Raw genomic sequence first — 56,181 nt, 5'->3', positions numbered from 1 at the left:
TTCATGAGACGCGGACAATCCTGCGGCCGCGCGCAGAGGGCAAGTGGGTTGTGGATAGTTATGTTATACTATAACACATCTGCATGTCGAAGCCCATGATCGCGCTTGTCCGCACCCGATGCCGCCCAGCCGGGGCGGAACCGGATGCCCCCCGCGCTGGCGCTGCCCTGCCGAGGGCCCTCGCCGCAGACGAACTGCCAGACGCCGTCGCATGGGCACGAGTGGCCTGCATTTCGGCCTGCCAGCGGGCCCGCGCGGTTGCGGTCATGGGCAAAGGCAAGATCGGCGACGTGTTTGGCGACCTGGCTGCCGACGTGCCAAGCACGTCCGACCTGATCGCCGTCGCCACCGCTCACCATGCCTGCCCGCTCGGCCACCTGCCTCGCGCCAGGCGGCCCGAGCGCTTGCGGGCGGCTACCCTGACGCCCATCCGCCCCCCTGCTCCAGACTCCGGCAGGCCCGCCTCCCGTGATCACCTGGCCGGAATGACGAGGCGAGCATCGCCTTGCGCAGCCGATGGGACAGTAGCTGCTGTTCCCGTGCGTTGGTCCCGTGCGAACGGGCGAAAGAGGGAAGACCGTGCGCTGCCCCCGGCCTTTGCCCGGGATGGCAAGTCGGTCGCTGCCCCAGCAACTGTCGGCGGCGAGTTGCCGGTCCGCGCCAAGCCGCACCCGCGGCCTGGCACCACTGCGGGAGAAATCCTGTGGGAAGGGAGGGCCGGAGGCGTTGACCCGCAAGCCAGGAGACCTGCCCACGCCACGGACGGCCCCGGCCGCGGTGCAACCCTGCGATCCGGGCTGGGTGCCTCGGGGACGGAGAACGGCCATGGCGGTATTCCCGCGCCCATTCGCCACGCCTTGCCGCAGGCCACGCCAGCCGGGTTGAGCCCCCATGTCTGAGTTGCACGCGCTGCAACCCGCCGCTGCCGTCTGGCCTGACCGCGCGGCGCGCTTCTACGCCCAGGCGCTGGACCGGTCAGATTACGGGCAGGCCGTGGCCCAGGCGCTCGGCGATGCGCGCCCGGCCAGCCTGCTCGACATCGGCGCCGGCGCCGGCCACCCGGTGGCCCCCTGGCTGCACCATGATGCCCGCTGGACGGCGATCGAGCCCAGCCGCTACCTGCGCGCCCGCCTGGGCCGCCTGGCCCGACGCGAGCAGCGCGCCATGTCCGTGCATGATGCCACATGGGAGATGCTGCCCCAGCTTGGCCTCGCCCGGCATGATTGGGTCTGGGCCGCCAATATCGGCGCGACGCAGAGCCACCCCCATGCCCTGCTGCGCCACATGCGCGCGCTGGCGCGGCAGCGCGTCATCTGGCTGGTGCCGGCCCAGCCGGGGCCCCGCCGCTGGTGCCTGAGCGGCGCCCTGCCCGCGCATCTGCATGGCGAGAGTGAGCGCCCCGGCATGGAGTTTGTGCTGGACGCGCTGGGCCATGCGGCGGCGCCCACGCGCATTCTCACAGCGCCCTGGACCTTCCGCGCCCGCTTTGCCGACGTGGCCGCCGCGACCGAGCATTGCGCGATGCAACTGGCCTTGCCGCCCGGCGCCGCCTGCCGCGCCACCATTCATGATGTCCTGGCGAGCCATGCCAAGCCCCTGCCCGATGGCGGCATCGAAGTGGCCGCCCCGAAACTCTCCGCCCTCCTGATCTGGGATCTCGCCTGATGCGCCGCGCTCTGGCCACTCTGGCCGTAATCCTGCCCGTGACGGCGCCCCAGGCCCAAACCGCGGCCGAGCCGGTGGTGCGCTTCCCCAGCGCCGCCGCCCTGGATGATGTCGTCGTCACCGCGACGCGCCTGCCCACCCCGCGCTCGCAATTGGCCGGCACCGTGCAGGTGATTGACCAGGAGGTGATCCGCCGCAGCGTCGCGCAGAATGTGACCGACCTGCTGGCCGAGAACGCCGTCGGCTTCTTCAGCACCTGGACGCCAGGGCAGACCAGCCTGAACATCCGTGGCGGCGCCTCGGACGGCCAGGGGCGGGATTTCCGCAGCCAGGTGCTGGTGCTGATCAATGGCCGCCGCGCCGGCACGGCCAATCTCTCGAAGCTCAGCCCGGCCGAGATCGAGCGGATCGAGATCGTGCGCGGCCCGGCCAGCGTGGTCTATGGCAGCGGCGCGCTGGGCGGCGTGATCAACCTGATCATGCGCGATGGCCGCACCTCACCCGGCGGTTTCGCGGAACTGGGCCTGGGCTCCTGGGGCCTGGCCGAGGGCCGTGCGCGCTACGGCACGCGCTTCACCGGCGGCGATGTGCAGGGCGGCGATGTCTACGCCGGCTTCTATGGCGGGCGGCGGGACAGCTACCGCGCGGGCGATGACGGCGGCGTGCAGCAAGGCACGCAGTGGAACCGCCTGGGCGGCCTGGCCGCGCTCGGCATCGAGACGCCCATCGGCCGCATCGGTACCTCGCTGCGGACCGATGGCATTTATGACGCGGGCTTCCGTGGCTCGGGCTGGAACACCACCAATCGCGAGGATCGCAGCAACGCCTCCGCCGACATCTTCCTCAATGGCGCGACCGAGGATGGCCGCTTCCGCTGGGATGGCCAGGCCTATGCGGTGCGCGACGTGGACGCCTTCCGCTGGCGCTCGCCCGTGCAGCGCAGCGCGGCGGGCCTGCCCGTCCCTGGCACGGACCTCGACAACAACACCCGCACGCTCGACATCCTGGGGCTGCGGCTGCAACCCTCGATGCGGCTCTGGGAGGGGGCCGACCTGCTGGTGGGGCTGGATCTGGAGCGCTCGACCCTGCGCTCGACGCGCGAGCGGCGCGGCCTGCCCGGCAGTGGCATCACCACCCAGGTGGCGCCGATGGACAATGATCAGACCGACAGCAGTGCCGGACTCTATGCCGAGATCTCGCAGCGGCTTTTCGACAACCAGGTGACCCTGCGCGGCGGCGTGCGGCAGACATGGGGCAACACCGCCTTCGACCAGACGCCCAACCTGCCTTTGCAGCGCACCGGCAGCCAGGATTACGACGCCACCACCTGGTCCATCGGTGCGAGCTACCAGCCTGTCTCCTTCCTCGCGCTGCGCGCCAATGCGGCGACCGGCTTCCGCGCGCCCACCGCCACCGAGCTGGCGGCCGACTTCACCGCGCTGGGCGGCGGGCGCACCTTCGGCAATCCCAATCTGAACCCCGAGCAAAGCCTGCAATACGAGGTGGGGGCCGCCGTCTTCCTGCCCGGGCTGCGCCTGGATCTGGCGCTGTTCCAGAACACGATCAGCGACCGCATCATCACACGCCTGCGCCCGGGTGTCGCCAATACCAGCGACTGGGCCAATAATCCCGGCGATGTCGAAGTGCGCGGCCTGGAGTTCCAGCTGGATGGCGATGTGGCGCGCCTGTTCGGCATCACGCAGTTCAACTGGCGGGCCTATGCCAATGGCTCCTGGAACTTCGACATGCGCGACAACGGCGCATCGCCCACGGCGAATACCCGCAATGTGGAGCGCATGTACCGCTACCAGGCGACGATCGGCACGACGATCAGCCAGCCGCGCTGGGACCTCACGCTGCAAGGCGTGCTCCGCGGCCCGATGTACTACAACACGGAGGAAAACCTGCTCATCCCGCAGGCCGAGCCGAACCGCGAATTCATCCACCGCAAAGGCGCCTTCTGGGTCTGGAACCTGCGCGGCAGCTTCCAGCCGCTCCCTGAGCGCGCGCCCAATATCCGGATCTTCGGCGCGGTGACCAATCTGCTCGACAAGAACTACCACCCGATCTTCATCGCGACCGCTTCCGAGCCCTTCCTCGGCGATGCGCGCTTCGCCAATGGCGGGCGCGGCAATTCGGCGCCGGGGCGGGAATTCATCGGTGGCCTGAGGTTCACCTTCTGAATGGCATCGCGCCGGCTGTTGCTCGCGACCCCCGCGCTCTGGCTCAGCCGCGATGCCCGGGCGGCGCGCTGGCCGCGCATGGTGGTGGACGGGCTGGGGCGGGAGGTGACCCTGCCCGCGCCGCCGCGGCGGATCGTCGCCATCTTCTCCTCCAATGTGGAGCTGCTGGCCGCCATCGGCGCGCTCGATGCCATTGTCGGCGTCGAGGATTTCACGCGCTTCCCGCCGCAGGCGGCGGCGCTGCCCAAGGTGGGCGGGCGGCTCGGCTTCTCGGCCGAAGCCATCGCCCGGCTGCGCCCCGATCTCGTGGTGATGACGCCCGCGCGCAATGCCGCCCATGCGCTGAGCGAGCCGATGGCGCGCATTGGCGTGCCGGTGCTGGTCATCACCCATCGCGACCTCGCGCAGGTGCTGGGCAATCTGCGGCTGCTCGGACGCGCCACCGGCCAAGACGGCGCCGCTGAGGCGCTGGTGGGCCGGCTGGAGGCACGGCTTGCGGCCGTCGCCACGCGGCTGGCAGGGCGCGCGGCCGTGCCGGTCTTCCTGGAGACCTCCTCGACCGGGCGCGGTGTCTTCGGGACGGTGCGGCCTGGCACCTACACGGCCGATGCTCTGGCCCTGGCCGGCGGCGCCAGCGTGTTTCCGGATCTCTCGGCGGTGGGCCCGGCCCAGGTCTCTGGCGAGGCGATCCTGCGCGCCGACCCCGCCGCCTATCTCCTGGCCGGGCGGGCCGACCAGCTGGCCGAGGTGCCGCGCCGCACCGGCTTCCAAGGCCTGCGCGCGGTGCGCGAGGGGCGGCTGCATCTCGTCGCGCGGGCGCAATTCCTCATCCCCGGGCCGCGCGTGGTGGATGGGGTGGAGGCCCTCGCCCGCTGGCTGCACCCGGGGGCCTTCGCCACATGACTTGGCTGCTGCCGCCGCTCGGCCTGTTGGCCGGCCTGTTGCTGGGCGCCGAGACACTCTCTCCGGCCGAGGCTTGGTCCGTGCTGCGCGACCCAGGTCAGCCCCTGGCGCAACTGATTTGGCAATGGCGAATGCCGCGGGTGCTGGCGGCAGGCTGCGTGGGTGCGCTGCTGGCCCTGGGCGGCGTGGTCTTCCAGGGCGTGTTCCGCAACCCTCTGGCCGAGCCCTACCTGCTGGGCTCCGCGGGAGGGGCGGCGATGGGGGCGACGGTGGCCCTGCTGGTGGCGCTGCCCGTGCCGAGCAGCCTGGCCCTGCCAGCTTTGGCCTTTGCAGGCGCCTGGGGCGCGACGTGGCTGGTGCTGGCGCTGGCGCGGCTGGCGGGGCCCGCCTCGATCGCTGCCCTGCTGCTGGCGGGCGTCGCGGTGGCGGCCGTGCTGGGGGCGATGCGCTCCTTTCTGATGCTGGCACTCTCCGATGAGACGGTGAGCTTGCAAGCCGTCCTGTCCTGGGCGCTGGGCGGCGTGCAGACGCCAGCCTGGCCGCAACTGGCGCTGCTGGCAGGGCTGACCGGCGCCGCCTTGCTGCTCTGCCTGGCATTGGCGCGGGGGCTGGACCTGCTGGGGCTGGGCGAGGCGGTCGCGGAATCCTTTGGTCTCCAGGTGCGGCGCTTTGTTGCCCTAGCCGTGCTGGCCGGTGCCTTCGTTGTTGCCGTCAGTGTCGTCTGGGGCGGGCTGGTCGGGTTTGTGGGCCTGATGGCGCCACATCTCGCGCGCTGGCAGGTGGGCGCTCTGCACGCGCCGTTGATGCCGCGCGCCGCGGCCATCGGCGCAACGCTCGCGATGCTGTGCGACGGCGCGGCTCGGGCGGTGCTGCCACCCGCAGAAATCCCGCTGGGCTTGGTGACCGCCCTCATCGGCGCACCCTTCTTTCTGCTGATCCTGGCGCGCGAGGCGCGGCGGCGATGAGCGGCGTGGCCCTGCAGGCAAGGGATGTTAGCCGCTGGGCAGGCGGCAAGACATTGGTCGAGGCGGCCTCGCTGGCGCTCAGATCCGGCGAGGTGCTTGGCATCATTGGCCCGAATGGCGCCGGAAAATCCACGCTTGTACGGATGCTCGCGGGGCTGGACCGGCCTGACCGGGGCGAGATCACCTTGCTCGGCCGGCCGCTGATGCAATGGCCGGCCCACGAAAGGGCAAGGCGGCTGGGCTACCTTCCGCAGCATTTCACGCCGCACTGGGATTATCGCGTCACGGAATTGCTTCGCCTTGGCCTGGATCGAACGCCGCAGGGCATGGCGGGCCTTTCCGCCCTGGCAGCCCAGCACGGGCTCGAGCCGCTGCTGGAGCGCCGGTGGTCAAGCCTTTCTGGAGGCGAAAGGGGGCGCAGCCTCGCGGCCGCCGTGCTCGCCCCCTCGCCGGGCGTGATCCTGGCGGATGAGCCAGCTGCCGCACTGGACATCGGCCAAGCCGCCGCCCTGATGGCGCTGCTGAAAGGCCGCGCGGCAATGGGTGCGGCGGTGGCCGTCGTGGTCCACGACCTGAACCTGGCCTTCCGCTGGTGCGACCGCATCGCTGCGATGGGCGGCGGTCGCATCCGCGGCGAGGGCGTGCCATCCGCCATGTCCGCTCCGGGTGTGCTGGAGGACATCTTTGGGATCGAATTTGAGCGCCTTCACGCAGCGGACGGCTCCGCGGTGGTGTTGGCGGTGCGTAGGCCGCAGGGCTGACGTGGAAGCTCGGGTCGCTTCGCTATGGGCGGCGACGCAAGCTTTGTCGGCGGATGGGGCAACGGCTCAAGAGACTGTGCGTACCAAGTCGCACCTCATCCTTGGCATGAGAAACAAACGCCATCCGGGCTTGACCTGCCCCCGTAGAAGCGGTCCGCCGGTGATGTAATCCGGCAGCAGCGAAGGGGGGACTGGGATGGCGCGGAAGAACGCGCACACGCCGGAGGAGATCGTGGCGAAGCTCCGGCAGGCCGAGGTGCTGATCGGTCAGTGGAGGACGGTGGCGGAGGCGGTGCGCGCGATCGGGGTGACGGCGCCGACGCACTACCGGTGGCGCACCACGTCGCGGCGGAGGGCGGGCCTCACCATGTTTTTCGCAGGACATCCTGCGGCATGTTCTTGTCCAGGCTCAGGTCGGCCGCCAGCCGCTTGAGCTTGGCGTTCTCCTCCTCGAGCTGCTTCAGCCGGCGGATCTCCACGACGCTCATCCCGGCGAACTGCTTCTTCCACCGGCAGAAGGTCGGCTCCGAAATCCCGAGCTTCCGGCAGATCTTGGTCACCGCCGTGCCGCCCTCGGCCTGCCGCAGCGCAAAGGCGATCAGTTCGTCGGTATATCGTCCTTGCTTCATGGCACCGCCCCCCCCTGCTCGGAGGATCATCGTGTCCGAAAAGCTCCCGCTCCCGCCCGACCAGATTTCAGGGCAGGACCACGCTGATCTGAGACCCAACCGGCGATGCTCGACGAGCGGGGGCAGGCTGAAGAGCCCTCCGCCGCCTCCCTCGATGGACGGACGGTCAGGCGCTGGGTCGCGCAGCGGCAGCGACCAGGTTCTCGAGCCTCTCCTGACGGCCAGAGCGCGGCTGCGGCGCGATGTCGCGCGCCAGGGCCGCGTCGGCGATGTCCGCGAGCGTCCCCGTCCAGGGCTCGCCGGCGTAGCGCGCGCGCCGCGCGGTCTCGAGGCGGCCATCCTCGATCAGCCTTGCCGCCCAGCGCAGCGCCTCGGCGCAGCTGTCCATCCCGCCCACATGGGCGTGCAGCAGGTCATCCACCGCGACCGACTGGCGGCGCAGCTTGGCGTCGAAGTTGAACCCGCCGCTGCCGAGGCCGCCCGCGCGCAGGATTTCCAGCATGGCCGGCACCAGCTCCTGGGCGTTGGTCGGGAACTGGTCCGTGTCCCAGCCGTTCTGCGGATCCCCGCGGTTGATGTCCACGGAGCCGAGCAGCCCGAGCGACGCCGCCATGGCGATCTCATGCTCGAAGGAATGGCCGGCGAGCGTCGCGTGGTTCGCCTCGATGTTGACCTTCACCTCGCCCAGCAGGCGGTGCCGGGCGAGAAAGCCGTACACGGTGGCCACGTCGCGGTCGTACTGGTGCTTCGTCGGCTCATGCGGCTTGGGCTCGATCAGCAGCGTGCCCGTGAAGCCGATGCGGTGTTTGTGCTCGACGACGAGGTTGAGGAAGCGGCCGAGCTGCGCGTCCTCCCGCGCCAAGTCGGTGTTGAGCAGCGTGTCGTAGCCCTCGCGCCCGCCCCAGAGCACGTAGTTCTCGCCGCCGAGCCGCTGCGTCACCTCCATGGCGTGGCGCACCTGCACGCAGGCGCAGGCGAAGACCTCGGGGTCGGGGTTGGTGGCCGCCCCCGCCATGTAGCGCGGGTGAGAGAAGAGGTTGGCCGTGCCCCAGAGCAGCCGGATGCCGGTGCGCGCCATGTGGGCCTGCAGCACCTCGGCCATCGCGTCGAGGTGGCGCACACCTTCGCGCAGGCTCGCGCCCTCCGGCGCCACGTCGCGGTCGTGGAAGCAGAAGAAGGGCAGGCCCAGCCGCTCCATGAAGGCGAAGGCGGCCTCGGCCTTCGCGCGGGCGCCGTCCATGCTGTCGTCCCAGGGGCGCGGCAGGGTGGGCGCGCCGAAGGGATCGGCCCCGGTGCCCACGAAGCTGTGCCAGTAGGCGACGGCCGGACGCAGCCAGTCGCCCATCGGGCGGCCGAGCACCACCTCCTCCGGGCGCCAGTGGCGGAAGCACAGCTCCTCGCGGCTGTCGGGCGCGATGAAGGGCACGCGCGGCAGCGCGTCGAAGATCGTACTCATCGGGCGGTCTCCTGCATGAGCGGGCGGAGCAGCGGATAGAGGCGGCGCCAGGCGTCGCGTCCCTCCGCCAGTGCGGGTTCGGGGAGCACCTCGCCGGTGACGGGCGGCCGCGTGCAGACCGCGCGCACCTCGGCGCCGGCGGCGATCATGGCGAGCCGCGCCGCGCCCAGCGCCGGCCCCACGCCGGGGTCGGCCACAAGGTCGAGCGGACGGTCGAGGGCGGCCGCCAGCAGCCGCGCCCAGAGCGTCGAGCGCGCACCGCCGCCGATGAGGGAAAGGCGCGGGATGCGCCCGCCCTCCGCCTCCAGCGCCGCCAGCCCATCGGCCAGCGCGAAGGCCACGCCCTGCATCACGGCGCGTGCCATCTGGCCGCGCGTCGTGCCCGCCTCCAGCCCGAACCAGGTGCCGCAGGCGGCGGCATCGTCATGCGGTGTGCGCTCGCCCGCGAGGTAGGGAAGGAAGAGGACGCGGCTTGGTGCGGCCGCCTCGGCCTCCGCCGCCAGCACCGCCTCCTCCGCGCCCAGCACCGTTGCCGCCCAGGCCAGCGCGCCGCCGGCCGAGAGGATCACGGCCATCCGGTGCCAAAGGCCCGGCAGCGCGTGGCAGAAGGCGTGCACCGTCCGCGCGGGATCGGGGCGCGGCGTGGCATCGGCCACGAAGATCACGCCCGAGGTGCCGAGCGAGACGAAGGCCTCGCCGGGCGTGACGCAGCCAAGCCCGACGGCGCCGGCGGCGTTGTCGCCCGCCCCGCCCGCGACGGGCACGCCGCGCGGGATGCCCCAATCCTCCGCGGTGACGCGCGCCGAGACGGCGCTGCCCTCCACGAGGCGCGGCATCGCGGCGCGGGAGAGGCCGGTGAGCGCCAGCATCTCCTCCGACCAGTCGCGCGCCGCGACGTCGAGCCAGAGCGTGCCCGCCGCGTCCGACATCTCGGAGACCGCCTCGCCCGTCAGGCGCAGGCGCAGCCAGTCCTTCGGCAGCAGCACGCGGCGCGTGGCCGCGAAGACCCCTGGCTCCCGCGCCCGCGCCCAGAGCAGCTTGGGCGCGGTGAAGCCGGGCATCGCGCGGTTGCCCGCGATGCGCCGCGCCGCCGCGTTGAGTGCGGCGCATTCCGCCGCCGCGCGCCCGTCATTCCAGAGGATGGCGGGGCGCAGCACGCGATCCTGGCCGTCCAGCAGCACCGCGCCGTGCATCTGGCCGGAGAGTCCCACGGCCATGACGCGCGCGCGCAGCGCCTCGGGCAGGGCGAGGACGGCAAGGGTCGCCGCGCGCCACCAATCCTCGGGGTCCTGCTCGGACCATCGTGGCTGCGGCCGGCTGACGGCGAGCGGCGCGGAGGCCTGGGCGGCCAGCCCCCCCGCCGCGTCCAGCAGCACCGCCTTCACGGCCGAGGTACCGAGGTCCACGCCCAGGAACATCGCGCGGGTCAGACCGGCGTCCAGGCGCCGCCCGCCCGGGAGGAGGCGACGGCGGCGGCGACGAAGCGCATGCCGCGCAGCCCATCCTCCACCGTCGGCGTGGCGCAGCAGAGCGGGTCGGGCGCGCGGCCCTCACGCCGTGCGGCGATCTGCTCGGCCGCGTCGCGGTAGAGCTGGGCGAAGGCCTCCAGATAGCCTTCAGGATGGCCAGCCGGGATGCGCGTGGCATGGCCCGCGGCCGGGTGCAGCGCGCCCACGGCGCGCGCCAGTACGCGCGGCGCCTCGCCCAGCGGCGTGTGGAGCAGCTGGTTCGGGTGCTCCTGGCTCCAGGCGAGGCCGCCCTTCTCGGCATAGACGCGCAGGCGCAGCGCGTTCTCGTTGCCGGGCGCGACCTGGGAGGACCAGAGCATGCCGCGCGCGCCGCCGGCGAAGCGCAGCAGCAGCTGCGCATTGTCGTCCACCGGCCGGCCCTCCACGAAGCTCTGCAGGTCCGCCAGCACGCTTTCGACGCGCAGTCCGGTGACGAATTCCGCGAGGTGATGCGCGTGGGTGCCGAGGTCCCCGAGCGAGCCGCCGAGCCCCGCCCGCGCCGGGTCGGTGCGCCAGCCGGCCTGCTTCTGGCCCGTGTCCTCGAGCTTCGTGGAGAGCCAGTCCTGCGGATACTCCACCTGCACCACGCGGATGGCGCCCAGCTCGCCAGCCGCGACCATGGCGCGCGCCTGACGCACCATCGGATGGCCCGAGTAGTTGTGCGTGAGCACGAAGACCCGGCCCGTGCGGCGCACCGTCTCCACCAGGTCTTCGGCTTCCGCGACCGTAAGTGCCAGCGGCTTGTCGCAGATGACGTCGAAGCCGGCCTCCAGCGCCGCCTTCGCGGGCGCGTGGTGCATGTGGTTGGGCGTGACGATGGAGACGGCCTCCGCCCCGTCGGGCCGGGCGGCCTCGCCCGCGATCATCGCCGCGAAATCGGGGTAGCCGCGGATGCCGAGATCCGCGGCGCTCTCGATGGCCCGTGCGGGATCGGAGGCGAGGGCGCCGGCCACCAGCTCGAACCGGTCGTCGAGGCGTGCGGCCATGCGGTGCACGCCGCCGATGAAGGCGCCGCGCCCGCCGCCCACCATCGCGTAGCGGATGCGGCGCGCCATCAGCCGATCCCCAGCAGCTTGCGGTTCGCCGCCTCGTCGGTGCCGCCGGAGGCGAAGTCGTCGAAGGCCTTCTCGGTCACGCGGATGATGTGCTCGGCGATGAACTTCGCGCCCTCGCGCGCGCCGTCCTCGGGGTGCTTCAGGCAGCACTCCCACTCCAGCACCGCCCAGCCGTCGAAGCCGTATTGCGCGAGCTTGGAGAAGACGCCCTTGAAGTCCACCTGCCCATCGCCGAGCGAACGGAAGCGCCCCGCGCGATCCACCCAGGGCTGGTAGCCGCCATAGACGCCGACGCGCCCGGTGGGCCGGAACTCCGCGTCCTTGACGTGGAACATGCGGATGCGCTCGCGGTAGATGTCGAGGAAGGCCAGGTGATCGAGCGCCTGCAGCACGAAGTGGCTGGGGTCGTAGAGGATGTTCGCGCGCGGGTGGTTCCCCACCGCGTCTAGGAACATCTCGAAGGAGGCCCCATCATGCAGGTCCTCGCCCGGGTGGATCTCGTAGCAGACATCCACGCCCGCCTCGTCGAAGGCGTCCAGGATGGGCCGCCAGCGCCGCGCCAGCTCCGCGAAGGCCGTCTCGACGAGGCCCGCCGGCCGTTGCGGCCAGGGATAGACGAAGGGCCAGGCCAGCGCGCCCGAGAAGCTCGCATGCGCCGTCAGCCCCAGGTTGCGGGAGGCGCGGGCGGCGAGGCGCATCTGCTCCACCGCCCATTCCTGCCGCGCCGCGGGGTTGCCGCGCACGGCGGGTGCGGCGAAGCCATCGAAGGCCGCGTCATAGGCCGGATGCACGGCGACGAGCTGGCCCTGCAGATGCGTGGACAGCTCCGTCACCACCAGCCCGTGCTTCGCGAGCGTGCCCTGCACCTCCTCGCAATAGGCGCGGCTTTCGGCGGCCTTGGCGAGGTCGAAGAGCCGCGCGTCCCAGGAGGGGATCTGCACGCCCTTGAAGCCGAGCGAGGCCGCCCAGGCGGCGATCGCGTCGAGCGAGTTGAACGGCGCCTCATCCCCCGCGAACTGCGCGAGGAAAATGGCGGGGCCCTTGATGGTTCGCATCCTGCACGTCCTCCCGTTGCTGTCGGTCAGGGCACCAGCACCAGCGAGCCGGTGGTGCGCCGCCCCTCGAGATCGGCATGGGCCTGGGCGGCCTCCGCCAGCGCGTAGCGCCGCGGCGGCTCGACCTTCACGGCGCCCGAGGCGATCACCTCGAACAGCGCGCCCGCGATCCGCAGCAGCTCCGGCCGCTTCGCCGTGTAGTGGAACAGCACCGGGCGCGAGAGGCTGGCCGACTTGGCCGAGAGCAGCCCCGGCGCGATGGGCTCGATGGGGCCGCTCGCCTGGCCGAAGGAGACGAGGCGGCCGCACATGGCGAGGCTCTCCATCGAGCCCGCGAAGCTGTCGCGCCCGATGCCGTCGTAGATCACGCGGCAGCCCGCGCCGCCCGTGATCTCCTTCACCCGCGCCGCGAAATCCCCGCCGCGCGTGACGATCGGGTGGTCGCAGCCATGGGCGCGGGCGAGGGCCGCCTTCTCCTCGGTGCTGGCGGTGCCGATCACCGTGCAGCCGAGATGCTTCGCCCATTGGCAGAGCAGCAGCCCGACGCCGCCCGCCGCCGCGTGCACCAGCACGAAGTCACCGGCGCGCACCGGCGCCGTGTCGTGCAGCAGATACTGCGCTGTCATGCCCTTCAGCATGATGGAGGCCGCGACCTCGTCGTTGATCGCCTCCGGCAGCTTCACCATCTGCGCGGCGGGCGCGAGGCGCACCGACGCATAGGCCCCCGTGGGCGGGCAGGCATAGGCGACGCGGTCGCCGGGCGCGAGGTCGCTCACGCCGGGGCCCACCGCCTCGACGACGCCCGCGCCCTCCATGCCGATGATCGCGGGCAGGCCGGGCAGCGGGTAGAGGCCGGTGCGGTGATAGACGTCGATGTAGTTCACGCCGATCGCGGTCTGGCGCAGCCGCACCTGGCCTTCGCCCGGCGCGCCCGGCTCGTGCTCGGCGGGGCGTAGCACCTCGGGACCGCCGGTGGCTTCGATGATGACGGCCTGCGGCATGTCAGCGCCCTCCGGCCAGGCGCGCTGCAACCGTCTCATAGGCCTTGAGATACACGGCGTTCTCGGCGGTCGGGATGAGCGAGAGGTCATCCTGCGCGGCCGCCGCCCAGTCGCCCCACCAGGTGGCGAAGCACCGGTCGCCATCGGTCACGCGCCACAGCCGCGGGCCGCTGACGTAGCGCACCCAGGGCAGCTCACACTTCGTGATGTAGTAGGAGTAGCTCATCTCCTCGTCATCGAGGTGCAGGAGCACCTCGTTCAGGTGGCCCGGGCCGAACAGGAAGTCTCGCGTGCCGGAGACCTTGTCCGGCCGCGCGCCGCCCAGCATGTTCATCTTCGAGATGTCCGGGTGCCATTCGCCCATCGAGGCGAAGTCGCGGATGATGTTCCACACCGCGCTCGCGGGCGCGGGGATGACCGTGCTGCACCACACCTTGTTCGGCGGGAAGCCATGCCACAGCGGCGCGTCCACCTTCGGGCGCGTGGGCAGTGCCTTCTTCAGCGCGTCCCAGCCGCCCTGGAACACGCCGTTGGAGATGATGTCCACATACTTCCCGACATCCTCCGGCGCCTCGTCGAAGGTCGCCTCCCACTCCGCGAAGGTCTGGCCCGTAGCGGTGACGGGCATCAGCCGCACGCGCGCGCGATAGTTCGTCACCGGGAAGGCCGGCGTCTCGAAGTTGTAGGTGAAACTGGTGGTGCGGTCACAGAGCGAGAGCAGCCGCTCGCGCACCATCGTCCCGTCCTGGAGGAAGAAGCGGCGCACGCAGCCCACTACGTCGGAATCGAGCCCGTCCTCGATCTCCGAACGGGCGATGGCCGGGTGCCAGGAGGGCAAGCCGTTGAAGTCACGGATGGTCGCCCAGACGGTGGCGATGTTGGCGTCGAGGATGGTGGAGGCGTAGGCGCGGGCCATGGCGGCGTCTCCTGCTCAGAAGGTGATCTGCTTGAAGCGGCGGGTCTGCTCGGTGAGCGCGAGTTCGGTCGGCAGGCGCTCCATCGAGGAGGCGCCATAGAAACCGTTGATGCCGGGCGTGTTGCGCAGCACCCAGGTCGCGTCCTCGGGCGAGGAGATCGGGCCGCCATGGCACAGCACCAGGATGTCCGGCCGCACGCGCCGCGCGGCCTCGGCCCATTCGGTGATGAGCGCGGGGCAATCCTCGAGCTTGAGCGCGGTCTGCGCGCCGATCGCGCCACCCGTCGTCAGGCCGAGATGCGGCACCAGGATGTCCGCGCCGGCCTTCGCCATCTCCGTCGCATTGTCGGCGCTGAACACGTAGGGCGTGGTCAGCATGTCCTTCGCGTGGGCCAAGCGGATCATGTCGATCTCATGCCCGAAGCCCATGCCCGTCTCTTCGAGATTGGCGCGGAAGGTGCCGTCGATGAGGCCGACGGTGGGGAAGTTCTGCACGCCCGCGAAGCCCAGCGCCTTCAGCTCATCAAGCAGGTGGTCCATGATCGCGAAGGGATCCGTGCCATTGACGCCCGCGATGACGGGCGTGTGCTTGACGACGGGCAGCACCTCGCGCGCCATCTCCTTCACGATCTCGTTGGCGTTGCCGTAGGCGAGCAGCCCCGCGAGCGAGCCGCGGCCCGCCATGCGGTAGCGGCCGGAGTTGTAGATGACGATGAGGTCGATGCCGCCCGCCTCTTCGCACTTGGCGGAGAGCCCGGTGCCCGCGCCGCCACCGATGATCGGCTCCTTGCGCGCGGCCATGTCGTGGAACTTGCGCAGCAACTCGCCGCGAGAGGGGCGGGGCATCAGGCGATCTCCTTGAAGGCGGCAAGCGCCGCGTCGGCGAAGGCACGGTCGTTGATGGCGGCCGGGACCTCGATGAGCTTGCGGTCCGGGCTGGGCTGGAAGCCGGCGCGGATGGTCTCGAACAGCGCGGCATCCGCCGCGGGGTCGTGGAAGGGCATGCCGGGCACGTCGATGGCAGAAACGCCGCCGAGCGGCAGCAGGAAGCGCACCTTCCCCTCCATGCGGTTAAGGCGCGAGACGATGAACTCGGCGATCGCCTTGTTCTCCTCGGGCGTGGTGCGCATCAGCGTCACCTGCGGGTTGTGGACGTAGAGGTTGCGGCCCTCGAAGCGCGCGGGCACCGTCTCCTTCGCGCCGAAATTCACCATGTCCACCGCGCCGACACTGCCGACATAGGGCAGGCGCGTGCGGATGGCGGAGCCGAAGCGGTCCTCGGTGCAGGGGAAGACGCCGCCGACCAGGAAGTCCGGCACCTCGGTCGTCGTGATGTCCATCAGCGCGGAGACAAGGCCCGAGTCCGCGAGCTTTTCCATACTCTGTCCGCCCGCGCCGGTGGCGTGGAAGACGTAGCACTCATGCGTCGCGTCCAGCGCCTCGCGCAGCATGGTGATGCAGGCGGTCGTCACGCCGAACATCGTCATGCCGAGGCCGGGCTTCTCGCCGCTCATCGCGGCGGGCGGCTGGTTGAGCGCCATGCCGACCGCCGCATGCGCCGCGTTGGCGATGACGCGGCGCGAGATGCCGTTGATCCCGGCCACGTCCACCACCGAATACATCAGCGCGAGGTCGGAGGGGCCGACATAGGGCGCGACATTGCCGGAGGCGACGGTGCTGACCATCAGCTTCGGCGTGCCGATCGGCAGCGCGCGCATCGCCTGGGTGACGAGCGCCGTGTTGCCCGAGCCGCCGAGGCCGAGCACCGCGCCCACATCCCCGCGCGCGGAGAGCCATCGCGTCAGCGCCTCCGCCATGCCCGCGACCGCCTTGCCGCGATCGTCGAGGCTGAGCACCGCCCGCGCCCCGTCCGGGTGATGGGCTGCGACCTCGGCGGCCGTCACATCCGCGCCCGCGCCGGCCCCCTTCGTGCCGACATCCACGAGCACCGCCTCCGCACCCGCGCGGCGCACGCAATCGCGGGCGAAGCGCAGCTCCTCGGCCTTGGTGTCCATGGTCCCGATGACGTAGACCTTCGCCATCGCCCTCTCCCTTCTCAATGATGTGCGCCCGCTGCTACGCCCAGGTAGCGGCGCTGCGTTTCGGAATCCTCGGCGAGCTGCCGCGCGGGCATGGTCGCGGCGATGCGGCCCGTGACCATGATCGCGACCTCCTCGGCCACCTCGGTCGCGACGCGCAGGTTCTGCTCCACCAGCAGCAGGCGCATCCCGTCCTTCGGCAGGTCGCGCAGCACGCCGATCAGGTGGTCCACGATGACGGGAGCGAGGCCCTCGCTCGGCTCGTCCATCACCACGACCTTCGGGTTCATCAGCAGCGCGCGGGAGATGGCGAGCATCTGCTGCTCGCCGCCCGAAAGCTCCGTGCCGCCGTTGTTGCGGCGCTCCGCGAGGCGCGGAAAGGTCTCGTAGATGCGCTCGATGTTCCAGCGCGCGGATTTGCCCTGGCTGACGAGCTTGAGGTGCTCGTGCACCGAGAGCGAGGGAAAGGTGCGCCGCCCCTGCGGCACCAGCGCAACGCCCTGGCGCGCGATGCGATAGGGCGCAAGGCCGTTCAGCCGCGCGCCGTCGAGCGTGATCTCGCCCTCGCTCGCGGCGACGAGGCCGCAGATGCTCCCGCACAGCGTCGTCTTGCCCATGCCGTTGCGGCCGACGATGGCGAGCGGCTTCTCGCCCAGCTCGAGCGAGACGCCCTGGAGGATGTGCGCCTGGCCGAAGCGGACATGCAGGCCGGAGACCTTCAGCATCAATGCCCGCCTCCAAGGTAGATCGCCTGCACCACCGGGTCGTCCTCGATGCGGTCGGGCGGCGCCTGCACCACCACCTCGCCGTCCTTCATCACGGTCACGATGTCCGCGGCGGGCAGCGCGATGTCCATGTCGTGCTCGATGAGGATGAGCGTCAGCGTGCGCGGCAGCTCGCGCAGTAGCTTCAGCAGCTCCGGCCGGTCACCGGGCGAGAGGCCGGCGGCGGGCTCATCGAGCATCAGCACGCGCGGATCCCCGGCCATGGCCATGCCGACCTCGAGCTGGCGACGCTGCCCGTGGGAGAGGTTCACCACCTCCGCGTCGAGCAGGTGGGAGAGGCGCATGCGCTCGGCGAGTTCGCGCGCCTTCGCCATTCCGTCATCGCCGCGCGAGGGGCGCAGGAAGGAGAAGCGGTTGGGCCTGAGGCCGCGCACCGCGACGAAAAGGTTGTCCAGCACCGAGAGCCCGTTGAAGAGCAGCGAGGTCTGGTAGGTGCGGCCGATGCCCAGCCGCGTGCGCTCATGCGGCTTGAGGTGTGTAATGTCCGTGCCGAAGAGGCGGATGCTGCCGGCGGTAGGTGGGAAGTCGCCGCAGATGGTGTTGAACAGCGTCGTCTTGCCCGCGCCGTTTGGACCGAGCACCGCACGGCGCTCGCCGGGCTGGACGTCGAAGGTGACGTCGCGCACGGCCTGGAGCGCACCAAAGCGGCGGCTGACGCCGGCAAGACTGATCGCAGGAACCACCCGGTTCTTCCCAACCCGAATCCACTCAAACACAAGGGGCGCGCGGCCCATCCGCCGCCCCCGCCTCTCCTCCCGGGGCGTGCCCCGGGAGGCGGTGCCAGTCCCGCGCGGCGGCTAGCTTGCGGCCGGCACGCAGCCCGGGTTGTCACGGGACGGCGCGCCGAGGGCGAGGAACTGCGCCTCCGGCGTGCCGAGGGTCTGGTTGATCTGCTGCGCGCGCGCGAAGGCGACGACCTGCGCACGCCCGTCCCGCTCCTCGATCCGGTTGAGGAAGATGTCGGAGATGGCCTGGCGGTTGTGGTCGAGCCGCACGGCCGCGCCCGTCGGCGCGGTGATGCGCGCATTGGCCAGCGCGCGCTGGAAGGCCTGCTGGTTGTTCGACAGGTCGCCATCCACCTCGCGCAGCGCGTGCAGGATGCCGTAGAGGTTGGTGGTGTAGTTGACGCCATGGATCGAGGGGGACTGGAAGCCGCCCTCGTTCAGCCAGCGGCGGCGGTAGCGCTCCACGAACTCGCGCCAGGTGGGGTCGTCGATCACGTCGGCGATGGGGCCGGCGGAGATCATGCCCACCATCACGCGGCGATGCGGGCCACGGGCGGAAAGCATGGTCTGGTCCGCCATGATGGAGCCCGCGATCAGCGGCTTGTTGCCGCCCGACTGGGCGTATTGCGTCATGAAGGCCAGCCCGTCGGTCCCGCCATGGACCACGACGATGGCGCCCGCGTTGGAGCGGTTGATCTGGGCGATCTGCGCGGAGAAGTCGGTGGTGCCGAGCGGCGCCCAGTAGTGCTGCACACGGCCGCCGGCGCGGCAGTACTCGATGTTGAAGCCGAACACCTGCGCGTAGGGGAAGGCATAGTCGCCCGCCGCGACCGCAACCTCACGGATGTTCATGTTGCGGAAGACGTGGTTGCCGAGGCCGGCCATCCACTGCGTTCCGTCCGTCGAGAAGCGGAAGAAGTTGGGGCTCGGGTTGCGCAGCGTGGTGTCCGCCGCGCCCGAGCTGCCGTTCACGATCGTCCGGCCCGTCAGCGTGCGGGAGTAGTCGCGCAGCGCGATGCCCTCGGCGCCCGACAGCGGGCCCAGGATGATGTCCACATTGTCCTGCTCGATGAGCTTGCGCGCACGGGCCAGGGCCACGTCGGCCTGCGCGTTGCTGCTCTCGCGGATGAACTCGATGCGCCGCCCGCCGACGGTGCTGTTGATCCGCTCCAGCTCCATCTGAACGCAGCGGTAGGCGTCCTGCCCGCCGGTGGCAAAGGGCCCTTCGAGGGTGGTCAGGCCACCCAGGCGTATGGGTGCCCGCTGGGCGATGGCGGGCGTGGCAAGGCCGCCGGCCGCGGTGGCAAGGCCGGCGCCGCCCAGCAGGGCCGTGCGGCGAGACATGCGCAGAGTCATGGGTGTTCCTCCAGTGTGGTTGTGGCTCAAGGCTTGGATCCCCCGAGAAGGCGGCGAAGCCGCGCACCGATGCCGATAACCCCATCGGGCGAGACCAGCACGATGATGAGGAAGACCGCGCCGATCAGCGTGTTGAACCGGTCGCGGTCGTAGAGATTGGCGGCGAAGGTGTCGAAGATCGTGAAGATCAGCGAGCCGAGGAAGGCGCCCACCGGATGGCCCAGCCCGCCGATGACGCTCATGATCAGCACGTTGACGGTCGCACCCAGGCCGATCGTGCCGGGCGAGATGCCGATGTTGTAGATCGTGGCCAGCACGCCGCCGCACCCCGCGATGAAGCCGGCGACGCCGAAGGCGGCGATGCGGTGCAGCGCCACGTTGTAGCCAAGGGCGGCCACGCGGCGCGGATTGTCGCGGATGCCCTGCAGCACCAGCCCGAAGGGCGAGCGCACGAGGTAGAGCACGCCCGCCAGCAGCAGCACCGCCGTGCCGAGCGCCACGTAGTAGAACAGCCACGGGTCGCGGAAGCCGAGGCCGAACAGCTCCGGCCCGACGACGTTGCGGATGCCCTCATAGCCGTTGAACCAGGCAATGTTCGTCTCGACGAAGCGGAACACGCCCATCGAGAGGGCGAGGGTGATCATCAGCAGGTAGATGTCGCGCGTGCGCACCGAGACTGCGCCCACGATCAGCCCCATCACGGTCGCCGCCAGCACGCCGAGCGGGATCGCAAGCCCGTAGCCGAGGCCACCCACGATCCGCGGCACCGCGCCCTCGACGAAGACGGCGACGGCGTAGCCCGCCACACCCGCAATCATCATCTGCGCGAGCGAGATGAAACCGCCATAGGTCGCAAGGAAGGTGAGCGACATGGCGATGATGCCGAACACCGCCGCGCGCCCGAGCACATTGGCCGTCCAGAACTGCGCCTGGTTGGCCGGCAGCATTGCCTGCAGCAGGAAGGGCGCCGCCGCCATGAGGCCGAGCCCCAGAAGCGAGAGCAGCAGGAGGCGATCACGCACGGCCTAGGATTCCCTGCGGCCGGAGCGCCAGCACAGCCACCATGATCACGAAGGTCAGGATGACTGAGTAGGTCGGGAACAGCGCCTGACCCAGCTGCTCCGCAAGGCCGACCAGGACCGCGCCCACCGCCGTCCCGGTGACGGAGCCCATGCCGCCCACGATGACCACGACGAGGGAGATGAGCAGGAAGCGCCCATCCTGCCCCATGGCGAGCGGCTGCGCCGTCGAGCCGACGATGCCTCCGATGCCGCACAGCGCCGCACCAAGCGCGAACACCGCGACGCCGACGAGCGGCACGTTCACGCCGCAGGCGCCGAGCATCTCGCGGTCGTCCACGCCCGCGCGGATCATCATGCCGAGCTTCGTGCGGTTCAGCAGCAGCCACAGCCCCACGCCGACGACGACCGCGATGCCGATCTGCACGAGGCGAAAGGTGGGATAGCCGCCGACGAGCGGCACCTGGGTGGAACCGAAGATGGCGTCGGGCGCGAAGAACTGGCGCGGGGTGCCGCCATAGAACGCGAGCAGCTGGTCGGCCGCGATGATCGAGACGCCGATGGTGACAAGCGCCTGGCGCAGCTCCTGCCCCTGCATCCAGCCCAGCAGCAGCTTCTGCATCAGCGCGCCGGAGACCGCGGCCGCGGCGATGCCCGCGCCGAGCCCGGCATACCAGGCCCACCAGAGGTCCTGGTCGTAGAGCGGCTCGAACACCGCGTAGCCGACATAGCCCGCGATCAGGTAGAGCGAGCCGTGCGCCATGTTCACGACACGCATGAGGCCGAAGATCAGCGAGAAGCCGCTGGCCACGATGAAGTACAGTGCGGCGAGCGTCAGCCCGTTCAGCAAGATGGTGGCCGCGAGGTCCATCCGGTCGTTTGCTCCCATCGGCCAGTCTTTGCGGCCTCGGTGGAAGTGATGACGAAGCCGGAAGGTCGCCGCAAGATGGAAATTCCGTAGTGTTTGGGTAAAATTGAGTATGCCATTTCCCGTCCGCCCTGCTGCAGATCTGGCTGCCATCCCGCTGGCGCAGCGCGCCTCGACGGCCTTCCTCCCGGGGCTGCGCCCCTTTGCCGCGTCGTCTTGGCCGCTGGTCGCGCAGCTTCCCGTGCTTGACGTGAACGGCGCGCTGCTGGCCGATCTGGCGGCGCGCGAACCCTTCGTCGAGCACCCGCCCATCGCCGCGATCTTCGCCTGCGATCCCTTCTTGCGCGTGGCTGACGCCGCGGCGGTGCTGCGAGGGGCCCGCATCAGCCAGGTGCTCAACTGGCCCAGCGTCCAGGCGCATGAGGGCGAGGCGGCGGCGGCGCTGGCCGCCGTCGGCTACCGGGCGGAGGCGGAGTTCCGCACGCTCCTTGCCTTTGCCGCACAGGGCCTCCAACCGCTCGCCTTCGCGGCGACGCGCGGCGCGGTGGACGCGGCGCTCACGGCCGGTTTGCGCCGCCTGGTGCTGCCCGTCGGAGAGGACTGGGCGGCGCTCGCCAGCCATGTCGCTGTGGAGGGCGGCGAAGCGATCGCCTGGTCGGACGCGCCGTTCACACCGGCCGTCGCGCCGCCTCAGTCCTCAAGGCCGAGGCGGCGCATCCGGTTGTAGAGCGTCTTGCGCGCGATCCCGAGGAAGGCGGCGGTCTCCCCGCGGCGGAAGCGATGCCGGCGCAGCGCGTCGAGGATCCAGGCGCGCTCGTCCATCTCAGGCGCCGCGGCCGCGGTGGGCGCGGGGCCGAGCACCGCCTCGAGCCCCGCCGCCGTCACGCGGCCATCGCGCGTCTCCGTGGAGGCACGGATCAGTGCCTCGCGCAGTTCGCGCAGGTTGCCCGGCCAGGATTGCGCCATGAGCAGCCGCAGCGCCCCGGGCTCGATGAGGGCGGAGGGGCGCCCCGCCTCCCGCAGCATAGCGCGGGCCATGAGCGGAATGTCCTCCAGCCGGTCGCGCAGCGGCGGGACGGGCAGTCGCTGCGCGGAGAGCGCGCGGGCCAGCGCCTGCCCGCCCGGCGGATGAACGAGCACGAGGCGCGCGCGCGGCACGCGCTCACCCGGCCTGGCAAAGCGCGCGAAGCTGCCGTGCTCGATCCAGTCCGACAGGCGCGCGCGCAGCGTGGGCGCCAGCCCGTCGGCGTGCTCGATCACGACAGTGTGCCCGGGCCGCCCGAGCAGCCCGCGTGGCGCGTCGCCGAAGAGCGTGGCCGCGATGTCTTCCCGCGCGTCGAGGAAGTGCGGCACGCCGGGGCGGCCACCGGCGGCGTGAAGCGCGCGCGCGGTGGTGGTGCGACCCGAGCCAGGTTCGCCCTCCACCACCACCGGCAGGTCGGTCGCGACGACGCGCGCGATCCGAGCTGCGAGCGCCCTCGCCGCGGCGGAGCGCCCGACGATCCCGGGCGGCAGCACGGCGGCGTTGCGTGCCTCCGGCCGCAGCAGCGGTGCGGTCTTGAAGGCCGATGTGCTCTGCATCACCGAGAGTTCGAGCGGCAGGCGATCTAGCGTCGAGCCACCGACATAGCCATCCGCGCGCGACGCGTCGCAGACCTGGAGCATGTGGCCCGGGTCCACGATCGGCCCGCCCTCCACCAGGCAGCGCGTGCCCGGCGCCCGGCGCCGGACCATAGCGAAGACGCGCCGCGCGCGCTCGGCGGCTTCCTCGATCGGCACGCCGCCCGGCACGCCCTGGCTGCCGCCCGCGTTCCAGCCGAAGTTGAGGCAGAGGCGTTCTACGCCCGCCGCCACCATCGCCTCCGCTTCGGCGCGCGTCTTGGCGTAGCCGAGCGTGGCGAGGCCCTGCGCACGCGCCTCGGCGAGCAGCGCCACCTCCCGCCCGAAGCCGAGGCCCGCTTCCTCCAGCGCACGCCGCAACGCGCCGTCGAGGTGGATGGCCGTCGGGAAGTTGGCCACCCCGTGATAGCCCGCCGCCTTCAGCCCCTCGACAAAGGTGGGCAGGTCGAGGCGGGGGTCGCAGGCAGCGGCGCCGAAGAAGACGGGGATGCGAACGCGGTCCAGGATCTCGCGCCGCGCGAACTCGTCGGTGAAGCGATTGCTGTCGGCGATGGGCAGCATCGCCGCGAGCGAGGGCGCGCCCATGACGCGCAGGCGGCCGGCATTGAGGACAAGCAGGAAGTCGGCGCCGCCATCGGCAGCGGCGCGCGCCGTCATGCCCAGGCCGATGGCCGCGCCCACCAGGATTTCCCGCTTCGTCCCGCGCATGGGCCGGAGCTAGACCAAATCGTCGGTGGCGGGAATCGGCGATTGCGTGTCGCGGCCTGAAACCCTGTGCCGAAGTGATTGGCGGCACCGCGCGTCGGTCGCGGTGATCGCGGGAGGAATGTGATGGGCGCATGAAGCCAGGGGCAGTGCGGCGCCGCGGCCTTGCGGCGGGTGCACCGATGATTGACCTGCTACCCATCCTTGGACCGCCCTGGCGGGCGTCATCCAGCGCTATTCGGTGGGCGTGGGCCGTGTGCCGCTGACCGATTTCACCAGGCTCGCCGGCGGTTTGTTGCCGATCCCGCTGTGCGGACGAACCTCGTTGTAGTCTCTACGCCAAGCCTCGCATTTCGCCCGCGCGTCGTCGAGGCTCATGAACCATTGCGCATTCAGGCACTCCGCCCGGAACTTCCCGTTCAGGCTTTCGATGAACGCGTTGTCCGTCGGCTTTCCCGGTCGGGAGAAATCGAGCGTTACCCCGCGTTGGTAGGCCCAGAGATCCAGTTCGCGTGACACGAACTCGCTGCCCTGGTCGACGCGGATCGCTTGCGGAAATCCATGCTCCCGCCCGACGCGCTCGAGCACGTCGATGACGTCGCCCGCCCGGTAGCCGAACCGCGGCTCGATCGCCGGCGCATGGCGCGTAAACGTGTCCACGATCGTGGGCACGCGGATCGTCCGCCCCGTCGCCAACTGGTCATGCACGAAGTCCATCGCCCAGGTCTCGTTGGCCTGCTCCGGTGGCCGTCGGTCACCGCGCAGGCCCGACGGATCGAGACCTTCCACGCACCCCGGACGTCGTTCACCAACTGGCGTCGCCGCGCAGGCTTCAGAGCTTTCTTGCCAGGACGTCCTGCAGCATCGCCCGATCCAGCGAGAGATCCGCCACAAGCTTCTTCAGCTTGCCGTTCTCCTCCTCGAGCTGCTTCAGCCGACGCATCTCCGAGGGCATCAGCCCGCCGTACTTCTTGCGCCAGTTATAGAACGTCACCTCCGAGACGCCCGCCTTGCGGCAGACCTCCCGGATCGCCGTCCCCTCCTCCGCCTGGCGCAACACGAACGCGATCTGCGCATCCGTGAACTTCGACTTCTTCATCGCCATCCCTCCGTCTCCAAGCCCAATCCTAAACTGGAATTTTCCAGCTCAGGGCGGCCCAGGATCCGGGAGGCAGGTCACAGCTGCCCCGCCCCCTGTCCTCAGATCCGGTCGCGCGCCGCCCGCCCATCCAGCACATCCAGGATGTTCGCGGCAGCGCGCGCCTCGATGGCGCGGCGCGCGGCCAACGTCGCCGAGCCGAGATGCGGGGTGAACAGCGTCGCCGGATGCATGAGCAGGCCCGGTGGAATGGCGCGGGGTCGGTCCTCCAGCGCCCAATCCTCCATTTCGAAGACATCGGCCGCATAGCCGCCGAGGCGACCAGCCTCCAGCGCGGCCAGCACGTCCGCCTCCCGCACCACGGAGCCACGGCCGATATTCACCAACAGCGCATGGGGCGGCAGAAGTCGCAGCATCTCCGCCCCGATCAAGCCGCGCGTCTGCGCGTTGAGCGGCAGCGCCACGATGACGATATCGGCCTCCCGCAGGGCGGCGCCGATCGGCAGGCGCACAACGCCAGGCGCCTCGCGCGCGCTGTCCACGCCGCGCAGCATGCAGCCGAAGGGGGCAAGCCGCGCCGCTATGGCGGAGCCGAGTGCGCCAAGCCCGAGGATCGTGACCACCGCGCCATCCAACCCCAGCCCGTAGAGCTCCGGGCGCCAGCCCTCGAACCCCGCGCGCACCGCCGCATCGCCGGAACGCAGGTGCCGCGCCAGCCCGAGTGTCAGTGCCACCGCGAGCTCCGCCGTCGGCGAAGTGAGCAGATCCGGCACGATGGAGACCTCAACGCCGCGCGCCTGGCAGGCGGACACATCGATGTTGTCATAGCCCTTCAGCGCGCAGGCCAGGACGCGCAGGCGGGGCGCGGCGTCGAGGAAGGCCGCGTCCACCCGGTCGGTCATGAAGGCCATGACCGCCTCCGCCTCACGCAGCCGCGCCAGCAGTTCGGCCCGCGGCCAGGGCGCGGCGCCCGCGGGATGCGCGACCCCTCCCACCGGCGCCAGCAGGGCCGCGGTCTCGGGGAAAATGCGCGCGGTGCAGAGGATGCGCGCGCTCATTTGAGGCGTCGGCGCAGCGCCGAGCCCAGTGCGTCCACAACCACGACGCAGGCGAGGATGCAGAGCAGGATGGCCGAGACCTGCGCGTAGTCGATCAGCCGCAGGGCCGCGATCAGCTCGAAGCCGATGCCACCCGCCCCCACGATGCCGAGCACGGCGGAGGCGCGGAAGTGATACTCCCAGCGATAGATGGTCACATCGGCCAGTTGCGGCAGCACCTGGGGCAGCACCGCATGCGTCACCACCTGCGCCGGCGACGCGCCGGCCGCACGCGCGGCCTCGATCGGGCGCGGATCGGCGTGTTCGATCGCCTCGGCATAGAACTTGCCGACCATCCCCACCGAATGCAGCGCGAGCGCGAGCACGCCCGGCAGCGCGCCGAAGCCCACGGCCGCGACGAAGATGATGCCCATGATGATCTCGGGCACCGATCGCAGGAACGAGAGCAGCGTGCGCGCCGCGCCCAGCAGCAGCGGATGCGGCGAGACATTGGGCGCCGCCAGCAGGGCGATCGGCAGCGAAAGCACGACGGCCAGCGCCGTGCCCGCGACGGACATGGCGAGCGTATCGAGCAGGGGCCGCACCCAGGCCCGCCAGCGGGTGAAATCCGGCGGGACCATCTCGTCGGCGAGCTGGGCGAGCGCGGGCAGGCCGTCCGCGAAACGCTGCGCATCGAAAAAGCCGGTGAGTGCAAGGGCCGCGGCGCAGAGCGCGAGCAGCGCCAGCACCGCCAGCGTGCCGCGGCGCAGCGCCGCGCCATCCTCCCGCAGGATGCCGTCCTGGGTGGGGCTCATCCGCGCACCGCGTTCAGGTCCATCTCCAGCAGCCGCGCCGTCTCGCGCAGGATGTTGTAGGCCTCATCCGTCGTGGGCGCGAAACCCTCGACGCGGAAGGCGCGCAGCACCTCGGGCTCGCGCAGCTCCAGGAAGGCAGTGCGGATCGCGGCCTTGAGCGGCTCGGCGAGGTTGCCCTGCATCACCATCGGATAGTTCGGGATCGGATCGGAGAGCGCGATCTCCTGCAGCCGGGCCGCATCCACCACGCCGCGGCGGACCAGCGTGTCGAGGATGGACTTGGAGAGCGCGCCGGCCGGAACCTGGCCATTCTGCACGGCGCGGGCCACGCCATCATGCGTGCCGAGATGCACCACGCGGAAATCGCGGTTCCCCACCAGGCCGGTGCGCTGGAGGATCATCGCGCGCGGCACCAGATGCGCCGAGGTGCTGGCCTGGTCGCCAAATCCGAAGGGCCGGCCCCGGATGTCCTCGAGCGCCCGCACCGGCCCGCCCGCCTGCGCGATCACGACCGAGTTGTAGGTGGGCGAGCCGCGCTCGATGCCCACCGCGAAGGGCTCGATGCCCGGCGCGCGCGACTTGGCGAGGACGTAGGAGAAAGGGCCGAAATAGGCGATCTCGATGCGGCCGAAGCGCATCGCCTCGATCATCGAGGAATAATCGGTCGTCACCACCAGCTCGATCTGCCGCGAGAGGCTGCGCTCCAGATGGGCGCGCAGCGGCTGCGCGTTCTGGATGATGGTCGAGGCGTTCTCATCCGGCAGGAGGGCCACGCGCAGCCGGCGGGGATCAGCGCCCTGAGCAAGCGCGGGCGTGGCCAGCGGCAGCAGCGCTGCGGCGGCAAGGGTGCGACGTGCAAGCATCAGGCGAACTCCTTCTCAGGGATGGTGACGGGTGTGCCGTAGATCCGGGAAATGGCCGCGGCATCGAGCATCGCCGCGGTGCCGTCGAAGACGACCTGCCCGCGCGCGAGGCCGATGATCCGCTCGCCGAACTTCCGCGCGAGATCCACCTGGTGCAGCGAGACGACGGCGGTCAGCCCGTCGCTGGTGCAGATCTCGTGCAGGAGGCGCATCACGCGCTCCGCGGTCGCGGGGTCGAGGCTCGCGACCGGCTCATCGGCCAGCATCAGGCGGGGCTGCTGCACCAGCGCGCGCGCGATGCCCACGCGCTGCTGCTGCCCGCCGGAGAGCTGGTCGGCACGGGCCAGCGCCTTGTCCAGCAGGCCGACGCGCTCCAGCGCCTCCAGCGCGCGGCGCTTCTCGGCGCGGGCGAAGGGCCAGAGCGTGCGGAGCGACGAGTGATAGCCCAGCCGGCCGGTCAGCACATTGCCCAGCACGCTGACGCGGCCGATCAGCTGGTGCTGCTGGAAAACCATGCCCGTGGCGCGGCGATGCGCGCGCCAGGCGGCGCTGCCCGCAAGGGGTTCGCCCGCCACCAGGATGCGGCCCTCGCTGGGCCGGACCAGGCCGTTCAGGCAACGCAGCAGCGTGGACTTGCCCGCGCCCGAGGGGCCGAGCAGCACGGTGAACCGCCCCTCGGCGATGTCGAGGCTGGTGGGCGCCAGCGCCATGGTGCCATTGGGGTAGGTGACGCCCAGGGCCTCGGTCCGAATCATCATGCAGGTCCCGCTCATGCGAGCGGCGCGCCTAGCAGCGCCGCGTGACACGGCAGTGACACCGAGGTGACGATCCTGCGGAGACGGGGGGGCGCGCGCCTTGTCATGCGCGGCGCAGCGCGGTCGGATAGAGCCGGCCATCAGGCGTGGCCCGCATCGCCTCCAGCGCGAAGCCGCCCCGCAGCGGCAGGACCAGCGGCAAGGGCGGCGCATCAAGCGCCGCGTCGAAAGCGGCACGCAGCGGGCGCCCTTCCATCCCCTCCCCCGGCAATCCCAGCGCGTGCAGGAGGGTCGGCACGATATCCGTCAGGTCGGCCGGCTCCTCGGCCACGGCACGCCGGCGGAAGGGTCCGCCTTGCATGACCAGCACGGTCGCGAGCTCCGCGCGGTGCAGCCCGCCATGCATGCCCCCGCCCTCCGGCACGTCGGGCGCGTCGAAGGGCGCGGTGCCGGGCAGGCCCCAGGCATCCGCCGTCTCGGTGCCGGCGAAGGTGGCGACGAGGTCGGCGCTGCGGGCATGCGCGCTGCCCAGAGCGGCCAGCGGGAAGGCGTGGCCGGCCGGGAGAATGCCGGGATCGCGCGCCAGCAACGGCCCCGCCCAATCCTGCCGCGCCAGGAACTCCGCGATCTGCGGCGCCAGGGCGGGATCGCGCAGCCAGAGGCCAGGGGCCGCGGCCGGCGCCACCACCACATCCACATCCGGCCCCATGCCGGTGCCGGCGCGGAAGCCGGCCTTCACCAGCTCGTCGCGCAGGCTGAGTTTGCGCGTCCCCGTCACATGCCCGTGATCCGAAAGCACGATGATCCCGATCTCGGCCGCATCGGGCTGCGCATCGCGCCAATCCATCACGCGGCCCAGCACGGCGTCCGCGGCGCGCAGCGCGGCCAGCGTCTCCGCAGCGCCCAGGCCGGCCCAGTGGAAGGCCACATCCGGTTCCGAGAGCCAGAGCAGCGCGACATCGGGCGCATGGTGCGGCAGCACATGCTCCAGCAGGACACGCCCGGCGAATTCGACGCGCGCGGTGTTGGGCATGCCATGCGGCGGCGTGGCGCCGAGCGCGGCGCGCACCTCGGCCGCCGTGGCGCCATCTTCATCCTCGACATTCCAGCGGAAGGCGCCGAGCCGTTCGGCCGCGGGGTGCAGCAGCCGCGCGGCGCCGGCCGTGCCCGCGCTGACCAGGGCGAAGCTCCTGCCGTGCGGCGCGAGGCGTTCGGCCAGGGAAGGCCGCTGCAACGGCGTCTCGCGGCCCTGCGCCATCGCCGCCACATCGGCGACCAGCTTGGTCCGCAACAGGCGGTCGGGGGCCGCCGCCGCATCGAACAATGTGTTGGCCACCATACCATGCCCGCCCGGCCGGCATCCGGTGATGAGCGAGGGCGTCGCCACCCGCGTCTCCGAGGGGAAGACGCTGCGCGCATTCGCGAAGCGCGTGCCCGCCGCCGCCAAAGCGCAGAGGTGGGGCGTGAGGGCGGGCGTCACCATGTCGGGCCGCAGCCCGTCCAGGGCCAACATCACGAAGCGGGTCATTGTCATCTCCTCAACGCAGCGTGGGGTCCAGGCGGTCGCGCAGCCAATCGCCGATCAGCGACACCGAAAGCGTCGTCAGCACGATCACCACGGCGGGCGCGAGCAGGATCCAGGGCGCGCGCGTGAGGTATTCGCGCCCATAGCCCACCATGTTGCCGAGCGAGGTCTCGGGCGGCTGCACGCCGAGGCCGAGGAAGGAGAGCCCGCTCTCCAGCAGGATCACCTCGGGGAAGGCCAGCGTCATCGAGACGATGAGCGTGGAGGCGATGTTGGGCAGGATGTGCCGCCCATAGACCCGCCAGGGCGAGGCGCCCAATTGCCGCACCGCGCCCGCATAGCCCTGCGCGCTGGCCGAAAGTGCCAGCCCCCGCGCGATCCGAGCGTAGCGCTCCCAGGCATGCAGTCCGAGCAGCAGCACGAAGAGCCCCATCGAATTGCCGAGGAAGGCCAGCACCGCCAGCGCCAGGATCAGGAAGGGGATGGAGGCCGAGAAATCCACCAGCGCCATCACCGCCTGCTCCACCAGCCCGCGGAAATGCGCGGCCAGGAAGCCGAGCGTCGTGCCGAGCACGGCGCCCACGATGGTCGCGCCGAAGGCGATGACGAGGCTGGTGCGGATGGAGGCGATGAGGCGCGAGAGCACATCCCGCCCCAGCTCGTCCGTGCCCAGCGGATGCAGCCAGCCGCCGCCGAAGCCCACCGGCGGCGAGAGCCGGTTGCGCAGGTCGAGCTGCGTGTAGGGATAGGGGCTGATCACGTCGCCGAGCAGCGCGACGGCCAGCATGAGCGCGAGCCAGCCGAGCCCGAAGAGCACGAGCGGCGGCGGCAGCGCGCGCGCCGGACGGGGCGGCGCGGCGGTGAGGACAGGGAGCGGCGCTTCCGGCATCTCAGCCCTCCTTCCCGCTTCGCAGCCGCGGATCCAGCAGGCCATAGAGCAGGTCCACCACCAGGTTCGCCGTGATCATGGTGGCCGCCACCAGCAGCAGGATGCATTGCACGACGGCGAGGTCACGGTTCGCCACCGCCGTCACCAGCAGGCGCCCCACGCCGGGCCAGGAGAAGACGCTCTCCACCACCACCGCGCCGGCGAGCAGCGAGCCCACCATGAAGCCGATGATGGTGACCGTCGGGATCGCCGCATTGGGCAGCGCGTGATGCGACACCACGGCGCGCCAGGCCACGCCCTTGGCGCTCGCGGTGCGGATATAGGGCTGGCCCAGCACCTCCAGCATGGCGCTGCGGGTGAAGCGCGCCAGCACCGCCGCCCCCCCGATGCCGAGCGTGATGACCGGCAGGATGGCATGCCGCCAGCTCTCCTGCCCGCCAGAGGGCAGCCAGCCGAGCTGCACGGCGAAGACCAGCACCAGCAGCAGCCCGAGCACGAAGGAGGGGATGGTGAAGCCCGCCACCGCCAGCACCATCACGGCACGGTCCGCCATGGAGTTGCGGTGCAGCGCCGCGTAGATGCCGGCCGGGATGCCAAGGGCCAGCTTCAGCGCCAGCGCCGGCAGGGTGAGCGCCAGCGTGGCCGGGATGCGCTCGGCCACCAGCACGATGGCGTCCCGCCCGTCGCGCATGGAGCGGCCGAGATCGCCCGAGAGGATGGCGCTGAAATAGGAGAGGTACTGCACCCAGATCGGCCGATCGAGGCCCCAGGCCTGGCGGAAGGCCTCGATCGCCTCGGGCGGCGCGTCGCTGCCCATGATGATGTCGGCCGGATCGCCTGAGGCGATGAGCACGAGGAAGGCGAAGGTGACAACCATGGTGAGCGTGACCGCCGCGCGCAGCAGCCGGATGGTGAAGAAGCGCAGCATCAGGCGGCCTCCGCCAGCGGCGCTTCCGCCAGGTGGCAGGCGACGATGCGCCCATCCATGGCGCGGGGCGCCAGCACCGGCGCCTCGGCGCTGCAGCGCGCGACGGCATGGGCGCAGCGCGGATGGAAGGCGCAGCCCGTGGGCCGCGCCGCAGGGTTGGGCGGATCGCCCTTCAGCACGATCCGCGCGCCCGCGCGCCCACGCCGCGGAATCGCGGAGACCAGCGCCCGGGTGTAGGGATGCGCCGGCGTCGCGAAGACCGCATCGGGCTCGCCTTCCTCCACGATGCGGCCGAGATACATGACGGCGACGCGATGGCTGACCTGGCGCACCGCGCGCAGATCATGGCTGATGAAGAGCATGGCGAGGCCGAGGCGCTCCTGCACATCCTGAAGCAGGTTCATCACCTGCGCCTGGATCGAGACGTCGAGCGCCGAAATCGGTTCGTCGCACACCAGCAGCGACGGGTCGGTCGCCAGCGCGCGCGCGATCACGGCGCGCTGGCGCTGGCCGCCCGAGAGTTCATGCGGATAGCGCGCCGCCTGGTCCGGCCGCAGGCCGACGCCGGCCAGCAGCGCCGGCATGCGCGCGGGGTCGAGGCCATGGATCACCAGCGGCTCCGCCACCTGGGCGCCGATGGTCAGGCGGCGGTCCAGCGCGCCCAGCGGGTCCTGGAAAACCATCTGCATCCGGGCGCGGAGCCGGCGCCATTCGGCGCTGGCCGGCGGGGGCATGGGTCGGCCCTCGACCAGGACGGCGCCGTCATCGGGCGCCTCCAGCCCCAGCACCAGGCGGCCGGTGGTGGATTTGCCGCAGCCGCTTTCGCCCACCAGGCCCAGCGTGCGCCCGGGCGCCAGCGCGAGCGAGACGCCATCCACCGCGCGCAATGCGACCGGCGCGCCGAACAATCCGCGCCGCATCCTGTAGCGCCGCACCAGGCCGCGCGCCTCCAGCAGCGCGCTCATGCGAGGCAGGCCTCGGCGCGGGCGGGATGGAGGCAGGCGGCGCGATGCGCGGGACCGACGGAGCGCGGCGCGGGTGGCGCGAAGTCGCAGCCTGCGTCACGGCGCGGGCAGCGCGGCGCGAAGGCGCAGCCGGGCGGCATCGCCCAGGGCTCGGGCACGCCGCCCGGGATGGCCGCCAGCCGGCGCCGCGGCCCCTCGAGCTCGGGCAACGCGCCCAGCAGGCCCCAGCTGTAGGGATGGGCCGGGCGCTCGAACAGCGCCTCGACCGGCGCCTCCTCGACGATGCGGCCGGCATACATCACCGCCACGCGGTCGCAGGTCTCGGCCACCACGCCCAAATCGTGGCTGATCAGCACCAGCGCCATCTCCGTCTCGCGCCGCAGCGCGGCCAACAGTTCCAGGATCTGCGCCTGGATGGTCACGTCGAGCGCCGTGGTCGGCTCATCGGCCACCAGCAGATCGGGGCGGCCCGCCAGCGCCATGGCGATCATCACGCGCTGGCTCTGCCCGCCGGAGAATTCATGCGGGTAGGCATCCAGCCGGCGTGCGGCGTCGGGAATGCCCACCTGGTCCAGCAGGCGCCGCGCCTCGGCCCGCGCTGCCGCGCCGTGCAGCCCCTGGTGCAGCGCCAGCGCCTCGGTGATCTGGGCGCCCACGCGCAGCACCGGGTTCAGGCTGCTGGATGGGTCCTGGAAGATCATCGCGACGCGTCCGCCGCGCACCCGCTCCAGCGTGGCGGGGGCGGCGCCGAGCAGTTCCTCGCCCGCCAGCCGCACCGAGCCGGTCACCATCGCCTTGGCCGGCAACAGGCCCAGCGCGGCAAGCCAGGTGACGGACTTGCCGCAGCCGCTTTCACCCACCAGGCCCAGCGCCTCGCCCGGCGCCACGTCGAGCGAGATGCCGCGCAGCGCGGCCTGCCCGTCGAAGCCGACCGTGAGGTCGCGGATCGCAACCAGGCTCACGCGCCGAAGCCGAGATTGCTGGCGCGGAAATCCATCGGCCAGCCGCGCGAGGCGCGCCAGCGGATGTCCCGCCGCTTGGCGATGAAGGTCGCCGCCGTGTGCAGCACCATGTAGCCCGGGTCCTCGCGCTCGATGATCTCGAGCATGCGCCGGAAGACGACCCGGCGGCGCGCGCGGTCGGTCGAGGCTTCCAGCTCTGCCGATAGCGCGTTGAAGGCGGCGTTGCTCCATTCCTCCTGGCGCTGCAGAGGGCTGCCGGGCCCCATGGCCCGCACCAGCGAGCCGACGGGATCGGCGAAGACATGGGTGCAGGACCAGTCACGTACGCCGCGCGTCGGGCCGGGCTCGAGGATCTGCGTCCAGTTCTCCATCATCTGCAGCTGCACGTTCAGGCCGACCGCGCGCCACATCTCCACCATCACCTGAGCATTGGCGGTCTGGTTCACGTAGTAGTTGTTGAGGCAGCGATAGGGGATCGGCTCACCGCGATAGCCGGCCTCACGCAGCAGGCGCCGCGCCTCGGCCGGATCGTGGCGCGGGTTGTCCCAGTCGCGCAGATACATGTCGTCGAAGAATTCCAGCTGCAGCCCACGCGGAATTTCGGTCCGCCCGGCCCAGAGCGAGCCGACGATCGCCTGGCGGTCGATCGCATGGCTCATGGCGCGGCGCACCAGCGGGTTGCGCAGCACGGCGTGGCTCGTGTCGAAGGCCAGGATGCGGATGTTGTTGATGGCGCTGCCCTGCACCTCGAAGCGCGGATTGCGCTCGACGCTGCGGATCTGGTCGGGCGGAATGTCGGTCGCGAAATCCACCTCGCCGGAGAAGAGCGCGTTCACGCGGCTTGCCGCCTCCGGGATCTCGACGAAGCGGATGCGGCGGGCCGGCGGGCGGCCGCCCCAGTATTCGTCATGCGCCTCGAAGGTGAGGGAGACGTCCGGCCGGAATTCCGCCACGCGATAGGGGCCGGTGCCGATGGGCCGGCGCGCCCAGGCGAGCCAGTTCTCGGATGCCTCGAAGGCGGCGCGGGAGAGGATGACGCCGACATTCTGCTGCAGGCGCTTCTCCAGCGTCACATCCGGCGTTCGGTTCACGAAGCGGACCACCCCCTCGCCCACCACCTCCACCCGCTCCAGGCCGGGGAAGGTGCGGCGGGCGGTCGCGATCACCTCGGGTTGCGGCTCCATGCCCTGCTGGCCCGCCGTGATGCCGCCCCGCTCACGCGCCGCCCCGGTGCCGAAGAGGCGCGCGCCGCCGATCGAGAAGGCCACGTCCTCGGCCGTCATCACGCGGCCGTCATGCATGCGCACGCCGGGGCGCAGCTCGAACTCCACCGTGCGGTCATCCAGGCGGCGCGTCGCGGTGGCGAGCTCGGGCACGGCGCGCAGGTCGCCGGTCCAGTTCGTGCCGATCAGGCTCTCGGCATAGAGCGTCGAGAGGCGGAAGCCGACATTGGACTGCTCGCGCGGCGTCTCCAGCGTGTTGGAGTTGGAGATCTTCTGCACCGCGACGCGCAGTTCCGGCCGCTGGTCCGATTGCGCGAGCGCGGGGGCGGCGAACAGCGCGGGCAGGCCCGCGAGGTGACGGCGGCGCATGGCTCAGGCCCCCCAGTTCTGCGCGCGGAAATCCATCGCGAAGGCCGGCGCCGCGCGCCAGCGGATGTCGCGCCGCTTGGCCGTGAAGGTGGCGTTCTGGTGCAGCACGGTGAAGGCCGGGTCCTCGCGCTCGGCGATCTCCAACATGCGGCGGAAAGTGGCGCGGCGCCGCGCGCGGTCCGTGTCGGTCTCCAGCAGGTCGGAGAGGCGGTTGAACTCCTCGTTCGTCCATTCGCCGATCTGCTGCTGCTGCCCGCGCGGGCCGTGCTGATTGACGAGGGAGGAGACGGGATCGTTGAAGGGCGCGCTGTTGGACCAGTCGCGCACGCCACGCTGGCCGGTCGAGCGGTCGAAGACCTGGCTGAAGTTCTCGCGCATCTCGATGACGACGTTCAGCCCGGCCTGACGCCACATCTCCACCAGAATCTGCGCGGTGGCGACCTGGTTGGTGTAGTAGTTGTTCAGCAGGCGGTAGGGGATCGGCTCGCCGCGGTAATTCGCCTCGCGCAGCAGGCGGCGCGCCTCCGCCAGGTCGAAGCGCGGCACCGACCAGTCGGAGAGGAACATCTCGCCGTAATAGTCCCATTGCAGGCCGCGCGGCACCACGGTGCGGCCAGACCAGAGGCTGTCCACGATGGCCTGGCGGTCGATCGAATGCGTCATGGCGCGGCGCACGCGCGCATCGCGCAGCACCGGGTGGCTCTTGTCGAAGCACATGAGCCGGTGATTCAGGATGGTGCCGCCCTGCACCTCGAAGGCGCGGTTGCGCTCGACGGCGCCGATCTGGTCGGGCGGGATGTCGCAGGCGAATTGCGCCTCGCCCGAGAGCAGCATGTTGATCCGGCTCGCCACCTCCGGCACCTCGACGAAGCGGATCTGCCGGAGCGGTGGCCGGCCGCCCCAATAGGCGTCATGCGCCACCAGGGTGAGCGAAACATCGGGCCGGAACTCCGCCACCATGTACGGCCCGGTGGCGATGGGCTTGCGCGCCCAGTCCAGCCAGCTGCCCGCCGCCTCGAAGCCGGCGCGCGACATGATGTCGGCCCCAAGGCGCGAAAGGCGGCCCTCCAGCGTCACATCCGGCGTGCGGTTGACGAAGCGCACCTTGTGGCGGCCGACCGCCTCCACGCGCTCCAGCGCGGGCAACATGCGCCGGGCCACGGCGGGCACTTCGGGCGGCAGTTCCCGGCCCTGCGGCGCCGTGCCAGGCGCGCGCTGGAAGAGGGCGGCGCCGCTACCTTCGCCGGTGCCGAACATGCGCTCCGGGCCGAAGGTGAAGACCACGTCCTCGGCCGTCATCTCGCGCCCGTCATGGAAGCGGACGCCATCGCGCAGGTCGAACTCGACGGTGCGGTCGTCGATGCGGCGCCATTGGGTCGCGAGCGCCGGCTGCGTCTCCAGCTGGCCCTGCCAGTTCCGCCCGATCAGTGATTCCCAGAGCGAGGAGCGGAAGATGCGCTCACCCACATTGGATTGCTCGCGCAGCACCTCGAGCGTGTTGGAGTTGCTGATTTTCTGCACCGCGATGGTGATCGCCGGCCGCTGATCGCCCTGGGCAAGCGCGGGCGCGGCCAGCAACGTTGGCGCGGCGAGGAGGGTGCGGCGGGGCAGCATGGGCAGGATCTCCTTCAGGGGGCGGTGCGGTCCTGGAGACCGCCAGGGGAGGCGCGGAAATGGGTCAGTGTGCGCTCGGCGTGGCGCATCCGGTGCGAGAGGGCGGCCTGCGCCCAGTCGCGGATCTCGGCAGCGCGGGAAGGGTCGGCCGCCAGGTTCTCGAAGCCGTACGGATCGCGCTCCAGGTCGAAGAAGAGCGGCGGCAGGCCGGAGAAATGCACGTATTTCCGGCTGCCGTCCTGCAGCGCCATCAGCGCGCAGTCATCCATCGGCAGGCCCAGCGCGGTCTCGGGCTGCGAGTAGAAGATGTCGCGGAAATCATATTCGAAGCAGGCGAAGCGCCGCCAATCGGCCGGTGGCCCACGCTCGATCAGCGGCCGCAGATCATGCCCATCCGCCGCGCGCGGGATGGCGCCGCCGAGCGAGGCGAGGATGGTGGGCATGATGTCCACACTCTCGGTGAAGGCGTCCTCGATCCCGCCGGCGCGCGGATTGGCGCCCGCCTCCTTGATCACGAGGGGAATGCGGAAGCTCTCATCGTGATAGCCGATCTTGCCGAGCAGCCAGTGGTCGCCGAGCTGTTCGCCATGGTCCGAGGTGAAGATCACCATCGTGTCTTCCCACTGCCCGGTCTCGTCCAGATGGGCGAAGACCTGGCCCAGGCAGTGGTCGATCTCGCTGATCAAGCCGCAATAGGTGGCGCGCATCTGCGCGATGGCGGCTTCGTCGAGCAGATGCGCGGGGCCGCTGGCGCCGCGGAAGAAGGAGCCCTGGGAGATGGCATTCAGATAATGCGCCAGCAGCGGGTGCTGCGCCGCCTCCTCCTGCCAGGTCGCGCGGCGATGCGGGCGCGGCATGTCCTCTGGGCGGTACATGGCGTGATAGGGCGCGGGCGCGATGAAGGGCGGGTGCGGGCGGTAATAACCCAGATGCAGGAACCAAGGATTGCGGCCCTTGCCCTTCAGGTAGGTCAGCGCGCGCTCGGTGAAGAAGGCGCTGTCGGAAAGCTCGCGCGGCAGGCGCGAGGGGCGGTCGGTGACGCCCGGCTCGGCATCCATCCCCTCGGGCAGCCAGACATCCTCGCGCCGCTCGGGCAGGGTGTAGCCCTGATGCGCCAGCCAGCCGAAGTAGCCGTCCATCGCCGGCTCGAAGGCGCCGACGCTGCGGAAGCCCTCCATCAGGTCGCCCAGCGTGGTGAAGCGCGGGTCGCGCGGGCCGGTGGTGCGGGGATCGGGCGTGGTGGTGGTGTAGCCGATTAGCGCCGGGTCATAGCCGATCAGCCGCAGCGCCTTGCCGAGATTCGCATGCCGCGCGTCGAGCGGCACGGTGTTCTGCACGGCGCGGTGGTTCATCAGATAGAGGCCCGTCAGCAGGCTGGCCCGCGCCGGGCCGCAGGGGACAGTGGTGGTGAAGTGGTTGCGGAAGGTCACGCCCTCGCGGCAGAGGCGGTCCAGATTGGGCGTGTGCAGGAAGCCCGCGCCGAGGGCGGGCACGAAGTCGGCGCGCCACTGATCCACCACGATGAGGAGGACGTTCTTGCGCGGCATGCGATGCTCCCGAAATCCGGCCGTGCGTTAACCCAGCCGCGCGACACTCATGCTGCAATCCGGCGTCCACTCGATGACACTTGGCGCTGAGGTCGCAGGCGGCGCATGACGTTTCCGCGAAGCACCGACCTATTCCCGGGTTGTCGGCATGACCCACCAGATTGACGAGGCGCCGCCGCCGGCGTCTCCCAAACGTCACCGACGCGTCATCGGCTTGGCATGAACGGCCTTTACCCCGCCGGAGCGAAAGGTGGGGCCTGTGAACGGACTGGAACTGCACGGAATCGGCAAGGCCTTCGGCCAGACCCAGGTGCTGCACGAGGTGGATCTGGCGGTCCGGCCGGGCGAGTTCGTGGCCCTCCTGGGTCCCTCGGGCTGCGGCAAATCCACGCTGATGCGGATCGTGGCCGGGATCGAGACGGCGGATCGCGGCACGGTGCGCATAGGCGGCGCCGATGTGACGCGGGCGCATGCCGCCACGCGCAACGTCGCGATGGTGTTCCAGAACTATGCCCTCTACCCGCATCTCACGGCCGCGCAGAACATCGCCGTGCCGCTCGCCATGCGCCGCCTCTCGGCCTGGCAGCGCGCCCCGCTCCTGGGCGCGCTGCTGCCCGGCACGCGTGCCGTCCGGCGCACCATGATGGAAGATGTGGCGCGCGTGGCTGAGCCGCTGGGCCTGACCCCGCTGCTCGCCCGCAAGCCCGCGCAGCTCTCGGGCGGCCAGCGGCAGCGCGTGGCGCTCGCACGTGCCGTGGTGCGCGACCCGAGCGTCTTCCTTCTGGACGAACCCCTCTCCAATCTCGACGCCGCGCTGCGCAGCACGACGCGGCGCGAGATCGTGGAGATCCATCGCCGCACGGGGGCCGCCACCCTCTACGTCACACATGACCAGGCCGAAGCGCTGACCATGGCGGATCGCGTGGCGGTCATGCTCGCCGGGCGCATCCTGCAATGCGGCACCCCGCGCGAGGTCTATGAGCAGCCAGCCGATCTCCGCGTGGCGCGCTTCCTCGGCGACCCCGCCATCAACCTGCTGGAAGCCGAGGCCGGCGAGGATGGCGCGGTGCGCCTCGAAGGCCGCGCGACAGGCCTGATGACGCGCCAGCGCGGGCCGCTCACGCTCGGCATCCGGCCCGAGGCGCTGGAGGCCGCGCCTGAGGGCTGGCCCGCCACGGTCACGGCCCGCGAATATCTGGGCGAGGCGCAGCTCCTCCATGCCCGGATCGGCGCCCAGCCCGTGATCCTGCGCGTGCCGCCCGGCCTTGCAGAGGCGCCGCAGATGCATCTGCGCTTCGATCCGCGGGATGCGCTGCTCTTCGGCGCCGATGGAATGCGCCTGCCTGCCGCGGAGGCGCTGCATGCGTGAGGGCGGCAGCCGCGGCGAGGCGCTGGCCGGCTGGCTGCTGACCGCGCCGGCCGCCCTCGCCTTCCTCCTCCTGCTGCTGGCGCCGACGCTGGCCGCCATCGCGCTCGCCTTCTCCGACTACGAGCTCGGCCAATGGCCGCCCGCCTGGATCGGTCTCGACAATTTCCGTGAACTCTGGATGGACCGCGGCTTCCGCACCTCTTTCGTGAACACGCTGGTCTATGTCGGGATCGTCGCACCCGTCTCGGTCCTGGGCGGCCTCGGCCTCGCGCTGCTGATCGAGGGGGCTGCGCGTGGCCGCACCTTCTTCCGCGCCGTCTTCTTCCTGCCGGTGGTGAGCCTGACGGTCGCCATGGCCGCCGCCTGGCAATACCTGCTGCACCCCACCATCGGCCCGGTGAATGCCGCGCTGCGCCTGCTCGGCATCACCGGCCCGGCCTGGCTCTCCTCCTCCGACACGGTGCTGCTCTCGCTCGCCGCCATCGGCGTCTGGGAGGGGGTGGGCTTCAACATGGTGCTGTTCATGGCGGGGCTGACCGCCATCCCGCGCGAGCTGCGCGAGGCGGCGCTGGTGGATGGCGCGCAACGCGGCTGGGACCGCTTCCGCCTCGTCACCTGGCCGCTGCTGGGCCCCACCACGCTCTTCGTCGTCACCATCAGCCTGGTGCGCAGCGTGCGCGTCTTCGACACGGTGGCGGTGCTGACGCGCGGCGGGCCGAACAAGGCCTCGGAGGTGCTGCTCTACACCATGTACACCGAGGGCTTCACCTTCCTGCGCCTCGGCTATTCGGCGGCGATCACGCTGGTCTTCCTGGCCATCGTCCTCGCCCTCATGCTGCTGCAGACGCGTGTGCTGGACCGGCGGGTGCATTATGGCTAGCGGCCTGCGCCTCCTCCTGCTGGCCGCCCTCGGGCTGCTTTTCATGGCGCCCTATATCTGGATGGTCTCGGCCAGCCTGAAGGCGACGGATGAGCTGTTCCGTGCCCCCATGGCGCTGCTGCCCGAGGGCTGGGCCGCCATCACCAATTACGGCCGCGTGCTGCGCGAGGTGCCGGTCGCGCTCTATCTCTGGAACGGGCTCGTCATGTGCGGCGGCATCCTGTTCTTCCAGCTGCTTTTCGCCATCCCGGCCGGCTATGCGCTCGCCAAGCTGCGCTTCGTGGGGCGGGAATGGGTCTTCGGCGCGGTGATGCTGGGCCTGCTGGTGCCGGCCCATGTGCCCGCCCTGCCGCTCTATGTGGCGCTTTCAGGCAGCGGCTGGCTCAACACCTATGCCGCGCTGATCGTGCCCTCCACCATCAGCGTCTTCGCCATCTTCCTGTTCCGCCAGTTCTTCCGCTCGCTCCCGCAGGACCTGATCCACGCGGCCCGCCTGGACGGCATGGGCGAGGCCGCGATCGTCTGGCGCGTGGCACTCCCCAATGCCTGGCCGGCGGCGACGGCCTTCGCGATCTTCTCCGTCGTCGCGCATTGGAACGACCTCTTTTGGCCGCTCATCGCCACCACCGGCCATGCCCGCGCCACGCCGGCGCTGGGCGTCCTCTACTTCCGAACGGAGGAGGCCGGCGATGACTTCGGCGCGCTGATGGCCGCCTGCACGATCATGACCGCCCCCCTCGTTCTCGCCTTCCTCCTGGCGCAGCGGCGCTTCGTCGAGGGCATCTCCACCACCGGCCTGAAAGGATAACCCCGATGCAGATCAAACGCCGTGCCCTTGCCGCCTCGGCAGCGCTCCTGGCACCCGCCGTCGCGCGCGCGCAGCAGAATGTCGAGATCACCGTGCATTACGCCCAGCCGGTGATCTTCAAGGAGAGCTATGACGCCATCGCCGCTGCCTTCGCGCGGCGCGAGCCCAACATCCGCATCAACTGGGTGACGACGCCGAACTACGAGGAGGGCATGCAGCTCATCCTCCGCCAGGCGGCGACCAGCCTGACGGTGGATCTGAGCTACCAGGGCTTCAACCGCCTGCGCCTCTTCGCCGAGCGCGGCATCGCGCAGGACCTGATGCCGCTGCTCCGCGCCGAGGGCGATCCCGCGGCGATGGGCTATTCGCCCAACATCCTCTCCCTCGCGCATTTCGGGGGCTTCCAATCCGGCCTCGCCTATGCCGCCTCCAACCCCATCATGTTCTTCAACGCCGATCTGGTGCGCCGCGCCGGCGGCAATCCGGACGCCATGCCGACCGATTGGCCCGGCATCTTCGCGCTCAGCCAGCGCATCCGCGCACTCGGCGGCGGCACGGAGGGGATGTTCTACGCCTGGCCGGGGGATGACTGGATGTTCTCCGCCCTGCTCTTCGGCTTTGGCGGCCGCATGCTCTCCGAGGATGAGCGCGACATCGCCTTCGCCGGCCCCGAAGGCTTGGGCGCGCTGCGCCTGCTCGACCGCATGGTGAAGGAAGGCGGCATGCCCAACCTGGCGCGCGATGCCGCGCAGCAGGCCTTCGCGGCCGGCCGCCTCGGCATGTTCTTCTGGACCACCGCCGCCCTGCGCGGAACCATGCAGCAGGTGGGCCGCAACTTCGAGCTTCGCACCACCGTCATGCCCGTGATCGACCCGGTGCGCGGCCGCCTGCCCACCGGCGGCGCCGCCGGCATGCTGATCGCCCGCGATGCCGCGAAGCGCGAGGCCGCCTGGAAGTTCCTGCGCTTCTCCACCAGCGCCGAGGGCACCACGCTGATGGTCCAGAACACCGGCTATGTGCCGACCAACCAGCTCGCCATCGACGATCCGGGCTGGCTGGCCGAGTTCTACCGCCAGAACCCGCTCTTCCAGGCGGCGACGCGCCAGGCGAACATCATGATCCCCTGGTACGCCTTCCCCGGCGCCAATTCGGTGCGCGTGACGCAGACCATGGTGGACCAGCAGGCCCGCATCGTGGAGCAGCGCGCCACACCCGAGCAGGTGCTGGCCGATATGGCGAGCGAAGTGCGGCGCCTGCTGCCCCGGCCGCGTGGCTGAAGCATGACCATCCGCATCGCCCAGATCAGCGACGCCCATCTGGGGGCGTCGCGCGATCCCTTCGGGCCGAATTTCGATCTCGCCGCGCAGCAGATCCGTGATGCGCGGCCGGACCTGCTGCTCGCCACCGGCGATCTCTCGCTGGACGGCGCCGACAGCGAGGCCGACCTCGCTTCCGCCTGGGCGCGGCATGCGGCCATCGGTCTCGAATGGCGCGCGGTGCCGGGCAATCATGATGTGGGCGACGAGGCGCTGCTGGGCGGGCGCCAGCCCTGGAACACGGCGCGGGCCGCGCGATGGCGGGCGCTGGCCGGGCCCCGGCTCTGGGTGCATGACCTGCCCGGCTGGCGCCTGATCGGCCTCGACACGCAATCGCTCCTGACCGATGCGGCGCAATGGGAAGTGCTGGCCGAGGCCATCGCCGGCGCGGCGGGCCGCGCCATCGCGCTGGTCCAGCACAAGCCGCTCACCGAGCAATCCCTCGCGGATGCGGCGGTGAACTATTGGCCGGTCCTGCCCGCACCCCGCGCCCGCCTGCTGGCGCTGTTCGGCGATGCGCGGCCCGCTCTCGTGCTCTCGGGCCATCTGCACATGTGGCGCGACCGCGTGGCGGACGGCATCCGGCAGATCTGGGCCCCCTCCACCGGCTTCATCGTGGGCGACCCCTGGCAGCATGCGCTGGGCGAGAAGCGGGTCGGCTGGGTGATGCATCACTTCCACGCCGACGGCACGCATGATTGCGAGTTGCGCGACGTGCCGGGCGCCATCTGCCACGATCTGGGCGATATGCCGGAGGTCTACGGCCCGCTGGCGCCCGTGCGGCAGGACTGACGGAAGCGCGGCGCGGACCCGCCCATCAGGGCCTCCCGCCGGGAGGGCACCCCCGCGGCGGCACGATCATGCGCTCCGCCTCCTCGCTCTCCCTGGCGGAGATGCGGTCCGGTGCGGCGGTGGATGGGTGTGGCGCTTGCGGTGGCGCGCGCCAGTGTTGGTCGGATACTCACCCTCCATCGGGGTGAAGACCGGCATCATCGCCCGCCTCTCCACGGGGACAGGTCGAGCGCGGATGAATCCCGGATAGGTGGTTGCGGCGCTGCGACACCTCGCCGCCTGTCGCCAAAGCTTCTTCCATCCGCAGCAACCGTGACACGGCCGCCCCCTACCCACGCCCTGGTTTTGGGTGAGCGGGAGGATCCTGTGCCAGGCGTTGCGTTGCGAGGCATGCAGAAAAGCTTCGGCCCCACGCCCGTGCTGCGCGGCGTCACGCTCGAGGTCGTCGAGGGCGAGTTCCTGGCGATCCTGGGCGCATCGGGCTGCGGCAAATCCACCCTGCTGCGCATCCTCGCCGGGCTGGAGACCGCGGATGCCGGCGAAGTATGGATCGGCGATCGCCGCGTGGACGCGCTGCCGCCCAAGGCGCGCGACCTCGCCATGGTGTTCCAGAGCTACGCGCTCTACCCCTACATGACGGTCGGCCAGAATATCGCCCTGCCGCTCGAGATGCGACGGCTCTCGGCGCTGCAGCGCCTGCCCTGGCTCGGGCGGCTCTGGTCCGGGCCGCAGCGCCGTGCCATCGCAGCCGATGTGGCGGCCGTCGCGGCGCCGCTCGGCCTCGCGCCGTTGCTGGCCCGCAAGCCGGCGCAGCTCTCGGGCGGGCAGCGGCAGCGCGTGGCGCTTGCCAGGGCGATGGTGCGCAGCCCCGCCGCCTTCCTGATGGACGAACCCCTCTCCAACCTGGATGCGCGCCTGCGCGCCGAGGCGCGGGCCGAGATCGTGGCGCTGACGCGCCGCCTGGGGGTGACCACGCTCTACGTCACGCATGATCAGGGCGAGGCGATGGCCATGGCCGACCGCGTGGCCGTGATGCAGGCCGGGCGGGTGCTGCAACTGGCACCGCCGCAGGAGCTCTATGACGAGCCGACCAGTCTCGATGTCGCGCGCTTCATCGGCTCGCCGCCCATGAACGCGCTGCCCGCACATGTCGGCGAGGATGGCGCGGTGATGGTGGGCGATGTCCGGCTGCCCTGGCTCAGCCCGGCGCGCGGCCTGGTGACGCTGGGCGTGCGGCCCGAGGGCTGGGTGCCGGCCAGCCAGGGCATCCCCGCCACCGTCACGCTCATCGAGCATCTGGGCGCGGAGACGCTCTGCCATCTCGAGGGCGGCGCCGTGCTGCGCCTCGCACCCGACATGGCGCGGGGCATGGTGGCGGGCCAGGCGCTGCGGCTTGCCGTGCGCAAGGCGGTCCTGTTCGGCGCGGACGGCCAGCGCCTGCCGCTCCAGGCCGCGCTGCGGGAGATTGCCCTTGGCTGAGGCGAAAGGCACGCTCGGCCCGCGGCGCGCCGAGGCGCTGGCCGGCACCCTGCTGGCGCTGCCGGCCTTCATCCTGATGTGGCTGATGCTGCTGGGCCCGGCGGTCGCCGTCGGCCTGCTCTCCCTCACCGACTGGAATTTCGGCGAGCCGCAGATCCGCTTCGCCGGCCTCGAGAACTACGCGGAGATGTGGGGCGACCGGGTCTTCTGGATCAGCCTGCGCAACACCGTGATCTATGTGGGCGTCTCGGTGCCCGCCACGGTGCTGCTGGGCCTGCTGGCCGCCATCGCGATCGAGAGCGTGGGGCCGCTCAAGGGCTTCTACCGCGCCGCCTATTTCCTGCCCGTCGCCAGCACGCTGCTCGCCATGGCGCTGGTCTGGGAGTTCATGTTCCACCCGAGCGTGGGCTTCGTGAACCAGGTCTTCCGCGCGCTCGGCCTGCCCACCGCGGATTGGCTGCAGAACCCGGACACCGCGCTCTTCGCGCTCGCCGCCATCGGCGTCTGGCAGAATCTGGGCCTCGCCATGGTGCTCTTCATGGCCGGGCTGAAGGCCATCCCGCCCGATCTCTACGAAGCGCTGGCGATGGACGGCGCGGATGGCGCCTGGGAGCGCTTCCGCCGCGTCACCTGGCCGATGCTGGGGCCGGCACTTGTCTTCGTGGTCGCCATCACCGCCATCCGCAGCTTCCAGGTCTTCGACACGGTGCAGGTGCTGACCGAGGGCGGGCCGTCCAAGTCCACCGAGGTGCTGCTCTTCACCATGGTGCAGCAGGGCTTCACCTTCCTGCGCTCGGCCTATGGCGCGGCAATCACCATGGTGTTCCTGCTGCTCACCCTGGCCATCACCCTCGCGCAGACCGTGCTCCTCGACCGGCGGGCGCATTATGGCTAGGCGCGCGTTCACCCATCTCGTGCTGATGCTGGGGGCCGCCGTGATGCTGGCGCCCTTCGTCATCATGCTCTCCATCTCGCTCAAGCCGCCGGGCGAGGTCTTCGCGCCGCAATTCGCCCTGCTGCCCACGCAATGGCATGCGGTGGAGAACTACACCGCCGCCTTCACCAAGGTGCCGCTGGCGCGCTTCCTGCTGAACGGGTTCTTCGTCACGCTCTGCATCTTCGCGGCCCAGGCGCTGACGGCGCTGCCCATGGCCTATGCGCTGGCCAAGCTGCGCTGGCGCGGGCGGGAGACGGCCTTCGCGCTGGTGGTGCTGGCGCTGCTGATCCCGCCGCAGGTGCCGGCCATCCCGCTCTATATCGGCCTCTGGCAGCTCGGCCTACTCAACACCTATGCCGCCATCATCCTGCCCTCGACCATCTCGGTCTTCGGCATTTTCCTGATGCGGCAATTCTTCCGCACCGTGCCGGATGACCTGATCGCGGCGGCGCGCATGGATGGCCTCTCCGAATGGGCCATCGTCTGGCGGATCATGCTGCCGACGGCGGCACCCGCCATCGCGGCCTTCGCCTGCCTCTCCTTCATCTGGAACTGGAACGAGTTCTTCTGGCCGCTGATCGCGGTGCAGGAAGAACACCTCATGACGCCGCCGCTCGGCATCGCCTTCTTCTCCAATGCCGAGGCCGGCACCTCCTTCGGGCCGCTGATGGCCGCCGCCACGGTGGTGACCGCGCCGCTCGCCCTCGCCTTCCTCCTCGCCCAGCGCGCCTTCATCTCGGGCGTGACGATGACGGGCGTGAAATGACCCTGATCCACCCAAGGAGCCCCGCCATGCATCGCCGCACCCTGCTCGCCTCGCCCCTCGCCTTGGCCACGCCCGCCCTGGCGCAGACCGCGCCCACCGAAATCTCGATGCAGTATTCCATCCCCGAGCTGTTCCGCGGGTTGATGGAAGACGTGGCCAGCGCGTTCATGCGCGCCAACCCGAGCATCCGCATCACCATCCGCGCGCCCGAGCCGGACTACGAGGCGATCCTCCAGCGCAATCTGCGCGATGCCGTGACGCGCCAGCTGCCGGACGTCGCCTTCCACGGCCTGAACCGCCAGCGCACCCTGCTGGAGCGCGAGATCCCGGTGGACCTCAAGCCCTTCATGGCGGCCGATCCGCGCATCGCCGAGCAGGGCTATTCCGAAAGCCTGCTCTCGCTCGGCCAGGTGGGCTCGTCGCAGACGGGCATCGGCTTCGCCCTCTCCACGCCCATCCTCTACTACAATGTCGAGCATCTGCGCCGCGCCGGCGGCAACCCGGAAAACCTGCCGAGCAGCTGGGCCGAGGTCGCGGCACTGGCGCGCGCCATCCACGGCACGGCCGAGAACCTGAACGGGATGTTCTACGACTGGACCATCACCGGGAACTGGGCCTGGCAGGCGCTGGTCTTCAGCCATGGCGGCACCATGCTCACGGCCGATGAGCGCCAGGTCGCGATGGGCCAGGAGCCCGGCCAGCGCGCCATCGCCGCGCTGCGCATGCTGGTGGATGAGGGCCGCATGCCCGACATGCGCCCCAACGCCGCCATCGCCGATTTCTTCGCCGGGCGCCTGGGCATCTCGATGCAGTCCACCGCGCAGCTCGGCCGCTACAATCGCGAGATCGGTGGCCGCTTCCCGCTGGTCTGCGGCCGCTATCCGCTCTCCGCGCCCAATGCGCGCCTGCCGGCCGGCGGCAATGTGGCGATGATGTTCACGCGCGATGCGGCGAAGCAGGCCGCCGCCTGGGAGTTCATCAAATTCGCCACCGGTCCCGTGGGTGCGACCATGATGGTCAATGCCACCGGCTACATGCCCGCCAGCACCATCCCCGCGCAGCGCGAGGAAATGCTGGGCCGCTTCTACCGCGAGAACCCGAACCACCTCGTCACCTTCCGGCAGCAGGATGTGATCACCGGCTGGTACGCCTTCCCCGGCCAGAACGCGCTGCGCATCACCGACACCATCAATGACCACCTGCAGAGCGTGGTGGCCCGGCGCGCCGAGCCGCAGGCGGCACTGACCCGCATGGCGGCCGATGTCCAAGCCCTGCTGCCGCGCCGCTGATGTTCGACTTCATCCACATCACCGACCTGCACATCCTGCCCCCGGGCGAGACCAATTACGGCCTCGACCCGGCGGAGCGGCTGCGCATGGCGGTGGAGAGCATCGCCGCGCGCCATGGTCCTGGCAGCGCAGCGCCTGCGCAATTCGTCGTCGCGACGGGGGACCTCACGCATCACGGCCAGCCGGCCGCCTATGCGCAGCTCCGCGAGATCCTGGAGGGACTGCCCATGCCCTTCCACCTCATGCTCGGCAATCACGACGAGCGCGACCATTTCCGCGACGCCTTCCCCGAGCAGGGGGTGGATCAGAACGGCTTTGTGCAGCAGGCGATCGAGACCGACTCCGGGCTCTTCCTCCTGCTCGACACCAAGACGGAAGGCACGCATGCCGGCGCGCTCTGCGACAAGCGGCTGGCCTGGCTCAACGCACGCCTTGCGGAAAGCGAGGGGCCGGTCTTCCTCTTCCTGCATCACCCGCCCATGTCCGTCGGCATCAGCCGCATGGACCGCATCCAGATGGCCGATGCGGCGGCGCTGGCCGACGTGCTGGCGCCACACCAGCGGCGCATCCGCCACATGTTCCACGGCCATCTGCACCGGCCTCTGGCGGGGTCCTGGCGGGGCATTCCCTTCAGCTCGATCCGCGGCACCGCGCATCAGGTCGCACTCGACCTCTCGGAGCGAGAGACGGTGCCGGGCAGCCACGAGCCCGCCGCCTATGCGCTGGTGCGGGTGAGCGAGGACGCCGTGATCGTGCACAGCCACGACTACCTCGACCAGACCAACCATTTCGACCTCTGAGCGCCCGCCCCTCTGGAGACGCACGCATGATTCTCCGCCGCAGCCTGCCCTTCCTGGCCGCCGCCGCGACGCCCGCCCTGGCCGGCGAGGCGCCGCGCCGCAGCACACTTCGCTATGCGACACTCGGCCTCGACACCGCGGACCCGCATCGCCACACCGGCTCCATCGCGGTGCAGCAGGCCTATGTCGAGGCGCTGACCTCGATCGGCCCCGATGGCGGCGTGGAGCCCTTCCTGGCCGAGCGCTTCGCCGTCACCGAGGACGGGTTGAGCGCGACCTTCCACCTGCGCCCGGGCGTGCTCTTCCATGACGGCACGCCGATGGATGCGGCCGCCATCCAGGCCAATATCGAACGCGTGCGGGACCGGGTGCGCGGCGGCTGGCTGGCCGGGGCGATGCGCCTCATCACCCGGATCGAGACGCCCGATGCCGCGACGGTGGTGCTTCATCTGAGTGCCCCCTACGCGCCGCTGCTCACCTCGCTCTCCGAGCTCTGGATCGTCTCGCCCCGCTCACCGGGTTGGGAGGGGAACATCACGCGGCCGGCAGGGACAGGACCGTTTCTCTTCGGCCAGTGGCAGCCCAATGTGCGGCTGATCGCGCCCGCCAATCCGCGCTACTGGGCGCAGGGGCAGCCGCGCCTCGAAGCCGTGCATTTCGACCTGCGCGGCGATGTGGACAAGGGCCTGGCGCTGCGCGCTGGTGACCTGCACCTGGCCGATGTGCCGCATGACGTGGCGGGCCAGTTGCGCGGTGATCCGCGCTTCACCGTGCAGGGGCTGCGCGACACCACCTGGTATTTCGTCGCCTTCAACAATCGCCGCCCGCGCCCGCCCTTCGACAATCCGCTGGTGCGCCGCGCACTCGGCCATGCGCTGGACAAGCCCGGCTTCATGCGTTTCGTCGCCGGTGAAGCGGGCGTGGCGACCAACCAGATGGTCGCACCCGGCAACCTCTATTTCGACCGCGCGCTGCACGAGGCCGACCCTTACCGCGCGCCAGACCTCGAACGCGCCCGCGCGCTGCTGCGCGAGGCGGGCGTGGACCCGGCGCGCACGCGGATCGAGCTGGTCTCCTGGCAGGAACCCTATGCGCAGGCCGCGGTGCAGATGGTCCGCCGGCTCGGCTTCCAGGTGACCCACACGCCGCTGGACGATGTCGGCGCGCAACGCCGGCTCGGTCAATATGACTGGGACCTCTGCTGCATGGCCTCGGGCCCGCGGGCCGATATCTTCCTGCGCTGGGTGCGGCTGATGTCGGACGGCCCCAATCCCGTGCTCTGGGGCGGCATCCAGGATGCGGAGCTGGACGCCATGATCCGCGCCGCGGCGGCCGAGCCCGCGCTGGAACCACGCCGCGAAAGATACGCCCGCGCCTGGGCGCGCGTGGCGGAGCGGCACTATTTCCTGGTGCTGGGCCATGCGGCGAACCAGATCGCCTGGCGGCGCGAGGTGCAGGGCTTCACGACCGGCTTCACCTGGAGCCCGCACCGCGCCGATGGCGGCATCGCCGTGACCTCCCTGGGATGAGGTTCCTCGCGCTGGTCCTCCCGGGCCTCGCGCTCCTGGGGCCTTGGCTCGCGCCCTTCGACCCGCTGGACCAGGACCTGCTGGCGCTGAACCAGCCCCCCGGCGCGGTGCATTGGCTGGGCACGGATCACCTGGGGCGCGACGTGCTCTCACGCCTGCTGGCGGGTGCCGGCACCACGCTGGCTGTCGCGGCGCTCGGCACCGCGCTGGCCCTGCTGCTGGGCGGCCTGGCCGGGCTGATCCTGAGCGGGTTGGGGCGCGGCGCGGAGTGGCTGGGCTTCGCCGTGGTCGACACGCTGCGCGGCCTGCCGCCGCTGCTGCTGGGCCTGGTGGCGCTGGCGGCGATGGGGCCGGGGCTGGCACCGCTCGTGCTGGCGCTTGCCCTCTCCTACGCGCCACTCTTCGCCCATGTGGCGCGCACCGCGCGGCGGCGTGAAGAGGCGGCCGACTACGTCCTCGCCGCCGTGGTCAGCGGCGCCGGACCCTGGCGCGTGCTGCTGCGCCACATCCTGCCCAATGTTGCGGGGCCGCTGGTGACGCTGGCCGCCATCACGCTGCCGCGCTGCGTGGTGACGGAGAGCGTGCTCTCCTTCCTCGGCCTGGGTGCGGCGCCCGATGCGCCGACCTGGGGCCGCATGGCGGCCGATGCAGCGCGCCTGGCCGAGGCAGCGCCGCATGCGCTGCTGGTGCCCGTCACCGCCATCGCGCTCGCCACGGCGGCAGCGGCGGCACTCGGCAATGCCGTGCGCCGGCAGGTGGACCCGCGCCGGGCATGAAGCGATCCCTGGCCATACTTGCCACCAGCCTCGCGCATGGACTCGCCATCACCTTCGGCCTCTTTCTGCTCTTCGGCGCGATTCCGGGCGATGCGGTGGATGTGCTGGCCTCCGCCGGTGACCTGGACGAGAGCCAACAGGCGGCGATGCGGGCCGAGCTAGGGCTGGACCAGCCTGCCTGGCGGCGCTTCCTGGCCTGGGGGGCGGCTGCGCTGGCGGGGGATCTCGGCACCTCCCAACGCTTCGGCCAGCCGGTCGGGCCCATGCTGTGGGAGGCGGCCGGCGTGACCTTGCAGCTGTGCGCGCTGTCGGGCGCCCTCGGCATCCTGCTCGCCTTCGGGCTCTGCCTGGCGCAGGCAGCCGGCTCGCGCGGCGCGCAGCTGGCTGTGGAGGCGATCAACCTCTGGTCCATCGCGCTGCCCACCTTCTGCATCGGCGTGGCCGCGCTGCTGCTCTTCTCGGTCTGGCTGGGCTGGCTGCCGGCGATCGGCGGGCTGCTGGCGCCGGTGCTGATCCTCGGGATCGACAATGCCGGCCAGATCGCCAAGCCGCTGTCAGAGGAAGTGGCCGAGGTGGTTGCACGGCCGCATGTGATGGCCGCCCGCGCCCGTGGCCTGACGCCGCTCGGGTTGGCGCGCTGGCATGTGCTGCCGCTGGCCGCGCCGGTCGCGGTCTCGCTGACCGGCGTGATGCTGGCAGGCCTGCTGGGCGGCACGCTGACGATGGAGTTGTTGTTCGGCCTGCCGGGCATGGGCGCGCTGGTGCTGAACGGCATCCAGGGGCGGGATCAGCCCGTGGTGCTGGCCGGGCTTGTGGCGGCCGCGTTGGCGATTGTGCTGGTCAACGCGTTGAGCGCGGTCATGCAATCGGTCCTCGACCCAAGGCTCGGTGGCAGGGAGTGAGAGGACCCAGTCGCCAGGTGCAACTTTCGTGCCCTCTTGCAAGCGAGCAGGTGATGCGGCGCCGAAGACACGGCGGACGATGGGCGAAGCAAGAGGCGCCTGCCTCATCAGCCGTGTCTCTGCTCGCCGCCTCGACGTAAGCTCGGCTGCGGCGTCCCACTTGCTCAAGCGGTGCGCGCCAGCACGGCGCCGCGAGCCACGGGAAGCGCCCGGGTCAGCGCCCAGCATGCCGCCAGCATGAGGGCGGCGCCGATGAGGCACGCGGGAAGCCCGCCCAGCAGGAAAAGCAGGCCCGACAGCGCGGTCCCGGCGAAGCGGCCGGCGGCGTTGGCGGCGTAGTAGAAGCCCACATCCTCGGCCGCCTTCTCGCTGCCCGCATAGGCGAGGACGAGGTAGGAATGAACGGAGGAATTCACCGCGAAGAGCAGCCCGAAGACGCAAAGGCCAAGCGGGACGTAGAGGTCCGGCCGCGGCGCACCGGCCAGCATCGCCAGCGCCAGTCCCGCGGGAACCAACGTCAGCGCGAATGACCAAGCGCGCGCGGCCGGCACCTCGGCGCTCAGCCCATCGGCGCTGCGGCGGACCAGTGCGGGCGCCAGGGCCTGCACCACGCCATAGCCGATGGTCCAGAGCGCCAGGAACCCGCCCACCATCGTGAAGCTCCAGCCTGCGGCGTAGAGGAACACGGGCAGGCCCACCACGAACCACACATCCCGCGCGCCGAAGAGGAAGACGCGCGCGCCGGCCAGGATGTTCACCCCGCGATTCTTGGCGAAGAGCTCCCGCGCGGATTTGGATGCGCGCGCCTTGCCCATCAGCGGCGGCAGGGAAAGAAGCACGCCAGCCAGCACGAGCGCGAGGGCCGCCGCCATGGCCCAGAGCGCGCCGCGGAAGCCCAGCACCTCCAGCAGAAATCCACCCAGGAAGAAGCCCAGGCCCTTCATCGCGTTCTTGCTGCCGGTGAAGAACGCCACCCATTTGAACAGGCGGCCGGACGCCTCGCCGGCCGTCAGCTTGATCGCGCTCTTGCTGGCGGTCTTGGTCAGGTCCTTGGCGACGCCGCACACACCCTGCGCCAGCACGACCCACAGGACCGAAAGCGCCGCGCCCCAGTCGGGCGAGACCGCCGAGAGGAGCAGGAACCCTGAGATTTGGGTGGCCAGGCCCACCGCCAGCATGCGAGCGATGCCAAAGCGAGTGGCGAGCCATCCGCCGATCAGGTTCGCGCCGATCCCCGCCGCCTCATACAGAAGGAACAGCAGCGCCAGCGTGAAGGGCGAGTAGCCGAGCCGGAAGAAATGCAGCAGCACCAGCATCCGCAGCGCCCCATCGGTGAGGGTGAACCCCCAATAGGCGGCGGTGACGATGGCGTAGTTGCGGGTGCCGGCGCTGTTCATCTCAGATGCCCACGCCTTGCATGTGGCAGGCGAGGTCCACCATGCGGCAGGCATAGCCCATCTCGTTGTCGTACCAGGCGTAGACCTTCAGCAGCGTGCCGTCGGTGACCATGGTGGAAGGCGCGTCCACGATGGAGCTGCGGGTGTCGCGCGCGTAGTCCGCGCTGACCAGCGGGCGCGTCTCGTAGCCCAGGATGCCGGCCAGCGGCCCAGCCGCAGCGTCGGCGAACAGGGCGTTCACCTCCTCTGCGGTGGTCTCGCGCTGCATCTCGAAGACGCAGTCGGTCAGGGAGGCGTTCAGCACCGGCGCGCGCACCGCATGGCCGTTCAGCTTGCCCTTCAGTTCCGGGTAGATCAGGGCGATGGCGGTCGCGCTCCCCGTCGTGGTCGGCTGGAGCGAGAGCATCGCAGACCGCGCCCGCCGCAGGTCCTTGTGCGGGGCGTCGGTCACCACATTGGTGTTGGTCGGGTCATGGATGGTGGTGATCTGTCCGTGCCGGATGCCGATCGCCTCATGCACCACCTTCACCACGGGCGCGAGGCAGTTCGTGGTGCAGGAGGCGGCGGTGACGATCGGGTGCCGCGCCGGGTCGTAGAGATGCTCGTTCACGCCGACAACCACGTTCAGCACGCTGTCGAACTTCACCGGGGCGGCGACAATCACCCGCTTCGCGCCGCGGTCGAGGTGGCCCTGCAGCGTCTCGGGCGAAAGGAACTTGCCCGTGCATTCGAGCACGACATCCACGCCGAGATCGCCCCAGGGGATATCGCCCGGGCGCGCATGCTCGGAATAGCTCATCCGGCGGTCGCCGATGCGGATGGCCACATTTCCCTCGGCCGCGATGGGCGCCCGCCAGCGGCCCTGCACGCTGTCGAATTCCAGCAGATGCGCGATGGCGGTCGCGCCGCCCTTGATCTCGTTCATATGCACCACATCGAGGCGGTTGCCCGCGCGCGGGTCCTCCACTTGGCGCTCCGCCGCCCCGAGCGCCGCGCGCAAGGCAAGACGCCCAATACGGCCCATGCCGGAAATTCCGACCCTCATTCTGCTGCTCCCGGCCTGATCGAAAAGCTCACCGGACCATCGCATGCGGATCGGCAAGCTCATCCACGCGGGCCTTCAAGGCCATGCGGTCGAGCGAGGCGACGGGAAGGCTGATGAAGGCCTCCAGCCGGCGGCGGAGCCCGGCATACACCTCGTTGAGCAGCGTCGCGCGCTCGGCCGTGCCGCCGGTGAATTTCGAGGGATCCGGCAGGGGCCAGGCGGCGGTAATGGTCGTCGCGCCGAAGTCCGGGCAGACCTGCCCCTGAACCGTATCGCAAAGGGTGATGACGAAATCCATCTTTGGCGCGCCCGGTCCGGTCAGCTCGTTCCAGGATTTCGAGCGGAGCTCCGAAACGTCATGACCCAGGGCCTTGAGCAGGGTCAGCACCTCCGGAAGCGGCCCATCGGCGTGCGGATGGGAACCTGCGGACCAGCCCTCAAAGCGGGGGCGGCCGATCCGGTCGAGGATCGCCTCGGCCATGATTGAGCGGGCGGAGTTGTGGGTGCAGAGGAACAGCACGTTGAAGGCAGGGTGTTCCATGTCCTTGTTCTCGCGGGTGATGGCATTCAGCAGTCGCGCGAGGTCGCCGCAGCGGTGGGGTTCGCCGCCGCAGCAGGCCTCGGCCAGGAAGGCCAGCAGCGTACGAAGCCGGGCCAGCTGTGGGGCGTAGATCAGGCTGCGGCCCTGTCGCGTCGCGGCGACCAGGCCGGCCGTCTCCAGTGCCTTGAGGTGGAAGGACAGGGTGGAGGCCGGCACGCCGAGGCGCACCGCAATCTCGCCCGCCGGCAGCCCGGACGGGCCGGCCGCCAGCAGGCCACGCATCAGTTCGAGCCGGGTGCCCTGCCCGAGGGCGGTGAAACTTGCGGCGGCCTCATCACTATCCATAATTCCAGGATAATCGAATCAAAGCCGTTGTGCGTGAAGCTTATGTGACGAGCGTGCAGCCCGTGCGGTACGATGCGGCGGGGGATAAAGCGTGAATAGCAGACAGAACGACATCAACCTGCTGTCGCGAGAACAACTTCAACTCCAGTCATGGCGGGGAAGCCGCGTGGGATGAGGAACTGGCCAGGGTGCGCCGGGCTGCGGCGCTGCGCCTGATGGCGGAGCGTGGATATTCGCAGCGGCGTGCCTGCGGGCTGCTCGAGGTAGATCCCAAGACGGTGCGGCGGGAGCCGGTGGCGGGCGATGGCGAAGTGCGTGCTCGTCTGCGCAAACTGGCGGCCGAGCGCCGGCGGTTCGGCTATCGGCGGCTGGGCATTCTGCTGCGGCGGGAAGGCGTGGCGATGAACAAGAAGAAGCTCTACCGCCTCTACCGGGAAGAGGGGCTGTCGGTCCGTCGCCGGCGTCGCCGCAAGCGGGCGACCGGCACCCGTGCGCCGCTGGCTTTGCCGCAGGGGCCGAACCAGCGCTGGTCGCTCGACTTTGTCTCCGACGCGCTGAGCTGGGGGCGACGGATCCGCATTCTATGCATCGTCGACGATTTCACCCGCGAGGGCCTGGCGCTGGTGGTGGACACCTCGATCGGCGAGCGACGCCTGGTGCGCGAGTTGGAAGCGTTGATCGTCCGCCGTGGCCGCCTCGCAGTGATCGTCAGCGACAACGGCACGGAAATGACCTGCCGCGCCGTGCTCGAATGGTGCAACCGCAGCGGCGTGGCGTGGCACTGCATCGCGCCTGGCAAGCCGCAGCAGAACGGGTTCTTGGAATCCTTCAACGGGAAGCTGCGGGACGAGTGCCTGAACGAGGAGGTCTTCGCCAACCTGGCCGAGGCCCGCGCTGTCATCGAACGCTGGCGGCTCGACTACAATCTGAACAGGCCGCACTCGGCGCATGGCGGGCTGACCCCGGATGCCGCACGCCGTCGCCACGCGGACGCGGCCGGGCGGCTGCGCTACCTCGACGGCTCCGCCGCCCGGCCGCTCCAGCCAGCACAGGATTTCGGCTACAACCCCGGCGGGCTCTCACAATGAACGCGGGACCAAAGGGGGGCAGGTCAAGGTCCATCCGGCCACGGAGGCTGGCGGTCGTCCGCGGCTGGAGCTCTTGGGCGAGCTCAGCGCGATGCTGGCTGCTGCTGGTGTGGAAGGTATTGGCGCGAATGCAAAAAGCCCACCGACGATTGTCGGTGGGCTTGATGTGTTCTGTGGTTCTGTATTGGGTGATGCGGGGACAGGATTTGAACCTGTGACCTTCAGGTTATGAGCCTGACGAGCTACCGGGCTGCTCCACCCCGCGTGAAGTTGTGTGCACAAAAAAAGGTTTTCGGTTGGGTGGCCTGGCGCTGACC

Annotated in this window: 48 protein-coding genes, 1 tRNA gene, 5 pseudogenes and 1 riboswitch; of the genes and pseudogenes, 22 read left to right on the top strand and 32 right to left on the bottom strand. The window is 70.7% G+C overall.

The genetic code is table 11. The annotated features are described in order from the left end of the window. Positions 1 to 83: 83 nt before the first annotated feature. The 7 genes and pseudogenes from KTR66_RS25330 to KTR66_RS24900 form a co-directional block, all read left to right on the top strand. Positions 84 to 419, top strand: a pseudogene (locus KTR66_RS25330) (DUF1636 family protein); the annotation flags it as partial. Between the two features lie 109 nt (positions 420 to 528). Continuing rightward, positions 529 to 770, top strand: a riboswitch (cobalamin riboswitch). 121 nt (positions 771 to 891) lie between these two features. Then, complete coding sequence (locus KTR66_RS20125; protein ID WP_213615779.1) at positions 892 to 1,665, top strand: class I SAM-dependent methyltransferase; 774 nt, start codon at positions 892 to 894, stop codon at positions 1,663 to 1,665. Then, positions 1,665 to 3,848, top strand: a complete 2,184-nt coding sequence (locus KTR66_RS20120; RefSeq protein ID WP_213615777.1) for a TonB-dependent receptor — start codon at positions 1,665 to 1,667, stop codon at positions 3,846 to 3,848. Before KTR66_RS20125 ends, KTR66_RS20120 begins: the two co-directional genes overlap by 1 nt. Beyond that, positions 3,849 to 4,751, top strand: a complete 903-nt coding sequence (locus KTR66_RS20115) for an ABC transporter substrate-binding protein (protein ID WP_213615775.1) — start codon at positions 3,849 to 3,851, stop codon at positions 4,749 to 4,751. It begins immediately after the preceding gene. Next, the gene (locus KTR66_RS20110) at positions 4,748 to 5,716 is read left to right on the top strand and encodes an iron ABC transporter permease (protein ID WP_213615773.1); all 969 of its coding nucleotides are present in this window, start codon (positions 4,748 to 4,750) and stop codon (positions 5,714 to 5,716) included. Before KTR66_RS20115 ends, KTR66_RS20110 begins: the two co-directional genes overlap by 4 nt. Beyond that, on the top strand, positions 5,713 to 6,477 hold the full coding sequence (locus KTR66_RS20105; protein WP_213615771.1) for an ABC transporter ATP-binding protein: 765 nt from the start codon (positions 5,713 to 5,715) through the stop codon (positions 6,475 to 6,477). Before KTR66_RS20110 ends, KTR66_RS20105 begins: the two co-directional genes overlap by 4 nt. Positions 6,478 to 6,673: 196 nt before the next feature. Further along, positions 6,674 to 6,814, top strand: a pseudogene (locus tag KTR66_RS24900) (IS3 family transposase); the annotation flags it as partial. Here the strand turns inward: KTR66_RS24900 and KTR66_RS20100 are convergent. The 14 genes and pseudogenes from KTR66_RS20100 to KTR66_RS20035 form a co-directional block, all read right to left on the bottom strand. Next, positions 6,808 to 7,106, bottom strand: a pseudogene (locus KTR66_RS20100) (transposase); the annotation flags it as partial. The pseudogenes KTR66_RS24900 and KTR66_RS20100 overlap by 7 nt on opposite strands. 166 nt (positions 7,107 to 7,272) lie before the next feature. After that, positions 7,273 to 8,562 (bottom strand): xylose isomerase, encoded by a 1,290-nt coding sequence (gene xylA / locus KTR66_RS20095; protein ID WP_213615767.1) that lies wholly within the window; start codon positions 8,560 to 8,562, stop codon positions 7,273 to 7,275. Then, on the bottom strand, positions 8,559 to 9,980 hold the full coding sequence (gene xylB / locus KTR66_RS20090) for a xylulokinase (protein WP_213615765.1): 1,422 nt from the start codon (positions 9,978 to 9,980) through the stop codon (positions 8,559 to 8,561). The genes xylA and xylB overlap by 4 nt, the downstream gene beginning before the upstream one ends. Positions 9,981 to 9,988: 8 nt before the next feature. After that, entirely contained in the window at positions 9,989 to 11,125 is a 1,137-nt protein-coding gene (locus KTR66_RS20085; RefSeq protein WP_213615763.1) for a Gfo/Idh/MocA family protein, read from the bottom strand. After that, positions 11,125 to 12,180 carry a sugar phosphate isomerase/epimerase gene (locus tag KTR66_RS20080; RefSeq protein WP_213615761.1) on the bottom strand — a complete coding sequence of 352 codons (1,056 nt, stop codon included), beginning with the start codon at positions 12,178 to 12,180 and terminating at the stop codon, positions 11,125 to 11,127. The genes KTR66_RS20085 and KTR66_RS20080 overlap by 1 nt, the downstream gene beginning before the upstream one ends. Before the next feature lie 26 nt (positions 12,181 to 12,206). Next, positions 12,207 to 13,181, bottom strand: a complete 975-nt coding sequence (locus tag KTR66_RS20075; RefSeq protein WP_213615759.1) for a quinone oxidoreductase — start codon at positions 13,179 to 13,181, stop codon at positions 12,207 to 12,209. 1 nt (position 13,182) lies between these two features. Continuing rightward, positions 13,183 to 14,097, bottom strand: a complete 915-nt coding sequence (locus tag KTR66_RS20070) for an SRPBCC family protein (protein ID WP_213615757.1) — start codon at positions 14,095 to 14,097, stop codon at positions 13,183 to 13,185. 15 nt (positions 14,098 to 14,112) lie between these two features. Continuing rightward, entirely contained in the window at positions 14,113 to 14,943 is an 831-nt protein-coding gene (locus tag KTR66_RS20065) for a phosphoenolpyruvate hydrolase family protein (protein WP_213615755.1), read from the bottom strand. Next, positions 14,943 to 16,139 carry a Tm-1-like ATP-binding domain-containing protein gene (locus KTR66_RS20060; RefSeq protein ID WP_213615753.1) on the bottom strand — a complete coding sequence of 399 codons (1,197 nt, stop codon included), beginning with the start codon at positions 16,137 to 16,139 and terminating at the stop codon, positions 14,943 to 14,945. The genes KTR66_RS20065 and KTR66_RS20060 overlap by 1 nt, the downstream gene beginning before the upstream one ends. A 14-nt stretch (positions 16,140 to 16,153) precedes the next feature. After that, positions 16,154 to 16,861, bottom strand: a complete 708-nt coding sequence (locus tag KTR66_RS20055; protein WP_213615751.1) for an ABC transporter ATP-binding protein — start codon at positions 16,859 to 16,861, stop codon at positions 16,154 to 16,156. Next, complete coding sequence (locus KTR66_RS20050; protein ID WP_371819178.1) at positions 16,861 to 17,604, bottom strand: ABC transporter ATP-binding protein; 744 nt, start codon at positions 17,602 to 17,604, stop codon at positions 16,861 to 16,863. Before KTR66_RS20050 ends, KTR66_RS20055 begins: the two co-directional genes overlap by 1 nt. 114 nt (positions 17,605 to 17,718) lie before the next feature. Then, on the bottom strand, positions 17,719 to 18,990 hold the full coding sequence (locus KTR66_RS20045) for an ABC transporter substrate-binding protein (protein WP_249732285.1): 1,272 nt from the start codon (positions 18,988 to 18,990) through the stop codon (positions 17,719 to 17,721). Between the two features lie 38 nt (positions 18,991 to 19,028). Continuing rightward, positions 19,029 to 20,024, bottom strand: a complete 996-nt coding sequence (locus tag KTR66_RS20040; RefSeq protein ID WP_371819177.1) for a branched-chain amino acid ABC transporter permease — start codon at positions 20,022 to 20,024, stop codon at positions 19,029 to 19,031. Then, entirely contained in the window at positions 20,017 to 20,892 is an 876-nt protein-coding gene (locus tag KTR66_RS20035; protein ID WP_213615745.1) for a branched-chain amino acid ABC transporter permease, read from the bottom strand. The genes KTR66_RS20040 and KTR66_RS20035 overlap by 8 nt, the downstream gene beginning before the upstream one ends. A gap of 109 nt (positions 20,893 to 21,001) precedes the next feature. Between KTR66_RS20035 and KTR66_RS20030 the strand changes: the two genes are divergently transcribed. After that, positions 21,002 to 21,616 (top strand): hypothetical protein, encoded by a 615-nt coding sequence (locus tag KTR66_RS20030; RefSeq protein WP_213615743.1) that lies wholly within the window; start codon positions 21,002 to 21,004, stop codon positions 21,614 to 21,616. Here the strand turns inward: KTR66_RS20030 and KTR66_RS20025 are convergent. From KTR66_RS20025 to pehA, 14 genes and pseudogenes are all read right to left on the bottom strand, one after another. After that, a complete protein-coding gene (locus KTR66_RS20025; RefSeq protein WP_213615741.1) occupies positions 21,580 to 23,217 on the bottom strand; it encodes a phosphoenolpyruvate hydrolase family protein in 1,638 nt (545 codons plus the stop codon). The genes KTR66_RS20030 and KTR66_RS20025 overlap by 37 nt on opposite strands. A gap of 231 nt (positions 23,218 to 23,448) precedes the next feature. After that, positions 23,449 to 24,313: pseudogene (locus KTR66_RS20020) on the bottom strand (IS3 family transposase). 101 nt (positions 24,314 to 24,414) lie between these two features. Then, complete coding sequence (locus KTR66_RS20015) at positions 24,415 to 25,371, bottom strand: NAD(P)-dependent oxidoreductase (RefSeq protein WP_213615739.1); 957 nt, start codon at positions 25,369 to 25,371, stop codon at positions 24,415 to 24,417. Then, the gene (phnE, locus tag KTR66_RS20010) at positions 25,368 to 26,165 is read right to left on the bottom strand and encodes a phosphonate ABC transporter, permease protein PhnE (RefSeq protein ID WP_213615737.1); all 798 of its coding nucleotides are present in this window, start codon (positions 26,163 to 26,165) and stop codon (positions 25,368 to 25,370) included. Before phnE ends, KTR66_RS20015 begins: the two co-directional genes overlap by 4 nt. Continuing rightward, on the bottom strand, positions 26,162 to 27,028 hold the full coding sequence (phnD, locus tag KTR66_RS20005) for a phosphate/phosphite/phosphonate ABC transporter substrate-binding protein (protein WP_213615735.1): 867 nt from the start codon (positions 27,026 to 27,028) through the stop codon (positions 26,162 to 26,164). Before phnD ends, phnE begins: the two co-directional genes overlap by 4 nt. After that, entirely contained in the window at positions 27,028 to 27,783 is a 756-nt protein-coding gene (phnC, locus tag KTR66_RS20000; protein ID WP_256437635.1) for a phosphonate ABC transporter ATP-binding protein, read from the bottom strand. The genes phnD and phnC overlap by 1 nt, the downstream gene beginning before the upstream one ends. A gap of 103 nt (positions 27,784 to 27,886) precedes the next feature. Continuing rightward, positions 27,887 to 29,311, bottom strand: coding sequence for an alkaline phosphatase family protein (locus KTR66_RS19995; RefSeq protein WP_213615730.1), 1,425 nt, complete (start codon positions 29,309 to 29,311; stop codon positions 27,887 to 27,889). Positions 29,312 to 29,321: 10 nt separating this feature from the next. Next, a complete protein-coding gene (locus tag KTR66_RS19990) occupies positions 29,322 to 30,197 on the bottom strand; it encodes an ABC transporter permease (RefSeq protein WP_213615728.1) in 876 nt (291 codons plus the stop codon). 1 nt (position 30,198) lies between these two features. Continuing rightward, a complete protein-coding gene (locus KTR66_RS19985) occupies positions 30,199 to 31,125 on the bottom strand; it encodes an ABC transporter permease (protein ID WP_213615726.1) in 927 nt (308 codons plus the stop codon). Then, complete coding sequence (locus tag KTR66_RS19980; protein ID WP_213615724.1) at positions 31,125 to 32,090, bottom strand: ABC transporter ATP-binding protein; 966 nt, start codon at positions 32,088 to 32,090, stop codon at positions 31,125 to 31,127. Before KTR66_RS19980 ends, KTR66_RS19985 begins: the two co-directional genes overlap by 1 nt. Further along, positions 32,087 to 33,052, bottom strand: coding sequence for an ABC transporter ATP-binding protein (locus KTR66_RS19975; protein WP_213615722.1), 966 nt, complete (start codon positions 33,050 to 33,052; stop codon positions 32,087 to 32,089). Before KTR66_RS19975 ends, KTR66_RS19980 begins: the two co-directional genes overlap by 4 nt. Next, complete coding sequence (locus KTR66_RS19970) at positions 33,049 to 34,644, bottom strand: ABC transporter substrate-binding protein (protein ID WP_213615720.1); 1,596 nt, start codon at positions 34,642 to 34,644, stop codon at positions 33,049 to 33,051. Before KTR66_RS19970 ends, KTR66_RS19975 begins: the two co-directional genes overlap by 4 nt. A gap of 3 nt (positions 34,645 to 34,647) precedes the next feature. Next, positions 34,648 to 36,258 (bottom strand): ABC transporter substrate-binding protein, encoded by a 1,611-nt coding sequence (locus KTR66_RS19965; RefSeq protein ID WP_213615718.1) that lies wholly within the window; start codon positions 36,256 to 36,258, stop codon positions 34,648 to 34,650. 14 nt (positions 36,259 to 36,272) lie between these two features. Continuing rightward, a complete protein-coding gene (pehA, locus tag KTR66_RS19960) occupies positions 36,273 to 37,805 on the bottom strand; it encodes a phosphoric/sulfuric ester hydrolase PehA (RefSeq protein ID WP_213615716.1) in 1,533 nt (510 codons plus the stop codon). 259 nt (positions 37,806 to 38,064) lie between these two features. On the opposite strand from pehA, the gene KTR66_RS19955 reads away from it, so the two are divergent. The 13 genes from KTR66_RS19955 (at position 38,065) to KTR66_RS19895 (ending at position 51,448) form a co-directional block, all read left to right on the top strand. Continuing rightward, complete coding sequence (locus KTR66_RS19955; protein ID WP_213615714.1) at positions 38,065 to 39,174, top strand: ABC transporter ATP-binding protein; 1,110 nt, start codon at positions 38,065 to 38,067, stop codon at positions 39,172 to 39,174. After that, a complete protein-coding gene (locus tag KTR66_RS19950) occupies positions 39,167 to 40,054 on the top strand; it encodes a carbohydrate ABC transporter permease (RefSeq protein ID WP_213615712.1) in 888 nt (295 codons plus the stop codon). The genes KTR66_RS19955 and KTR66_RS19950 overlap by 8 nt, the downstream gene beginning before the upstream one ends. Continuing rightward, positions 40,047 to 40,862 carry a carbohydrate ABC transporter permease gene (locus KTR66_RS19945; protein ID WP_213615710.1) on the top strand — a complete coding sequence of 272 codons (816 nt, stop codon included), beginning with the start codon at positions 40,047 to 40,049 and terminating at the stop codon, positions 40,860 to 40,862. The genes KTR66_RS19950 and KTR66_RS19945 overlap by 8 nt, the downstream gene beginning before the upstream one ends. Positions 40,863 to 40,867: 5 nt before the next feature. Beyond that, the gene (locus KTR66_RS19940; protein WP_213615708.1) at positions 40,868 to 42,139 is read left to right on the top strand and encodes an ABC transporter substrate-binding protein; all 1,272 of its coding nucleotides are present in this window, start codon (positions 40,868 to 40,870) and stop codon (positions 42,137 to 42,139) included. A gap of 3 nt (positions 42,140 to 42,142) precedes the next feature. Then, positions 42,143 to 42,970 carry a metallophosphoesterase gene (locus KTR66_RS19935; RefSeq protein WP_213615706.1) on the top strand — a complete coding sequence of 276 codons (828 nt, stop codon included), beginning with the start codon at positions 42,143 to 42,145 and terminating at the stop codon, positions 42,968 to 42,970. Positions 42,971 to 43,360: 390 nt separating this feature from the next. Next, positions 43,361 to 44,449, top strand: coding sequence for an ABC transporter ATP-binding protein (locus tag KTR66_RS19930; RefSeq protein WP_213615704.1), 1,089 nt, complete (start codon positions 43,361 to 43,363; stop codon positions 44,447 to 44,449). After that, positions 44,442 to 45,344 carry a carbohydrate ABC transporter permease gene (locus tag KTR66_RS19925; protein ID WP_249732284.1) on the top strand — a complete coding sequence of 301 codons (903 nt, stop codon included), beginning with the start codon at positions 44,442 to 44,444 and terminating at the stop codon, positions 45,342 to 45,344. The genes KTR66_RS19930 and KTR66_RS19925 overlap by 8 nt, the downstream gene beginning before the upstream one ends. Next, complete coding sequence (locus KTR66_RS19920) at positions 45,337 to 46,152, top strand: carbohydrate ABC transporter permease (RefSeq protein ID WP_249732283.1); 816 nt, start codon at positions 45,337 to 45,339, stop codon at positions 46,150 to 46,152. Before KTR66_RS19925 ends, KTR66_RS19920 begins: the two co-directional genes overlap by 8 nt. A 26-nt stretch (positions 46,153 to 46,178) precedes the next feature. Then, positions 46,179 to 47,441 carry an extracellular solute-binding protein gene (locus KTR66_RS19915; RefSeq protein ID WP_213615702.1) on the top strand — a complete coding sequence of 421 codons (1,263 nt, stop codon included), beginning with the start codon at positions 46,179 to 46,181 and terminating at the stop codon, positions 47,439 to 47,441. After that, positions 47,441 to 48,241 (top strand): phosphodiesterase, encoded by an 801-nt coding sequence (locus tag KTR66_RS19910; protein WP_213615700.1) that lies wholly within the window; start codon positions 47,441 to 47,443, stop codon positions 48,239 to 48,241. Before KTR66_RS19915 ends, KTR66_RS19910 begins: the two co-directional genes overlap by 1 nt. A 26-nt stretch (positions 48,242 to 48,267) precedes the next feature. Then, entirely contained in the window at positions 48,268 to 49,770 is a 1,503-nt protein-coding gene (locus KTR66_RS19905; protein ID WP_213615698.1) for an ABC transporter substrate-binding protein, read from the top strand. Continuing rightward, positions 49,767 to 50,546: an ABC transporter permease gene (locus tag KTR66_RS19900; RefSeq protein WP_213615696.1), complete on the top strand. Its 780-nt coding sequence runs from the start codon at positions 49,767 to 49,769 to the stop codon at positions 50,544 to 50,546. The genes KTR66_RS19905 and KTR66_RS19900 overlap by 4 nt, the downstream gene beginning before the upstream one ends. Beyond that, positions 50,543 to 51,448, top strand: a complete 906-nt coding sequence (locus KTR66_RS19895) for an ABC transporter permease (RefSeq protein WP_213615694.1) — start codon at positions 50,543 to 50,545, stop codon at positions 51,446 to 51,448. The genes KTR66_RS19900 and KTR66_RS19895 overlap by 4 nt, the downstream gene beginning before the upstream one ends. Positions 51,449 to 51,612: 164 nt before the next feature. Here KTR66_RS19895 and arsJ read toward each other — a convergent pair whose 3' ends face one another. The 3 genes from arsJ to KTR66_RS19880 are packed head-to-tail and all read right to left on the bottom strand — an operon-like array spanning position 51,613 to position 54,776. Beyond that, positions 51,613 to 52,845 (bottom strand): organoarsenical effux MFS transporter ArsJ, encoded by a 1,233-nt coding sequence (arsJ, locus tag KTR66_RS19890; protein WP_213615692.1) that lies wholly within the window; start codon positions 52,843 to 52,845, stop codon positions 51,613 to 51,615. A gap of 1 nt (position 52,846) precedes the next feature. After that, positions 52,847 to 53,890, bottom strand: a complete 1,044-nt coding sequence (locus tag KTR66_RS19885) for an ArsJ-associated glyceraldehyde-3-phosphate dehydrogenase (RefSeq protein WP_213615690.1) — start codon at positions 53,888 to 53,890, stop codon at positions 52,847 to 52,849. Positions 53,891 to 53,918: 28 nt separating this feature from the next. Next, the gene (locus KTR66_RS19880) at positions 53,919 to 54,776 is read right to left on the bottom strand and encodes a helix-turn-helix domain-containing protein (RefSeq protein ID WP_213615688.1); all 858 of its coding nucleotides are present in this window, start codon (positions 54,774 to 54,776) and stop codon (positions 53,919 to 53,921) included. 191 nt (positions 54,777 to 54,967) lie between these two features. Here KTR66_RS19880 and KTR66_RS19875 point away from each other — a divergent pair. Beyond that, positions 54,968 to 55,747: pseudogene (locus KTR66_RS19875) on the top strand (IS3 family transposase); the annotation flags it as partial. Positions 55,748 to 56,055: 308 nt separating this feature from the next. Here the strand turns inward: KTR66_RS19875 and KTR66_RS19870 are convergent. Continuing rightward, positions 56,056 to 56,129: transfer RNA gene (locus KTR66_RS19870), tRNA-Met, on the bottom strand. Positions 56,130 to 56,181 lie beyond the last annotated feature (52 nt).

The sequence above is a fragment of the Roseococcus sp. SDR genome (assembly GCF_019083995.1).
Lineage (GTDB): Bacteria > Pseudomonadota > Alphaproteobacteria > Acetobacterales > Acetobacteraceae > Roseococcus.
This window is presented reverse-complemented; position numbering and strand designations above follow the sequence as displayed.

Coding starts and splice junctions, on each gene's coding strand:
- KTR66_RS19980 (WP_213615724.1), bottom strand. CDS start 32,090: ATGAGCGCGCTGCTGGAGGCGCGCGGCCTGGTGCGGCGCTACAGGATG.
- KTR66_RS20125 (WP_213615779.1), top strand. CDS start 892: ATGTCTGAGTTGCACGCGCTGCAACCCGCCGCTGCCGTCTGGCCTGAC.
- KTR66_RS19900 (WP_213615696.1), top strand. CDS start 49,767: ATGAGGTTCCTCGCGCTGGTCCTCCCGGGCCTCGCGCTCCTGGGGCCT.
- arsJ (WP_213615692.1), bottom strand. CDS start 52,845: ATGAACAGCGCCGGCACCCGCAACTACGCCATCGTCACCGCCGCCTAT.
- KTR66_RS19905 (WP_213615698.1), top strand. CDS start 48,268: ATGATTCTCCGCCGCAGCCTGCCCTTCCTGGCCGCCGCCGCGACGCCC.
- KTR66_RS20115 (WP_213615775.1), top strand. CDS start 3,849: ATGGCATCGCGCCGGCTGTTGCTCGCGACCCCCGCGCTCTGGCTCAGC.
- KTR66_RS19965 (WP_213615718.1), bottom strand. CDS start 36,258: ATGCTGCCCCGCCGCACCCTCCTCGCCGCGCCAACGTTGCTGGCCGCG.
- KTR66_RS20035 (WP_213615745.1), bottom strand. CDS start 20,892: ATGGACCTCGCGGCCACCATCTTGCTGAACGGGCTGACGCTCGCCGCA.
- KTR66_RS20120 (WP_213615777.1), top strand. CDS start 1,665: ATGCGCCGCGCTCTGGCCACTCTGGCCGTAATCCTGCCCGTGACGGCG.
- KTR66_RS19985 (WP_213615726.1), bottom strand. CDS start 31,125: ATGCTGCGCTTCTTCACCATCCGGCTGCTGCGCGCGGCGGTCACGCTC.
- KTR66_RS20065 (WP_213615755.1), bottom strand. CDS start 14,943: ATGCCCCGCCCCTCTCGCGGCGAGTTGCTGCGCAAGTTCCACGACATG.
- KTR66_RS20085 (WP_213615763.1), bottom strand. CDS start 11,125: ATGGCGCGCCGCATCCGCTACGCGATGGTGGGCGGCGGGCGCGGCGCC.
- KTR66_RS20025 (WP_213615741.1), bottom strand. CDS start 23,217: ATGCGCGGGACGAAGCGGGAAATCCTGGTGGGCGCGGCCATCGGCCTG.
- KTR66_RS19895 (WP_213615694.1), top strand. CDS start 50,543: ATGAAGCGATCCCTGGCCATACTTGCCACCAGCCTCGCGCATGGACTC.
- KTR66_RS19935 (WP_213615706.1), top strand. CDS start 42,143: ATGACCATCCGCATCGCCCAGATCAGCGACGCCCATCTGGGGGCGTCG.
- phnC (WP_256437635.1), bottom strand. CDS start 27,783: ATGATTCGGACCGAGGCCCTGGGCGTCACCTACCCCAATGGCACCATG.
- KTR66_RS19915 (WP_213615702.1), top strand. CDS start 46,179: ATGCATCGCCGCACCCTGCTCGCCTCGCCCCTCGCCTTGGCCACGCCC.
- KTR66_RS20045 (WP_249732285.1), bottom strand. CDS start 18,990: ATGTCTCGCCGCACGGCCCTGCTGGGCGGCGCCGGCCTTGCCACCGCG.
- KTR66_RS20030 (WP_213615743.1), top strand. CDS start 21,002: ATGCCATTTCCCGTCCGCCCTGCTGCAGATCTGGCTGCCATCCCGCTG.
- KTR66_RS20110 (WP_213615773.1), top strand. CDS start 4,748: ATGACTTGGCTGCTGCCGCCGCTCGGCCTGTTGGCCGGCCTGTTGCTG.
- phnE (WP_213615737.1), bottom strand. CDS start 26,165: ATGAGCCCCACCCAGGACGGCATCCTGCGGGAGGATGGCGCGGCGCTG.
- KTR66_RS20070 (WP_213615757.1), bottom strand. CDS start 14,097: ATGGCCCGCGCCTACGCCTCCACCATCCTCGACGCCAACATCGCCACC.
- KTR66_RS20055 (WP_213615751.1), bottom strand. CDS start 16,861: ATGCTGAAGGTCTCCGGCCTGCATGTCCGCTTCGGCCAGGCGCACATC.
- KTR66_RS20080 (WP_213615761.1), bottom strand. CDS start 12,180: ATGCGAACCATCAAGGGCCCCGCCATTTTCCTCGCGCAGTTCGCGGGG.
- KTR66_RS20075 (WP_213615759.1), bottom strand. CDS start 13,181: ATGCCGCAGGCCGTCATCATCGAAGCCACCGGCGGTCCCGAGGTGCTA.
- pehA (WP_213615716.1), bottom strand. CDS start 37,805: ATGCCGCGCAAGAACGTCCTCCTCATCGTGGTGGATCAGTGGCGCGCC.
- KTR66_RS19930 (WP_213615704.1), top strand. CDS start 43,361: ATGCAGAAAAGCTTCGGCCCCACGCCCGTGCTGCGCGGCGTCACGCTC.
- xylB (WP_213615765.1), bottom strand. CDS start 9,980: ATGTTCCTGGGCGTGGACCTCGGTACCTCGGCCGTGAAGGCGGTGCTG.
- KTR66_RS19920 (WP_249732283.1), top strand. CDS start 45,337: ATGGCTAGGCGCGCGTTCACCCATCTCGTGCTGATGCTGGGGGCCGCC.
- KTR66_RS19885 (WP_213615690.1), bottom strand. CDS start 53,890: ATGAGGGTCGGAATTTCCGGCATGGGCCGTATTGGGCGTCTTGCCTTG.
- KTR66_RS20105 (WP_213615771.1), top strand. CDS start 5,713: ATGAGCGGCGTGGCCCTGCAGGCAAGGGATGTTAGCCGCTGGGCAGGC.
- KTR66_RS19945 (WP_213615710.1), top strand. CDS start 40,047: ATGGCTAGCGGCCTGCGCCTCCTCCTGCTGGCCGCCCTCGGGCTGCTT.
- KTR66_RS19970 (WP_213615720.1), bottom strand. CDS start 34,644: ATGCGCCGCCGTCACCTCGCGGGCCTGCCCGCGCTGTTCGCCGCCCCC.
- KTR66_RS19995 (WP_213615730.1), bottom strand. CDS start 29,311: ATGACCCGCTTCGTGATGTTGGCCCTGGACGGGCTGCGGCCCGACATG.
- KTR66_RS19880 (WP_213615688.1), bottom strand. CDS start 54,776: ATGGATAGTGATGAGGCCGCCGCAAGTTTCACCGCCCTCGGGCAGGGC.
- KTR66_RS19910 (WP_213615700.1), top strand. CDS start 47,441: ATGTTCGACTTCATCCACATCACCGACCTGCACATCCTGCCCCCGGGC.
- xylA (WP_213615767.1), bottom strand. CDS start 8,562: ATGAGTACGATCTTCGACGCGCTGCCGCGCGTGCCCTTCATCGCGCCC.
- KTR66_RS19990 (WP_213615728.1), bottom strand. CDS start 30,197: ATGCCGGAAGCGCCGCTCCCTGTCCTCACCGCCGCGCCGCCCCGTCCG.
- KTR66_RS20060 (WP_213615753.1), bottom strand. CDS start 16,139: ATGGCGAAGGTCTACGTCATCGGGACCATGGACACCAAGGCCGAGGAG.
- KTR66_RS19950 (WP_213615712.1), top strand. CDS start 39,167: ATGCGTGAGGGCGGCAGCCGCGGCGAGGCGCTGGCCGGCTGGCTGCTG.
- KTR66_RS20015 (WP_213615739.1), bottom strand. CDS start 25,371: ATGAGCGCGCGCATCCTCTGCACCGCGCGCATTTTCCCCGAGACCGCG.
- KTR66_RS19940 (WP_213615708.1), top strand. CDS start 40,868: ATGCAGATCAAACGCCGTGCCCTTGCCGCCTCGGCAGCGCTCCTGGCA.
- phnD (WP_213615735.1), bottom strand. CDS start 27,028: ATGCTTGCACGTCGCACCCTTGCCGCCGCAGCGCTGCTGCCGCTGGCC.